This window comes from Streptomyces sp. NPDC055506 (genome assembly GCF_053643595.1).
The window spans coordinates 1-55685 of sequence record NZ_JBSHKH010000048.1 but is presented as its reverse complement, the minus strand read 5'-3'; the positions used below and the strand labels follow the sequence as shown (position 1 = coordinate 55685).

Genomic DNA, 55685 nt, shown 5'->3' with positions numbered 1-55685 from the left:
CAGGACTCGGCGTCCGCCCGGATCGCCCCGCCGCTGTGGCGGGGGCTTGTCGTCAGTCAGGGATCTTGACTGATGGTTGTCATGAAATCCCAACGGAACCGGGGATTTGTGTTGTTACTCACCACTCACCCGTTCGGGTGGACACGTCTGTGTTCGAGGCGGTGTCCACCACCCCGCGCACCGCCGGACCAGCGATGGAATGTCCCATTCCGCCCCTCCGCCCCTCGCCGCGCGCAAGCGTGACGGTCCAAAAATTGGTCTCCCGTCTACTCCGAACAGCGGTACGTCGTTTGGCCCGTTTCGACTCAGGTCCGGACGCCACGTCGACGGAACGGGCGTCCGGGCCGACGGATCGGCCGGATCAGCGTCAACCGACGGACTCCGGGGGCAGGGTGACGCGGGCGGTGCGGCGCTCGCCGTCCAGTACCCGCAGTGCCCGGGCCAGTGTGTCGGCGTGCAGTTCCGTCTCGCCCCGCTGGTGCATCAGGGCCAGTGCGTCACGCAGCGCGGTCGCCTTGCCGACCAGGGCCTGGGCGGCGCGCAGTCCGCGGTAGGTGTCGCCGTGCAGCGCCGGATTGATCCGGCCGAGCAGGTCCACGACCTCGAGGTAACGGTCGATCAGCTCCGCCTCCGCCCGGGTCAGGGCGGGCAGTGGAGGGAGTTCGGGCGGCAGCACCGGCGGCTCACCTTCCGGTCGGCGCGGCCATGGTGGCCTTGCGGTTGGGGATGATCCGGTCCACCAGGCCGTAATCCACCGCCTCCTGGGCCGTGAGGACCTTGTCCCGCTCGATGTCCTCGCTCACCTGCTCGCGGGTGCGGCCGGAGTGCCGCGCGAGCATCTCCTCCATACGGGTCCGGATCCGCATCAGCTCGTCGGCCTGGATCGCCAGATCGCTGGCCTGCCCCTGGACGGGCTCGGGCAGGGCGGGCTGATGGATCACCAGACGCGCGTCCGGCAGCATGGACCGCTTGCCCGGCGTGCCCGCCGCCAGCAGCACGGTGGCGGCCGCCCCGGCCTGGCCCAGGCAGACCGTCTCCACGTCACACGTGACGTAGCACATCGTGTCGTAGAGGGCCGACATCGCGTGGAACGCGCCGCCGGGGGAGTTTATGTAGAGCTGGATGTCGCGGTCCGGGGCCTGGTGCTCGAGGTACATGAACTGGGCCATCACGTCGTTCGCCGAGATCTCGTCCACCGGCGCCCCGAGGAAGACGATCCGCTCCTCCAGCAGCTTCGAGTACGGGTCCATGGTCCGCTGCCCGGAACTCGTGCGTTCGGTGAACTCGGGCAGCACGTGACGGGCGGACGGTCGGGTCATGGGGAACCCCTCCTCGCGGGCAGAGCCGTCTCCGGCGACAGCTTCCTCTGTAAAAAATGTACAGGACGTACGTCACGTTATGATGGGCGCATGGCCTACGAGATTCCGGTGACGCAAGCCAGGGCTGAGCTCGCCGACCTGATCAACCGCGTGGTGTACGCCGGCGAGCGCGTCGTCGTCACCCGGCACGGCAAGCCCCTCGTCGCCCTCGTCTCAGCCGATGACCTGCGGCGACTCGAAGAGGCCCAGGAGCTCGCGGAGCCCGCCGAGGAGCAGGTGATCAGCGCCGTCTCCACGGTCCGCGAGGTCGCGTCCGCTCCTCGCGAACACCGGCGGTTCGGAATCGCGGCGGAGCACCGGGGGGCCAACCCGGCGTAGCTTTCCTGGCGCGTCGCGCAGGCCTGAAGGATCACAGCACGGTTAACGTGCCCGAAACCCGGTCCAACTAGCCTGCCGCCACGCCACCAGGGCTTTTCCCCGGGGCTGCGGCAGCCGGGCCCCGCACGGTCCGGAGCGAGGACTGTGAGGTGGGACGTGCAACTGACCCCGCACGAGCAAGAGAGACTGCTGATCCACGTCGCGGCCGACGTGGCCGAGAAGCGCAGGGCCCGCGGGCTGAGGCTGAACCACCCCGAGGCGGTCGCGCTCATCACCTCGCACATCCTCGAAGGCGCCCGCGACGGCCGTACCGTCGCCGAGCTGATGTCCTCCGGACGCAAGCTGCTCACCCGGGACGACGTCATGGACGGTATCCCGGAGATGATCCACGACGTTCAGGTCGAGGCCACCTTCCCGGACGGCACCAAGCTCGTCACCGTCCACGACCCGATCGTCTGACGGGGAGCCGCCGTGATTCCCGGAGAGATCCTCTTCGCCGAGGACCCGATTGCGTACAACGAGGGCCGCGAGGTCACCCGCCTCACCGTCCTCAACGCCGCCGACCGGCCCGTCCAGGTCGGCTCCCACTACCACTTCGCCGAGGCCAACCCCGGCCTGGAGTTCGACCGCGCCGCGGCCCGCGGGAAGCGGCTGAACGTCGCCGCCGGCACGGCCGTGCGCTTCGAACCCGGGATCCCCGTCGACGTCGAACTCGTTCCGCTCACCGGCGCCCGTGTCGTGCCCGGTCTGCGCGGTGAGACCGGAGGTGCCCTCGATGCCTGAGATCTCGCGTGCCGCGTACGCCGACCTGTTCGGCCCGACGACCGGCGACCGGATCCGGCTCGCCGACACCGATCTGCTGGTGGAGATCGAGGAGGACCGCTCGGGCGGCCCCGGACGCGCCGGTGACGAGGCCGTGTTCGGTGGCGGCAAGGTCATCCGCGAGTCCATGGGCCAGGCCCGTGCCACGCGGGCGGAGGGCACCCCGGACACCGTGATCACCGGCGCGGTGATCATCGACCACTGGGGGATCGTCAAGGCCGACGTCGGCATCCGCGACGGGCGGATCACCGGGATCGGCAAGGCCGGCAACCCCGACACCATGGACGGTGTCCACCCGGACCTGGTCATCGGACCGGAGACCGAGATCATCGCCGGCAACGGGCGGATCCTCACGGCCGGCGCGATCGACGCGCACGTCCACTTCATCTGCCCGCAGATCGCCGACGAGGCGCTCTCCTCGGGCATCACGACCCTCGTCGGGGGCGGTACGGGCCCGGCCGAGGGCTCCAAGGCCACCACCGTGACCCCCGGCCCCTGGCATCTCGCCCGGATGCTGGAGGCGATGGAGGCCTATCCGCTCAACATCGGCCTGCTCGGCAAGGGCAACACCGTCTCGCACGAGGCGATGCTGTCGCAGATCCGCGGCGGCGCGCTCGGCCTGAAGCTGCACGAGGACTGGGGCTCGACCCCGGCCGTCATCGACGCCTCGCTGACCGTCGCCGAGCGGACCGGCATCCAGGTCGCCATCCACACCGACACGCTCAACGAGGCCGGTTTCGTCGGCGACACCCTCGCCGCGATCGCCGGGCGGGGCATCCACGCGTACCACACCGAGGGCGCGGGCGGCGGGCACGCGCCGGACATCATGACCGTCGTCTCCGAGTCGTACGTGCTGCCGAGCTCCACCAATCCGACCCGGCCGTTCACCGTCAACACCGCCGAGGAACACCTCGACATGCTGATGGTCTGCCACCACCTCAACCCGGCGGTGCCGGAGGACCTGGCCTTCGCCGAGTCCCGGATCCGGCCGTCCACGATCGGGGCGGAGGACGTACTGCACGATCTGGGCGCGATCTCGATCATCTCCTCCGACGCCCAGGCCATGGGGCGCGTCGGCGAGGTCGTCATGCGGACCTGGCAGACCGCGCACGTGATGAAGCGGCGGCGGGGTGCCCTGCCCGGGGACGGACGAGCCGACAACCGCCGGGTCCGTCGCTATGTCGCCAAATACACGATCAACCCCGCGCTCGCCCAGGGCCTGGCCCGGGAGATCGGTTCGGTCGAGAGCGGCAAGCTGGCCGACCTGGTGCTGTGGGAGCCGGCGTTCTTCGGCGTCAAGCCGCAGCTCGTCATCAAGGGCGGGCAGATCGCCTACGCGCAGATGGGCGACGCGAACGCCTCGATCCCCACGCCCCAGCCGGTCCTGCCGCGCCCGATGTACGGGGCGATCGGCCGGGCGCCGGCCGCCAACTCCCTGAACTTCGTGGCCCCCTTGGCCGTCGAGGACGGGCTGCCGGACCGGCTGGAGCTCGGCAAGCGGTTCGTATCGATCGAGTCGACGCGCGGGGTCACCAAGGCCGACATGCGGGAGAACGACGCGCGCCCGGACGTGCGGGTCGACCCCGACAGCTTCGCGGTGCACATCGACGGGGAACTGGTCGAGGCGGCGCCCGCCGCCGAACTGCCCATGGCCCAGCGCTACTTCCTGTTCTGAGGACGCCCTGATGTCACGAGCAGCGCTTCTCGTCCTGGCCGACGGCCGCTTCCCCGCCGGTGGCCACGCACACTCCGGCGGGGCCGAGGCCGCGGTCAAGGCCGGGCGGATCAAGGGGGCGGCGAGCCTCGCGCACTTCTGCCGGGGCCGCCTGCACACGGCCGGATCGGTGGCCGCGGCGCTCTCCGCCGCCGCGGCGCTCGGGATCGACCCCGTGGCGCTGGACCGTGCCGCGGACGCCCGTACGCCGTCCCCCGCGCTGCGGCTCGCCGCGCGCAAGCTGGGGCGCCAGCTGATGCGAGCCGCCCGATCGACCTGGCCGTCCACCGAACTGGACGCGCTGGCACGGGAGTTCCCCAAGGGTGCCCATCAGCCGGTGGTGCTCGGACTGACGGCACGGGCGGCCGGACTGGGGCCCGTCGACGCGGCGTACTGCGCGGCGTACGAGAGCGTGAGCGGCCCGGCCACGGCGACGGTGCGGCTGCTCAGCCTGGACCCCTTCGACGCGACGGGGGTGCTGGCCCGGCTGGCGCCGGAGCTGGACCGGGTCGTGGACCGGGCGGTGGAGGCGGCGCGGAGAGTCGTCGACGAGGGAGTCGACGCGTTGCCGGCGGGCTCGGCACCCCTGCTGGAGATCGGAGCGGAGGTGCACGCGGGCTGGCCGGTACGCCTGTTCGCCTCGTAGCCGTCTGCCGACAACGCCGAGCGGGAACACCCCCCTTTTTTTAGGGGCGGGGGGAACTGCGCGACCAGCCCCCACTCACCCGCACCCCGACACCAGCGCCCGCCACCCAGAACCCAGTCGACCGCCGACCCGGGCCCGCCCCACCAGGAGCCGCACATGCACCTCGACCACCCCGACCCCCACGCCCCCACAGCCGTAAGCGCCGACGCCCACCGTCCCGACGGCACCCGCAGAGCGCTCCGCATCGGCCTCGGCGGCCCCGTCGGGTCCGGCAAGACCGCCACCGTCGCCGCGCTCTGCCGGGCGTTGCGGGACGAACTGTCCCTCGCGGTCGTCACCAACGACATCTACACCCGGGAGGACGCCGAGTTCCTGCTCCGGGAGGCCGTGCTGCCGCCCGAGCGGATCACCGCCGTGGAGACGGGCGCCTGCCCGCACACCGCGATCCGGGACGACATCTCCGCCAACCTGGAAGCGGTGGAGGACCTGGAGGACGCCGTCGGGCCCCTCGACCTGGTCCTCGTGGAGTCCGGCGGGGACAACCTCACCGCGACCTTCTCCAGGGGGCTCGTCGACGCGCAGATCTTCGTGATCGACGTGGCCGGGGGCGATGACATCCCGCGCAAGGGCGGGCCGGGCGTGACCACCGCCGACCTGCTCGTGGTCAACAAGACCGACCTCGCACCGTACGTCGGCTCGGACCTCGCGCGCATGGCGGCGGACGCCAAGGCGCAGCGGGCCGAACTGCCGGTCGTCTTCCAGTCGTTGCGGAGGGAGGCCGGGGTGACGGACGTCGCCGCGTGGGTCCGGGCTCAGCTCGCCGCGTGGACGGTGTGAGCGTGCACGGTACCGGGGTGCGGTCCGTGGCGCGGATCGTCGCCCGGGACGACGGCCGGGACGGGACCTCCCTGCCCGTGCTGGAGAGCGACGGACCCCTGGCGCTGCGGCGGACCAGGGCCGGTGGCCCCGAGGCGCGGGTCATGCTCGTCGGGGCGATGAGCGGGCCGCTGGGCGGCGACCACTTCACCGTGGAGGCTCGGGCGGAGGAGGGGGCCCGGCTGTCGGTCGGGTCGGCCGCAGCCACCATCGCGCTGCCGGGGCAGACCAAGAGCGAGGCACGCTACGACGTACGGCTCGATGTCGCCGACGGTGCCGAACTGCACTGGCTTCCGGAGCAGTTGATCTCCGCCCAGGGCAGCGACCTCTACGTCACGACCCGTGTCGAACTCGCCGCCACGGCCCGGCTCGTGCTGCGCGAGGAGCAGGTGCTCGGGCGCGTCGGTGAGGAACCCGGACGGCTGACGAGCCGTCTGACGGTGCGGATCGCCGAGCGGGCCGTGCTCGACCAGGAGCTGGCCTGCGGCCCCGGCGCGCCGGGCGGCTGGGACGGGCCCGCCGTGCTCGCGGGTCACCGGGCGGTCGGGCAACTGGTCGTCGTACGAACCGAGTTCGCCGCAGAGCCGGTGACGGCGCGGGCGCTGGGGGAGGGGGCCTCGGTCGTGCCGCTCGCCGGACCGGCGGCGCTGGTGACCGCCGTGGCGCCGGACGCGCTGAGACTGCGGCGGCTGCTCGACGAGGCGCTGAAGTCCCTCGCGTAGACGCTCGCTTGGGCGTCCGTAGAACAGACTTCCTTCTCCGTTTATCGGATTGGCAAAGAAGCGCGACGGACCCTGTTCTCAGCAACCTCACAGCCGCGAGGATCCCCGTACTGATCGCAACGATGTACGGGGAGGTCCCCCTTGAGGGGTACGAGACCGAAGAGGCGGGTGACGGCGCTCGGTTCGGCCGGAGCACTCGTCACGGCCACGCTGATAGCCGGCGCCGTCGCGGCGCCCTCGGCGAACGCGAGCGCGGGCGCGGGCACCCGCCACGGCCAGGACCGCGAGGCGCGCGGCGCCGCGGTCGCCGCCGCCCGGGCCGCGAAGGCCGGTATCGACTGGCAGGACTGCCCCGCCGACTGGAACCTGGCCAAGCCGATCCAGTGCGGGTACGTCACCGTGCCGCTCGACTACGCCAAGCCGCACGGCAAGCAGATCAAGCTCGCCGTCGACCGCATCGGCAACACGGGCACGAAGGCCGAGCGGCAGGGCGCGCTCCTCTACAACCCCGGCGGCCCCGGCGGCTCCGGACTGCGCTTCCCCGCCCGGGTCACCAGCAAGAACCCGGTGTGGGCCAACGCCGCCAAGGCCTACGACTTCGTGGGCTTCGACCCGCGGGGCGTCGGCAAGTCGACGCCCATCTCCTGCGTGGACCCGCAGGAGTTCGTCAAGGCACCCAAGATGGACCCGGTGCCCGACTCCGAGGCCGACAAGCTCGCCCAGCGCAAGCTGGCCCGCGAGTACGCCGAGGGCTGCCAGGACCGCAGCGGCGCGATGCTGCCGCACATGACCACGCCGAACACCGCGCGCGACCTCGACGTCATCCGCGCCGCCCTCGGCGAGAAGAAGCTCAACTTCCTGGGCGTCTCCTACGGCACCTACCTCGGCGCCGTCTACGGCACCCTCTTCCCGGGCCATGTGCGCCGCATGGTCGTCGACAGCGTCGTCAACCCGTCCCGGGACAAGATCTGGTACCAGGCCAACCTGGACCAGGACGTCGCCTTCGAGGGCCGCTGGAAGGACTGGCAGGACTGGGTCGCCAAGAACGACGCGACCTATCATCTCGGCACCACCCGCGCCGCCGTCCAGGAGAAGTGGCTCGAGCTGCGCGCCACGGCGAAGAAGAACCCCCTCGGCGGGGTTGTCGGCCCGGCAGAGCTGATCTCCTTCTTCCAGAGCGCCCCCTACTACGACTCCTCGTGGGCCCCGGTCGCCTCCGTCTTCAGCAAGTACGTCGCCGGAGACACCCAGGCGCTGATCGATGCCGCCGCCCCCGACCTGTCCGACACCGCGGGCAACGCCTCCGCCGAGAACGGCAACGCCGTCTACACGGCCGTGGAGTGCGCCGACGCCAAGTGGCCCACCAGCTGGCGCACCTGGGACCGGGACAACACCCGGCTGCACAAGGACCACCCGTTCATGACCTGGGCCAATGCCTGGATGAACCTGCCGTGCGCCACCTGGCCGGCCAAGCAGCGGACGCCGCTGGACGTCAAGAGCGGCAAGGGCCTGCCCGGCGTGCTCATCGTCCAGTCGGAGCGCGACGCGGCCACGCCGTACGAGGGCGCCGTCGAACTGCACAAGCGGTTCAAGGGCTCCCGCCTGATCACCGAGAAGGGCGCCGGTTCGCACGGCGTCGCCGGGCTCGTCAACCCGTGCGTCAACGAGCGGGTGGACACCTACCTGCTCACCGGGAAGCTGGACCGCGCCGACGTGACGTGCGCCCCGCACGCCACACCGAAGCCGTAGTCACGGCCGGGGGGCGGTCGTCCGGCCGCCCCCCTCAGCCGTCCCGTTCCGCCAGCCAGGCGTCCTCCGCCGCGTAGTCGAAGAGGTCGCCGTACGCCTGGACCATCTTCGGGTACGCCTCCCGCCAGTCCCGCGCGGCGAGTTGTTCCTCGATCCAGGCGACCGTCTCCGGCAGGGTGTCCGCGTACCGCGCCACCGGCCGGTAGCCCAGCTCGCGTTCCGCCGCCGACATGTCGCACACCACGGGCATCGGCACCGACCAGGGCGTGTCGCCCACACCGGGCGCGGGCGGGGGACCGTCCACGAGCACGTCCTCGGTCTTCACACCCATCACCGCGTCGATCTCCGCCGCGATCCGGGCCACCGTCGGCGCGTCCGGGTCCACGGCGTTCAGGACGCGGGCGCCCGGCCGGGCGGCGGCCAGCCGGATCAGCTCGGCGATCGTGCGGGCGCTCGCCGGATGGAACCGGCTCTCGCCGCCGTAGGCGAGCACGCGCCGCCGCCTGCCGTCGAGGTTGCGCTTCACCAGGTACAGCTCGCGCGGGGTCCGGCAGTACGCCCCGTGGATGGCGCCCGCGCGCAGCAGCGTGGTCGGCAACCGGTCGCCCGCCGCGAGGAGTTCGCGCTCCAGCGCCGCCTTCCGGGTGCTGTACGAGGCGTCGCCCGGTGGCACCGTGCGCTGATCCTCCGTCAGCGGCACCGGATACTCGGGAAAGCCCCCGGGCTCGCTCTGTGTGTCGAAGCCGCGGCCCCGGTCGTCCTCGTACACCGACACGCTGGAGATCACCACCGCCGAGCCGACCCGCCCGGCCAGCCCCGTCAACTGCCGTGCGTGCCCGGCGTCGAACGCCACCATGTCCACCAGGACGTCGCAGCCGTCACCGACCGCCGCGGACAGCGCCGCGTCGTCCTCCCGGTCGGCCCGCACGGCCTGTACGCCGTCCGGCCACCCGGGGTGCCGGCCGCCGCTCCGCGAGACGGCCGTCACCTCCCAACCGTCCCGGGCCAGCGCCTCCACGGCCACCCGTCCGATCTGTCCCGTCGCTCCGATCACCACAGCACGTGTCATGCCACGACCGTACGGCGGCCGGAGGCCGGGCCAGCTGCGGTTCTGCCGACAGCAGAGGCCTCAACTGAGCGGCATGCGCGGCAACTTCCGCTTCTTCGCGGCGGCCGCCTCCTCGGCCTTCACGACGGCCGCGTACTGGTCGACGTACTCCTGCCCGGACAGGGAGAGGATCGCGTACATGAGCTCGTCGGTGACGGCGCGCAGGATGGCCTTCTCGTTCTCCATGCCGGCGTAGCGGGAGAAATCGAGGGGCTCGCCGAAGCGGATCGCGACGGGGTGGATGTTGGGGATGACCTTGCCGGGCGGCTGGGCCTCGAAGGTGCCGATCATCGCGCAGGGGATGATCGGGACGCCTGCCTTGAGGGCCATCACGGCGACCCCGACCTTGCCCTTGTAGAGCCGGCCGTCGTGCGAGCGCGTGCCCTCGGGGTAGATGCCGAGCAACTCGCCCTTGCTCAGCACGCCGAGGCCCTCGCGGATCGCGGCCTGGCCGGCGTCCTTGCCCGAGCGGTCGACCGGGATCTGCCCCGCGCTGCGGAAGAAGAAGGCCGTCAGCCGGCCCTTGAGGCCCGGGCCCGTGAAGTACTCGGCCTTCGCGAGGAAGGTGATGCGCCGCTTGAGGATCGCGGGCATCAGGAAGTGGTCCGAGAACGACAGGTGATTGCCGGCGACGATGGCGGCGCCCTCCGACGGCACGTGCTCCAGACCCTCTATTCGAGGGCGGAAGACCAGTCGCAGCAGCGGGCCCAGCAGTACGTATTTCAGCAGGTAGTAGAACAAAGCGGGCGCTCCTCGACTCTGGCGGTGAACTCAACCGCCGCGTTCCAGCAGGTCAACCGGCGTGTCGTGGGGTGCCAGTGTAGGTGCAGGCGCAGTCACCGGGCACCTTGTGCGGCGGGACCTCGTCGATCCTTCACCTATTGACTGACGGTCAGTCAGTCGGGTGGCGGTGTCCGGTGGTGCTCATGCGGCTGGGGAGGGCCGCGGGACCAGCGTGCTGGTCCGTTCGGGTGATCGGCAAGTCGATCGTGTGGCATGGCCGGGATGTGAAGGGTGCCTGGCCAACCGGTGGTTCTTGCGGCCCCGGCGAGTAGTCTGCGGAGCATGCGGATCTCTGTTTCCTCGGACATGGACGAGCCCGTCGCCCGCGCCCTCGTGGCCGCGCTGGAGGGCCGGGGGCACGAGGTGCGGCCGCACGGTGCCCTGCGCTCCGGGAGCGACCCGCAGTGGGCGGTGTGCTCGGAGGCCGCGGCCCGCGAGGTCGCCGACGGGACGGCCGACCAGGCCGTGGTGTGCTGCTGGACCGGCACGGGCGCCTCGATCGCCGCGAACAAGGTGCCGGGCGTACGCGCCGCCCTGTGCACGGACGCCTACACCGCCGACGGGGCGCGCCGCTGGAACGACGCCAACGTCCTCGCGCTCAGCCTGCGGCTGACCTCCGAGCCGCTGCTCACGGAGATCCTCGACGCGTGGTTCGCGGGCGAGCCCAGCGGCGACACCGAGGACCGGCAGAACGTGGACCGCGTCAGGCTGCTCGACCACGGCCGGAACCGGCTGTAGGCCATACCCGGTCACAGCCGCACGATGACCAGCGCGGTGTCGTCGGTGGCGCCGCCGGGCGGCAGCAGTTCCAGCAGGACGGTGTCGGCGAGGGTCTCGGGGTCCTGGTCCCGGTTCCGGGCCAGCGCGTCGGCGAGGCGGCCCAGACCGGTGTCGATGTCCTCGCCGCGCCGTTCGATCAGCCCGTCGGTGTAGAGCACGAGGGTCGCGCCCGGCGTGTACGTGGTGTCCGCCTGGGGTCTCGGGATCGGGTCGGGGCGGGCGTCGAGCGGGGTGTCCGTGGCCCCGTCGAGCAGCTCCGCACGGCCGTCGGCGTGGACCAGTACGGGCGGGAGATGGCCGGCACTGCTGTAGGTGATGGTGTGCCGGTCGAAGTCGATGAATGTCGTCACCGCGGTTGCCGACTCGGCGCCGCCGACCACGTGCGCGTAGCGCCCCAGCACGTCCAGCGCCTGGGCCGGGCCCCCGGCGACCCGGGAGGCCGCGCTGAGCGCGCTGCGCAACTGGCCCATGACGCCGGCGGCCTCCAGTCCGTGCCCGACCACGTCGCCCACGGACACCCCGACCCGGTGGCCGCCGACCAGGTCGACCAGGTCGTACCAGTCCCCGCAGACGTTGAGCGCGCCCACGGCGGGCCGGTAGCGGACGGCGGCCCGGTGGTGGTGTCCGACCTGGCGGCGGTCGGGCAGCATCGCCTCCTGCAGGGCCAGGGCCACCTCCCGCTCCCGGGAGTGCGCCTGGCGCAGCCGGTCGTTGAGCTCCTGGAGCTCACGGGCGCGGGTGTACAGCTCGGCCTCCAGCGCCCGGGACCGGCTCCCGCTCGGGCGGCCGTGGGCGCGGATCAGCTCGGTGACCTCCTCGACCCGCAGGACCAGCAGCACCACTTTGCCGTCCGGCCCGGTCAGCGGCGCGTTGACCAGGCTCCAGTAGCGCTCCTCCCAGTGGCCCGGGCGGTCCGGGGGCTCGACGTCGTAGCGCTGGAGCGCCATGGTGTCCCGTTCGCCGGTGGCCAGGACCCGGTACAGCGAGGCCTTCAGGTTCGCCATGCCGGAGGCGTGCGGGTCGTTCGGGTTGTCCGGGAAGAGGTTGTCGAGGTCGCCGCCGACGACCTGCTCGCGCGTGCGCCCGACCACCCGAAGGAACTCCTCGTTGACGTCCGCGTAGACCAGGTCGGGCGTGAGCAGGGCCACCACACCCGGGAAGGCCTGGAACACGGCCTCGTAATCGATTGCCGTATCCGTCATCGCTGCCGCCTCACCACTGCCGGTATCAGACCAGTTTCCCACGGTATGCGGCAATCGGTCCGGGTCTCACTCCGTGAGGTCCGCCAGCGACTGCTCCGCCCAGATGATCTTCCCGTCGGGGACGAACCGGGTGCCCCACCGCTGGGTCAGCTGGGAGACCAGCAGCAGTCCGCGCCCGCCCTCGTCCGTCGTACGGGGATGGCGCAGATGGGGCGCTGTGGCACCGCCGTCGAAGACCTCGCAGACGAGGGCGCGCTCCCGGATCAGCCGGAGCCGGATGGAGCCGGTGGCATACCGGATGGCATTGGTGACCAGCTCGCTCACCACCAGCTCCGTGGTGAAGACCAGCTCGTCCAGGCCCCAGTGCGCCAGCTGCCGGGTGGCCGTGCGGCGGGCATCGGCGACGACGGCCGGATCGGAGGGCAGGTCCCAGGCCGCGACCTGCTCGGTGCCGAGCCGTTTCGTCCGGGCCATCAGCAGGGCCACGTCGTCGTACGGACGCGCCGGGACCAGGGCGTCGACCACGGTCAGGCAGTGCGACTCGAGCGGGCCCGCCTGTTCCAGCGCCCTGCGCAGCCGCTCCCGGCCGGCGTCGACGGCCCAGGCGGTCTCGCCCCGGGCCAGCAGCCCGTCGGTGTGCAGGGCGAGCGTGCTGCCCTCCGTGAGGGACAGCTCGACCGCCTCGAAGGGCGGGCCGCCCACGCCGAGCGGCGGCCCCTGCGGCAGATCGACGAAGGTGACCGAGCGGTCGGGCGCGACCACGGCCGGCGCCGGGTGGCCCGCGGCCGCCATCGTGCAGCCGCCGTCGACCGGGTCGTAGACCACATACAGACACCCCGAGCCCACGGACGAGCGCACGCCGTCGGCGCCCGCCGCGCCCGGCTCGACGTCCTGCTCCCGCGCCGACCGCGCCACCAGGTCGTCGAGGTGCGCCAGCACCTCCTCGGGCGGCAGATCCAGAGCGGCCAGAGTCCGTACGGCGGTCCGCAGCTGCCCCATGGCCGCGGCGGCGTCGATACCGTGCCCGGGCACCTCACCCACGACGAGCGCGACGCGGCCGCCGGACAGCGGGATGAGGTCGTACCAGTCGCCGCCCAGGCCGGTCAGCTCGTCGGCCGGCCGGTAGCACGCGGCAACCTCGACGGCGTCCTGCTCCGGAAGCCGGTGGGGGAGCAGACTGCGCTGCAGCACGAGGGCGGCGTCACGCTCGCGGGTGTAGCGCCGGGCGTTGTCCAGGCAGACGGCCGCGCGGGCGACGAGGTCCTCGGCCAGATGCAGATCCTCCTCGTCGAAGGGCTCCCGGCGGTGGCGCCGGAAGAAGGTGGTGACGCCCAGGGTGGTGCCCCGCGACCGGATCGGCACGGTCATCACGCTGTACAGGTCCAGCTCCAGGAAGGTGACGGTCCGGCGGCCCTCCGGGAGATCCGTGGCCCACTCCCGGGTCACCGGATCGAGCCGATCCGCGCGCCACGAGCGTCCCGTGGTCAGGCAGCGGACCGGGGGCGACCCGGCCAGGTAGGTCGCGACGTCGCCGACCTCCAGGGCGCCCTGCGGGAGGTCGTCCTGCGCGGACCGCTGGCCGGCGCGGCGCAGTGCCACCGGCTCCGTGTCCGTGAGCGGGCCGGGAGCCAGCTCCGCGCCCCGCAGTGCCGTCTCCAGCAGATCCACGGTGACGAAGTCGGCCACTCCCGGCACGGCCACGTCGGCCAGCTCCTGCGCGGTGCGCATGAGGTCCAGGCTGCGGCCGATGGTCTCGCCGGCCCGGTCCAGGAGCGCCAGCCGCTGCCGCGCGCGGTGCCGCTCGGTCATGTCGACGACCGTGTAGTACACGCCCAGCGGGTGGCCCCGGTCGTCCTCGAGCCGGGTGAACGACAGCATGTGCGCCGTCTCGCGCAGCGGCGCCGACCGCACCTGGCCCACGTGCTCGTACCCGACGACCGACTCGCCGGTCTCCAGGACGTGCCGCATCTGCGCCTCGACCGCCTGGGCGTCCATGCCCGGCTGGACGTCAGCGAAGCGCAGCCCGAGCCGCCGGGACGCCGGTCCGCCGCCGAACTGCTCCAGGGCGGTGTTGGACCACACGAACCGCAGATCGGTGTCGACGATGGCGATGCCCACGGGAGCGTCGGACACCATCCGTTCCAGCACCGTGCGGCTCATGTCCCAGCCGGGGGCCTGGCCCAGCTCCGACAGGAGCACCAGCCACCGCGAGCCGGTGTGCGTCTCCTCGGTCGAGGTGATCCGGGCCATGACCCGCACCGGCTGCCCGTTCTTGCGGCGGGCCGTCAGCAGCCCCGCCCAGCCGCCGTCCCTGCGGCAGCGCTCGACCAGGTCCGGCACGCGCTCGGCGTCCTCGGCGGCCAGCAGGTCGGACAGCTTCCTGCCGACCGCCTCGGCAGCCGGGTACGCCAGCAGCCGCCGGGCGTCATCGGTCCAGCCCGTCACCACGCCCTGCGGATCGAGCAGCAGGGGCACGGCGTCGGCCACGTCGAACCGCCGCCGGGCAACGCCGTACTCCTCGTGTGCGCCCACCGGCCGACCTCTCTGTCGCTGAGAGTGGTCTACCACCTCTTGCCCCCATCTTCACCCTTCCCGCGTACGGGGGCGGCTTGGGCGGGTCCGGTCGGGGCGGCTGCGGCGCTGCCTTACCCCAGCACCCTCGCCAGCGCCGCGAGTGCTCCCGTGAGCTCCTCGCCCGTGATCGTGAGCGGCGGTGCGAGGCGGATCGTGGAGCCGTGGGTGTCCTTGACCAGGACTCCCTCCCGCATGAGGCGTTCGCTGACCTCGCGGCCGGTGCCGAGGGCCGGGTCGATGTCGACGCCCGCCCACAGACCGCGCGAGCGGAACCCGACGACGCCCTTGCCGACCAGTTCGGTCAGGCCGTCCCGCAGGGTCACGCCCAGCTCCGCCGCGCGGCGCTGGAACTCACCCGTCTCCAGCAGTTCGACCACCGCCGTGCCGACCGCCGCCGCCAGCGGGTTGCCGCCGAAGGTCGAGCCGTGCTCGCCCGGCCGCAGCACCCCGAGGACCTCACGGCGCGCCACCACCGCCGACACCGGCACGATGCCGCCGCCCAGCGCCTTCCCCAGCAGCACCACGTCCGGCACGACCGACTCGTGCTCCACCGCCAGCGTGCCGCCGGTACGGCCGAGCCCGGACTGGATCTCGTCGGCGATGAACAGGCACCCCTGTCGCCGCGTCAGCTCGCGCACGCCGGCCAGGTAGCCGTCGTCGGGGATGACCACCCCCGCCTCGCCCTGGATCGGCTCGATCAGCACCGCCGCCGTCGTCTCGTCGACCGCCGCCTCCAGCGCGGCCAGGTCGTTGTACGGCACGACCCGGAAGCCCGGCGTGAACGGGCCGAAGCCCTGCCGCGCCGTCTCGTCCGTGGAGAAGCTGACGATGGTCGTCGTACGGCCGTGGAAGTTGTCCGCGGCGACCACGATCGTCGCCCGGCCGTCCGGCACGCCCTTGACGTCGTAGGCCCACTTGCGGGCCACCTTCACCGCGCTCTCCACCGCCTCCGCGCCGGTGTTCATGGGCAGCACCATGTCCAGGCCCGTCAACGCGGCCAGCCGCTCGGCGAACTCGGCGAGCCGGTCGTTGTGGAAGGCGCGCGAGGTGAGGGTCAGCCGGTCGAGCTGGCGATGGGCCGCCTCGATCAGCGCCGGATGCCGGTGGCCGAAGTTGAGCGCCGAGTAGCCGGCCAGCAGGTCGAGGTAGCGCCGCCCCTCCACGTCCTCCACCCAGGTGCCCTCGGCGCGGGAGACGACTACGGGCAGCGGATGGTAGTTGTGGGCGAGGACCGGCTCCTCCGCGCGGATGAGCTCCTGCGAGCCACGGGTGCGGACAGGTGCGGTCATGAGCGGATCTCCCGGATCTCCTGGGTGCAGCACTTGATGCCGCCACCGGCCTTGTGGAACTCGGACAGGTCGACGGGGACGGGGACGTAGCCACGGTCGGCCAGCTGCCCGGCCAGGGCCGTCGCCCCCGGTGAGATGAACACGTGGCGCCCGTCGGAGACGGAGTTGAGCCCGAACGCCATCGCGTCCTCGTGGGTGGCGAGTACCGCGTCCGGATACAGCCGGGCGAGCAGTTCCCGGCTGCCGGGCGAGAACGCCTCGGGGTAGTAAGCGACATTCTCCTCGTCGAGGACGAACAACGCCGTGTCCAGGTGGTAGAAGTACGGATTCACCAGCGTCAGGCTGATCACCGGCACCCCGAAGAACTCCTGTACCTCGAGATGGGCCTCACGGGTGGTGCGGAACCCGGTTCCGGCCAGGACCCAGCGGCCGGCCGGTACCAGGTCGCCCTCGCCCTCGCACACGGACTCGGGGTGGTAGACCTCGTAGCCCTGCGCCTTGAACCAGGCCTCGTACGGCACGGACTCCGGGCGGCGCTCCAGCGCCTTGAAGAGGGAGCCGAACACCCGGCCCTCGACCACTACGGCCGAGTTCGCCGCGAAGACCATGTCGGGCAGGCCGGGGACCGGCTGCACCGTGTCCACGGTGTGGCCGTGGGCGCGGTAGGCGTCGACCAGCGCCTGCCATTGGTCCAGGGCGCGCAGGACGTCGACGGGTTCGTCGGGATGCATCCAGGGGTTGATCGCGTACTGCACGGCGAAGTGTCTGGGTTCGCAGACCAGGTAGCGCCGCCGGCGCGGCACACGGGAGTCGGGCACAGAGGGGTACCTCCGCTTCCTAACGGTGTGTGACTGAGGGTTGACACCAAGGTAGGAACTGACGGAGGCGGTCCACAAGCAACATCAGTTGCGTCTTCACGCAGGAACGCTGCGTCTTGAGACCGGTCGGCGCACGCCTGATGCGCGGTCTCCGGCGCTATTCCGGCGCGGGATGGCTGGCCCCCGCCTCCGGACTCTCCGGGAGCAGATGCGACAGCACCATCACGCTGATCGTCTTCCGGATGAACGGCTCCTGGCGGATCCGCTCCAGCACCTCCTCGAAGTGCTCCACGTCCCGCGCCCGCACATGCAGCAGCGCGTCCGCGCCGCCGGTCACGGTCATCGCCGCGGTGATCTCCGGGTAGTCGCGCACGACCTCCGCGAGCCGCCGCGGCGGGGCCGCGCCCTCGCAGTACACCTCGACGTAGGCCTCCGTGCGCCAGCCCAGCGCCGACGGCTTCACCGTGGCCGTGAAACCGGTGATCACACCCGTTTCGCGCAGCCGGTCGACCCGCCGCTTGACCGCCGTGGCCGACAGCCCGATCGCCGTGCCGATCTCGGCGAAGGACGTCCTGGCGTTCGCCATCAACGCGGTGATGATCTTCCGGTCGAGTTCGTCGAACGGCGTGGACCTGCTGTTCATGCGGGCACTGTATCCAGCGGGAACGCCCACCCCCGGCACATGTACCAGACGTACGGATCGCCCCTACACTCCGGGTTCATGCTGCGCGCCCTGGCTGTCGACGACGAACGCCCCTCGCTGGAGGAACTGCTCTACCTGCTGCAGGCGGACCCCCGCGTCGGCAGCGCGGAGGGCGCCGGCGACGCGACCGAGGCGCTGCGCCGCATCAACCGCGCCCTGGAGTCCGGCCCCGGCGGCCCCGAGGCGATAGACGTCGTCTTCCTCGACATCCAGATGCCCGGCCTCGACGGCCTCGACCTGGCCCGGCTGCTCACCGGGTTCGCCCGGCCCCCGCTCGTCGTGTTCGTCACCGCCCACGAGGACTTCGCCGTCCAGGCCTTCGACCTCAAGGCCGTCGACTACGTCCTCAAGCCCGTCCGCAAGGAACGCCTCGCCGAGGCCGTCCGGCGCGCCGCCGAGCTGCGCGGCGCCGCCCCGCACATACCCGTGCACGAACCCGACCCCGACCACCTGCCCGTCGAGCTCGGCGGCGTGACCCGTTTCGTCGCCGTGGACGACATCACCCATGTCGAGGCCCAGGGCGACTACGCCCGGCTGCACACCGGCAAGGGCAGCCATCTGGTCCGCATCCCGCTGTCCACCCTGGAGGAGCGCTGGCGCTCCCGGGGCTTCGTCCGCATCCACCGCCGCCACCTCGTCGCCCTGCGCCACATCGGCGAACTCCGCCTGGACGCGGGCACCGTCAGCGTCCTCGTAGGCTCCGAGGAGCTCCAGGTCAGCCGGCGCCACACCCGCGAACTGCGCGACCTGCTCATGAGGAGGCCGTGACAGTGCCCCAGGACCACACCGAACGCCGCGTCGTCGTTACCGCCCCGCCCCGCCGCACAGGCCGGGCCTCCGGCTACTACCGCCCGCGCACCGAGATCGACGAACAGACCACCCTCGGCCACACCTACGTCCGCTCCCTGATGCGCACCCAGCTGCGCGCCGCCCTCACCGTGTTCGCCATCCTCGGGCTGCTCGTCGGCCCGCTGCCGCTGCTGTTCGCCGCGACACCCGGCACCGGCCGCCTCGAATGGGCCGTCCTCGGCTTCGGCCTCTACGCCCCGCTCGTCCTGCTCGCCCGCTGGTACGTCCGCCGCGCCGAGCGCAACGAACGCGACTTCGTACGCCTCGTCGAAGACCGCTGAAGCCGCACTCATGAACTCCAGCTACGCCATACCCGCCGTCGCCCTGGTCGTCGTCGCGACGGTCCTGGTCGGCGCCTTCGGCCTGCGCATCTCCCGCACCACCTCCGACTTCTACGTCGCCTCCCGCACCGTCGGCCCCCGCCTCAACGCGACCGCCATCAGCGGCGAGTACCTCTCCGCCGCCTCCTTCCTCGGCATAGCGGGACTCGTCCTGGTCCAGGGCCCCGAGATGCTCTGGTACCCGGTCGGCTACACCGCCGGCTATCTGGTCCTGCTGCTCTTCGTCGCCGCCCCGCTGCGCCGCTCCGGCGCCTATACCCTCCCCGACTTCGCCGAGGCCCGCCTCGCCTCCCAGGCGGTACGGCGGCTGGCCGGTGCCTTCGTCGTCGGCGTCGGCTGGCTCTATCTGCTGCCCCAGCTCCAGGGCGCCGGACTGACCCTGACCGTGCTGACCGGGGCGCCCGACTGGCTCGGCGGAGTGATCGTCGCCGTCGTCGTGACCGCCACCGTCGCGGCCGGCGGCATGCGCAGCATCACCTTCGTGCAGGCCTTCCAGTACTGGCTGAAGCTCACGGCTCTGCTCGTCCCCGCTCTCTTCCTGGTCCTCGCCTGGCAGAACGACGGAGCCCCGCGCCACGCCTTCGACGAACCGGCCACCTTCCGCGAGCAGCGCGTGGTCCGCGTGGACGACAGCATCGCCCTCACGCTCGACCGGCCGCTGGCCGTCACGGTGACCGGCACCGTGGACGGCCGGGCGCACACCGGCACCCGCCTCGAAATCCCCGCCGGTACCCACCACATCGAACACGGCACCCGGCTCACCTTCGCCGCGGGGACGACCGTCCCCGCGGCCGAGCGCAGCGGCGGCGGCGACCTGTCGCCCTCCCAGGACGAGGGCCGCGAGGAACGCCCGCTGTACGCCACGTACGGGCTGATCCTCGCCACGTTCCTCGGCACCATGGGCCTGCCGCACGTCGTGGTCCGCTTCTACACCAGCCCGCACGGCGTCGCCGCCCGCCGCACCACCGTCGTGGTCCTCGGCCTGATCGGCGCCTTCTACCTCCTGCCCCCCGTCTACGGAGCACTCGGCCGGCTCTACGCCCCCGAACTCACCCTCACCGGAGACCCGGACGCCGCCGTCCTGCTGCTGCCCGACCGCATGATCGGGGGAGTGGGCGGCGACCTGCTGGGCGCGCTGGTGGCGGGCGGTGCCTTCGCCGCCTTCCTGTCCACGGCCTCGGGGCTGACCATGGCGGTCGCGGGGGTCCTCACCCAGGACGTCCTGCCGTCCCGGGGCGTACGGCACTTCCGGCTCGGCACGGTCCTCGCCATGGCCGTGCCCCTCGCGGCGAGCGTCCTCGTCGGCGGGCTCCCGGTCGCCGACGCCGTCGGGCTCGCCTTCGCGGTGTCCGCCTCCTCGTTCTGCCCGCTGCTCGTCCTCGGCATCTGGTGGCGGCGGCTGACCCCGCCGGGCGCCGCCGCCGGGATGCTGGTCGGCGGCGGCTCCGCCCTGCTCGCCGTCGCCGCGACCATGGCGGGCTACCCGGGCCGGGGCGCGCTGCACGCCCTGCTCGCCTGGCCCGCCCTGTGGTCGGTACCGCTGAGCTTCCTCACCATGATCCTGGTCTCCCTGGCCACCCCCGGCCGGGTGCCCCCGGGCACGGCGGCCGTCCTGGCACGCTTCCACCTGCCCGAGGAACTGCGCACGGAGGTGAAGACGCCATGAGCGGATTCCTGGCCGGGCTGTGCGTCGCCGTGCTCCCGGTGCTGGCCGCCGGGGTGTGGCTGGGCCGTCGCACCGCACGGGGGGCCAAGAGCCTCGGCGGCCTCGGCACCCCCGTCGAGCACGCCACCTTCGAGACCCTGCACACCGCCTCCCTCGCCGCACCCCCGCTGCGGGCCGGACTGACCGAGGAGACCGCCCGCAAGTCCGCCCGCAAACTGCGCTCCCTGCTCGGCACGGACGCCCTCTGCCTCACGGACCGCGAGCAGGTCCTGGTCTGGGACGGCGACGGCGCCCACCACCGCGACCAGATCATGGAACGCCTCGGGGGTGCCCTGGACACCGGCCGGGGCGAGGCCTTCCGGCTCACCTGCGACATCCTCGACTGCTCGGTGCGCTGGGCGGTCGTCGCCCCGTTCACCGTCGACGACCGGGTGCACGGCGCCCTCGTCGCCTGCGCGCCCCGTGAGTCGGCGGTCCTGGTCCGGGCGGCCGGCGAGGTGGCCCGCTGGGTGTCCGTCCAGCTGGAGCTGGCCGACCTGGACCAGTCCCGCACCCGTCTCATCGAGGCCGAGATCAAGGCGCTGCGGGCCCAGATCTCCCCGCACTTCATCTTCAACTCGCTCGCGGTGATCGCCTCGTTCGTCCGCACCGACCCCGAGCGCGCCCGCGAACTGCTCCTGGAATTCGCCGACTTCACCCGCTACTCGTTCCGCAGGCACGGCGACTTCACCGCCCTCGCCGACGAACTCCACGCCATCGACCACTATCTGGCGCTCGTACGGGCACGCTTCGGCGACCGCCTCTCCGTCACCCTCCAGATCGCCCCGGAGGTGCTGCCCGTCGCCCTGCCCTTCCTCTGCCTCCAGCCGCTCGTGGAGAACGCCGTGAAGCACGGCCTGGAGGGCAAAGCTGACAAATGCCGCATCCAGATCACCGCCCAGGACGCGGGCGCCGAGGCGCTCGTCGTCATCGAGGACGACGGCGCCGGCATGGACCCCGACCTGCTGCGCCGCATCCTCGCCCGCGAGGTCAGCCCCTCGGGCGGCATAGGGCTCTCCAACGTCGACGACCGGCTCCGCCAGGTCTACGGCGACGACTACGGACTCGTGATCGAGACCGCTCCGGGCGCGGGCATGAAGATCACCGTCCGGATCCCGAAGTACCAGCCGGGCGTGCACTCGGGAGGCCGGCTGACCCGGGAGTGAGCCGTCAGGTGCTGCGAGCGGTCACCACCAGCCCGAGGGTGATCAGTCCCAGGACGACCCAGCCGAACCACAGCCAGCCGTTGCTTCCGAGCGCCACCGTGTAGGCCGTCACCATGACGAGGCCACCGAGTGTGAGCACTCCCATGGTCTTGGTCGAGTTTGAACCGTTCGTGGAACCGGGCATCGCAACACCCTCCTCGTGGTCCGATGCCTCCATGGTGCCTGGCGGATGCCCGGCGCGCACGGTCCTTGCGAGAGCCGGCTTCAGCGCCCCTGCGCGTTCAACGAGGCCAGATAGGCGTTGTACGCCTCCAGCTCCTTGTCCCCGTCGCGGTCTGCGGCCCGGTCCTTGCGCCGGGCCTGGCGCTGGTCGGAGGCGTACCACTGGAACAGCAGGGCGATCAGCACCAGCACGGACGGGATCTCGCTGAACGCCCAGGCGATGCCGCCCGCGGCGTTCTGGTCGGAGAGCGCCTCGATGCCGAGCGAGGCCGGCGGGTTCTTGAATGTCCCGACCATCGGCTCGGACGCCATCATCAGCGCGATACCGAAGAACGCGTGGAACGGCATGCCCGCGAACAGCTCCAGCATCCGCATCAGGTAGCCGGGGCGGTGCGGCCCCGGGTCCACGCCCATGATCGGCCAGAAGAAGACCAGACCGACGGCGAAGAAGTGCACCATCATCCCGATGTGCCCAGGCTTGGAGCCCATCAGGGTGTCGAAGAGCGGCGTGAAGTACAGCCCGTACAGGCTCGCGATGAACAGCGGGATCGTGAACGCCGGGTGCGTGATGATCCGCATGTACCGGCTGTGCAGGAACATCAGCAGCAGCTCGCGGGGGCCCTTGCGCCCGCGGCCCGCCGTCGGCAGTGCGCGCAGGGCCAGTGTGATCGGGGCGCCGAGCAGGACGAGGATCGGCGACACCATGCTGATCACCATGTGCTGCACCATGTGCACGCTGAACATGACCATGCCGTAGTCGTTCAGCCGGGTGCACATCATGAGAGCGATGGTCAGCACACCGATGACGAAGGCGACCGTCCGCCCCACGGGCCACTTGTCCCCGCGCCGCACCAGCCGCACGACACCCCAGCCGTACAGCCCCAGACCGACCAGGCAGGCGACGAGAAAGAACGGGTCGGCCGACCACTCCAGCCCTCGCCCCAGCGTGAACGGCGGCAGATCCATGGTCATGCCGTGCCCGCTGTGATCCATTCCGCCGGCTCCTGTTTCGTGGGGGTGTGCAGCAATCTGTCCGCCCACAAGAGTAGAACCGCCCCCGGTCGCGGCTACGACCGGGGGCGGAGCTCAGCCTCAGAGAACAGTCTCCGCCTCGGCATACCGCTCATCCGGCACGGTCTTCAGCGTCTTCACGGCCTCGGCCAGCGACACCATCACTATGTCGGTGCCCCGCAGCGCGGTCATCTGCCCGAACTCCCCGCGATGCACGGCCTCCACCGCATGCCACCCGAACCGCGTGGCCAGCACCCGGTCGTAGGCGGTAGGCGTACCACCCCGCTGGACATGCCCGAGAATGACGGGCCGGGCTTCCTTCCCCAGCCGCCCCTCCAGCTCCACGGACAGCTGCCGCGCGATCCCGGCGAACCGCTCGTGCCCGTAGATGTCCTTGCCGCCCTCGTCGAACTCCATGGTCCCGGCCCGGGGCTTCGCCCCCTCCGCCGCCACCACGATCGCGAAGCGCTTGCCGGCCTCGAACCGCTCGCCGACCCGCCGGGTCAGTTCCTCTATGTCGAAGGGACGTTCCGGGACGACGATGGCGTGCGCGCCGGCCGCCATGCCGGAGTGCAGCGCGATCCACCCGGTGTGCCGCCCCATGACCTCGACCACCAGAACCCGCTGGTGGGACTCCGCGGTGGTCTTCAGCCGGTCCAGGGCCTCGGTCGCCACCCCGACGGCCGTGTCGAAGCCGAAGGTGACGTCCGTGACCGCGATGTCGTTGTCGATGGTCTTCGGCACACCGACGACGGGCAGGCCGCTGTCGGACATCAGCCGGGCGGCCTTGAGGGTGCCCTCACCGCCGATGGGGATGATCGCGTCGAGGCCGAGTTCCTCGACATGGCCCTTGGCCCGCTCCACACCGTCCCGCAGATGGGAGGGCTGGACCCGGGAGGACCCGAGAATCGTGCCGCCGCGGGCGAGGATGCCACCCACCGCGTCGAGGTCGAGCTTGAGGTAGTCGCACTCCAGGAGGCCCTTCCAGCCGTCCCGGAAGCCGATGACCTCGTCGCCGTGGTCCACGACGGCGCGGTGTACGACGGACCGGATCACGGCGTTCAGGCCGGGGCAGTCGCCGCCGGACGTGAGGACACCAATACGCATAGCCCGAAATACCTTCTCAACGTGGGCCGGGGACCGGACCACGTTGTCCGGCTCGAATTCCCGCCACCCTAGCGTCAGGAAGGGGCGGGACCGAACCGCGCGTCCGCCTGCTGGACTACCCCGCTCACCTGTGCGGATGTGCCGTCAGACGGGCTGTTGACCAGCAGGTTGACGCGTACCTCGGGCAGGCTGCGACGCAGTGCCTACGCAGGCTGCTGAGCAGCCGCGATGCGCTCGTCGCGCAGTGCCTCGTACCAGCGGTCGTCGGTCGGCGGCAGCGCGTTGACGTCGAGCGCCAGCTTCAGCAGCAGATCCGCGATCAGCGGGTTGCGCGCGAGCACGGGGCCGTGCATGTACGTGCCGAAGACGGTGTCGTTGTACGCGCCCTCCGTGCCGTCGCCCGTGCCGTTGCCGTTGCCGAAGCGCACCTGGGCGAGCGGGCGGGCGGTGGGGCCCAGGTGGGTCACGCCCTGGTGGTTCTCGAAGCCGGTCAGCGGTGGCAGGCCGAGGCGCGGGTCGATGTCGCCGAGCACGTCACCGACGCACCGCTCGCCCTCGCCGCGCACCGACACCACGTCCAGCAGCCCGAGGCCGGGCTCGCGCTGGCCCAGGTCGTTGATGAACTCGTGGCCGAGGATCTGGTAGCCGGCGCAAACGGAGAACACGATGGCGCCGTTCTCCACGGCCCGCTGCAGACCGCCGTCCCGGCGCAGCCGCTCGGCCGCGAGCCGCTGCGGACGGTCCTCGCCGCCGCCGATCAGGTAGATGTCGCCGGAGGTCGGGATCGGCTGGTCGCTGCGCACGTCCAGCCGGGCCACGTCCAGGCCGCGCTGCTGGGCCCGGCGCTGCACGACGAGCACGTTGCCCTGGTCGCCGTAGGTGCTGAGCAGGTCGGGATAGATCCAGACGACCCGCAGTTGGTTGTCGCTCACAAAAGTCCCCTGACGTCTCGTGCTCAGTTGCCGACGCGGCGGCGCAGGTCCTGGAACGCCGTGTAGTTGGCGATGACCTCGATCCGGCCCGGCGGGCACGCCGCCACGGCCTGGTCGAGGTTCTCGTAGACCTGGAAGTGCTGGTCCGCGACCTCCAGCCGCACCGCGAGGTCCAGCCGCCGGTCGCCCACGACGCAGATCGGGTGACCGGTCAGGCGCGTGTAGTCGACGTCCCACAGCCAGGAGGTGTCGGTGCCGTCGGCGCCGCGCGCGTTCACGGAGAGGATCACCGGGGTCGGCGGCGGGTCGATCAGCGAGAAGGTCTCCAGCCAGCCGGCCGGGTTCTTCGCGAGCAGCAGCCGGAGGTCACGGCCCTGGAACTGGACGATGTCGTACCGCCCGGCCACCGCCTGCACCTGGTACATGCGCTCCAGCGCGACCTGCGGCGGCACCCCGAACACGGCGGCGACGGCGGCCGAGGAGGCGGCGTTGGCCTTGTTGGCGCGGCCGGGCAGCTGGAGGTGGATCGGCCAGGCCGAGCCGTGCGGGTCGAGCACGTGGTCGCCGGACAGCGCCCAGCTCGGCGTCGGACGGCGGAAGCCGCACTCACCGCAGAACCAGTCGTCGCCCGGGCGCTGCATCACGCCACCGCACGACGGGCAGGACCAGGCGTCGTCCTTCCACATCTGCCCGGCGGCGACCCAGATCACATTGGGGGAGGAGGACGCCGCCCACACCACCAGCGGGTCGTCGCAGTTGGCCACGACCACGGCCTTGGAACCCGCGAGTCCCTCCCGCCAGTTCTCGGCGAGCATCCGGGTCTCGGCGGCACGGTCGAGCTGGTCGCGGGAGAGGTTCAGCAGCGCGATGCACTTCGGTGCGGTGTCCCGGGCGACTCCGGCCAGGTACTTCTCGTCGACCTCGATCACGCCGTACCGCGCCTCCGAGCTGCCCGCGAGCGCCGAGGTGATGCCGGCCGGCATGTTGGCGCCGAGGGCGTTGGAGACGACCGGCCCGGCCGCCCGCAGGGCCTCGGCGATGAGCCGGGTGGTGGTGGTCTTGCCGTTCGTCGCCGAGACCAGGATCACGTCCAGGTTCTGCGCGAGCCGGGCGAGGAGGTCGGGGTCGAGCTTGAGCGCCACCCGGCCGCCGATCACCGAACCGCTGCCGCGCCCTGCGGCGCGGGATGCCGCTGCGACCGCCTTGCCCGCGGTCACGGCCAGCTTGGCCCGCGGCGAGAGCGGGTCCGAGTTGCCTGCCATCAGTTCTCGATCCTCCTTGCGTACGCGCCGCGCCTTGAAGCCTGACGGCCACGTGGTGTGGACCTCAGCCTATCGAGATCCATTAGCACTCCCGAACCGCGGCACTGTGGCGAACTCGTGTGGGAGGCGCGGACCGACAAGGACCTTACTCTTGCCGCCATGCGACTCAGCCCCATCCCCGGCGCCCACGGCCGCGTGAGACCCCTCACGCTGCACGGCGACCCGCTCTTGCACACGCCCTGCGCGGAGGTCACCGACTTCGGCCCCGAACTGGCCCGGCTCGTCGAGGATTTGTTCGCGACCATGTACGCCGCCCAGGGCGTCGGCCTGGCCGCCAACCAGGTCGGCGAGTCGCTGCGGGTCTTCGTCTACGACTGCCCGGACGACGAGGACGTCCGCCACCTGGGCCATGTGGTCAATCCGCGCCTGGTCGAGTCGGACGGAGTGGTGATCCGCGGCCCGGAGGGCTGTCTGTCCCTGCCGGGCCTGGAAGCGGGCACGGAACGTTACGACCACGCGGTGGTCGAGGGCTTCACGGTGACCGGAGACCCGGTCACCGTCCACGGCACGGGCTTCTTCGCCCGCTGCCTGCAACACGAGTGCGACCACGTGGAGGGCCGCATCTACGCGGACCATCTCAAGGGCTGGCGCCACCGCAAACTGATGCGCCAGGTGGCCCGGGCTTCATGGCGCCGAGCTGAGTAGGTTTTTAGGGGCGCGGGGCTGTGTCGATATGCGGCTCCGCCGCGTGGGCGCGAACAACCCCCACCGGCCCCCAGCCGAGACACGACGGTCAGAACCCCGGACCGCCGACCTTGTCCCCCGCAGCCGCAAGCCGCCCCCACAACAGATCAGCCAGACTCCGCACCAACTCCGCACGAGAACAGGGCCGTTCCCCCAGCCACCAATCCCCGGCGGCGTGCATCATGCCGACAATCCCATGCCCCCACACCCGCGCCAGCTGCTGCCCACCCGGCCCGAGATCCAGCCGGTCCTCGATGACCTGCGCGAGTTCCTCACCCATCCGCCGCAACAACGGCGCACTGTGCTTGCCGACATCGAACCCCTGATCACCCGGCTGGCTCCCCTCCGCCGGATGCATCAGAAACCGGTACACCTGAGGCCGCAGCTCGATCGCGGCGAGGTACGTGTCCAGCGTCGCCTCGACCCGCTCCCGCCGGTCCGCCGGCGCGTCGAGCGCCGCCCGCAGTGAGTCCAGCAACGCGTCCGTGTGCCGCTTGGCAAGGGCCGCGTAAAGTCCGCCCTTGTCGCCGAAGTGCCGATACAGAATCGGCTTGGTGATGCCCGCCTCCGCGGCGATCGCGTTCATCGAGGCCTGCGGGCCGTCGCGCAGCACCACCCGGTCGGCGGCCTCCAGCAGCTCGCGCCGCCGGCGGTCGGCGGACCGTTGCTGATCGGTCCGCTGCGTGGTGTCCATGTGCTCTCCCCACCCGTGCTGATTCGATGACGCCAGCGCAAACTAACACCCAAGCATGCACCGCACATCGAACGGGTGCCGACCGGTCGGTAGGAGTTGACTTCGACTACCCACCGGTAACAGGATGGTGTTACCGCAAGTAACATGCACGTGTGCCGCCGCTGGAGGGGACGACATGGCCGAGTTCACCATGGAGCTCAACGACGAACAGAAGGAGGTCCGGGACTGGCTGCACGGTTTCGCCGCCGATGTGATCCGCCCCGCGGCCGCCGAATGGGACGAGCGTGAGGAGACTCCCTGGCCGGTCATCCAGGAGGCCGCCAAGGTCGGCATCTACTCCCTGGACTTCTACGCCCAGCAGTACTTCGACCCCACCGGCCTCGGCATACCGATGGCGATGGAGGAGCTCTTCTGGGGCGACGCGGGCATCGCCCTGTCCATCGTCGGCACCGGCCTCGCCGCCGTCGGCGTCCTCGCCAACGGCACCGAGGAGCAGATCGGCACCTGGATCCCCCAGATGTACGGCGACGTCAACGATGTCAAGGTCGCCGCCTTCTGCTCCTCCGAGCCCGACGCCGGCTCCGACGTGGCCTCCATGCGGACGCGGGCCGTGTACGACGAGGCCAAGGACGAGTGGGTGCTCAACGGCACCAAGACCTGGGCGACCAACGGCGGCATCGCCAACGTCCATGTCGTGGTCGCGGTGGTCGACCCGGAGCTCGGCTCCAAGGGGCACGCGTCCTTCATCGTCCCGGCGGGCACACCGGGTCTGGCCCAGGGGCAGAAGTTCAAGAAGCACGGCATCCGCGCCTCGCACACCGCCGAGGTCGTCCTCGACAACGTGCGCGTTCCAGGCTCCTGCCTGCTCGGCGGCAAGGAGAAGCTGGACGAGCGGCTGGCCCGGGCCAGGGAGAAGGCCAAGCAGGGCGGAGAGCGTGTGAAGAACGCGGCGATGGCCACGTTCGAGGCTTCGCGACCGGCCGTCGGCGCCATGGCGGTCGGTACCGCCCGGGCCGCGTACGAGGTCGCCCTCGACTACGCGAAGACCCGTGAGCAGTTCGGCCGCCCGATCATCGACAACCAGGGCGTCGCCTTCCAGCTCGCCGACATGCGCACCTCCATCGACGCCGCCCGGCTCCTCGTCTGGCGTGCCTCCTGGATGGCGGTCAACGGCAAGCCGTTCACCGCCGCCGAGGGCTCGATGTCCAAGCTGTTCGCGAGCGAGACGGCCAAGAAGGTCACCGGCCAGGCGATCCAGATCCTGGGCGGCAACGGCTACACCAGGGAGTACCCGGTGGAGCGGATGCACCGCGATGCCGCGATCTACACGATCTTCGAGGGCACGAGCGAGATCCAGCGACTGGTCATCGCCCGCACCCTGGCCGGCACGCCCATCCGCTAACGATGCCTGAGCGGCGTCAGCTGTTCGATGTCGTACCGCGCCCGCAGCTCCGCGATCGCCGCGTGGTCCGGCGGGCCCCCGCTGCCCAGGATCTCCAGCAGTTCCTCGAAGTACCGCTCGTGATCCGGCGGCGGGCTCGCCTGGAAGAACATCTTCGCGGGTTCGCCCGTCGGGTTGGCGAACGCGTGCGGGCACCCCGGGGGTACGACGATCACCGTTCCCGGCGTCGCGCGCACCACCCGGTTGCCCGAAGTGGACTCCCACTTCTGCCAGTTGTCGGGGGTGCGGACACGCGGCTCGAAGGCGAGGACGTCCAGCTCGCCTTCGAGCACGTAGAACAACTCCTCGCTGCGGGTGTGCACATGGGCGCCGACGTCGAAGCCCGGCGGCACGACCACCTCGAAGGTGGAGGCCATGCGCGAGTGCGAGCCGGTCACCTTGAAGGTGACGTGCTGGGCGGGCGCCTGTACCACCCGGCCGTGGCCGGGTGGTACGAGCAGCCCTTCCGTCGACGTCATCGCCCGCTCACCACGTCACGGGCAGGGCCTCGGGCCCGCGGATCAGCGCGCCCTTCCTGAAGGGCACCTCTTCGGCGGGTACGGCGAGCCGCAGACCCGGAACGCCGTCGAGGAGCGCGTCGACCAGGAGCTCCGACTCCAGCCGGGCCAGCATGCCGCCCGGGCAGTAGTGGGGGCCGAAGCCGAAGGACACATGGGGGTTGGGGCTGCGCAGGAAGTCGATCGTCTCCGGGTCCGGGAAGACGTCGGGGTCGCGGTTCGCTGCCAGGTACGACACGTAGATCGCGTCGCCCGCCCGGATCGTCACGCCCTTGATCTCCACGTCCTCCAGGGCGATCCGCGACAGGCCGACCGCGTTGCGGTGGGGGATCCAGCGCAGCAGTTCGTCGATGGCCTGGGGGCGGATCTCCGGCTCGGCGCGCAGCCGGTCGGCCAGGTCGGGCCGGGTCAGCAGGACGTAGAACATCTGGCCGCTGTTGTTGGTGACCGCCTCGCCGCCGATCTGGAGGAGCACCGCGAGTCCCACCCCTTCCTCCAGGGTGATCTCGCCGCGGCCCAGGGCTGCGCCGAGCAGGGACGCGACGTCCTCGCCCTTGCTGCCCTCGCGTACGCCGATCAGATCGGCGAAGTAGGAGCTCATCTCCTGCTTGGCCTTCTCGCTGACCTCGGCGCCGTGCGAGGAGGACAGGATCAGCTGGGTCCAGGAGTGCATGTCCTGCCGGTCGGCGGCCGGGACGCCCATCAGCTCGCAGATCACCGCGATGGGGAACGGGCTGAGCACGGCCGCCGTGAGGTCGGCGGGCGGGCCGTCCTGGAGCATCTCGTCGACCAGTTCCGCCAGCATGCGGCGGGACCGCTCGCGCACCCGCTCCACCCCGCGCGCCGTGAACGCGGCGGCGACGCTGCGGCGCAGCCGGGTGTGGTCCGGCGGGTCCAGGAAGCCGACCGCGCCACGGGCCGGGATGAAGTGCGGTGCGAGCCGGGTGACCTGCCGGTCCATGACGGCCTCACGGCTGAAGCGCGGGTCGTTGGTCACCATCCGGGTGTCGTCGTAGCGGGTGACCAGCCAGGCCCAGCCGTCGCCGTTGGGCAGCTTGATGCGGGTGACCGGGCCCTCGTCCATCAGCTTGCGCAGGACCGGGTCGAAGTCCGTGCCGGACAGATCGAGCGCGGGCCAGTCGCGGACCGGGGGCAGCGTTTCGGTGATCGTCTCTTCGCTCATCTCACATCGTCTCGTCCGCGCGGTGCCAGCGGCCCACGGCCATCTCGGCGGTGATGCCGGGTCCGAACCCGGCGAGCAGCCCGCGTGCCCGGTGCTGGGCGCCGCCCTCCTCGAACAGCCGGCGCAGCGCGTCGAGGACGACACCGCTGGCGATGTTTCCGTACTCGGTGAGCGTGGCCCGGCTGAAGCGGAAGGCGTGCGGGTCGACCTTCAGGAAGGTGCTGAGGTCGTCGAGTATTCGGGGACCGCCCGCGTGGACTATGTAGAAGTCCAGGTCGGAGGCGTCCCAGCCATGGTCTCCCGCCAGTTCCTTCAGTGCCGGGGCGAGCGGCTCCATGGTGGCCGGTACCCGCTTGTCGAGCAGGAAGTGGAAGCCGGTGGCCCGCACGTCGTACATGATCCACTCTTCGGTCTTCGGGATCAGGTACGAGCCGTTGCGCTCCAGGCTGATGCCCTCGCCGCCCTGGCCGCGGACCACGGCGGCGGCGATACCGTCACCGAACAGGCCGTTGGACAGCAGCGAACCGACACCGATGTCGGTGGGCTGGTAGCACAGCGAGCAGAACTCGCAGGCCACGATCAGCGCGTTGGCCTCGGGGTAGGCCGTGCAGAAGTCGTGCGCCCGGTTGATCGCCGCGCCGCCGGCCGCGCAGCCCAGCTGGGCTATGGGCAGTTGCCGGGTGGTCGGGTCGAAGCCCATCTCGTTGATCAGCCAGGCGGTGAGCGAGGGCATCATGAAGCCCGTGCACGACACGTAGATGATCATGTCCACGTCGGTGGTGAGCAGCTCGGCGTGGTCGAGTGCCTCCTGGATGACGGCGGGCACCCGCGCTTTCGCCTCGGCTTCGTAGAGCTTGTTGCGGTCCTCGAACCCGGGGTGTTTCAGGGTCTCCTCGATGGGCTGGACGATGTGCCGCGTGCGTACGCCGGTGTTCTCGATCAGCCGGAGGGCCAGCGGCAGTTGGGGGTGATCGGCGTGGCGCTCACGCGCCAGCTCAAGCGTCTCCTCCATCGTGATCACGTGCTCTGGAACGGACACCGAGGGTCTGCACAAAGTCGCCATGAACCGTGCCTGCTTTCGCCTCCCGGAAGGCCCTTCGCCTCCCGGTCAGAAGGTGGTTCACCTCAGAGGGTGGTCCATCCACGATCACCCGGTGGGACGCCGAGTTCGCGTCGGACTGCTCCATTTCGGGGACCCCGTGCCAGGCTCGGGGAAGACCTGTCCCGAGACACCCACCGACGGAGGACGCGATGACGCGCACGGCCCGGGACCTGCTGCGGACGACCACCACCCGACTCGCCCCGGACCCGCGGTCCAACCCGTTGGTCCCCCGGATCGCCGATGGCACGGCCCCGCGCACCGCCCTCGCCGCCCTCGCCCTGGAACAGTCCTGGGTGATCCCCGCGGACCGCCGCGCGTTCCTCCATCTGGCCGAACGTTCCCTCGTCACCGCCCCCGAGGCCGCGGCCTTCTTCCGGAGCCTCGCGGAGGGCGAGGCACTTGCGGAGGAACTGCTGCCCTCGCTCGCGCAGGCGTGCGGCGTGGACGACGCGACGGCGGCGTCGTACGAACCGCTGGCCGGCTGCCAGGCCTACCCCGCGTACGTCGCCTGGCTGTCCCTGAACGGCTCACCGGCGGATGCCGTCCTGGCCCTGACGGCCAACTTCTCGGCGTGGGGCGGCTATTGCGCGACGATCTCCAAGGCCCTGCGGGCCCACTACGCCTTCACGGAAGAGGCCTGCGCCTTCTTCGACTTCTTCGCGGAGCCGTCACCCGAGCTGGACGAGAGGGCGGTGGCGGCGGTACAGACGGGCCTGGACACCGGCAGCCTCGACGAGCTCCGAGCCCACCAGTACGGCCGCCTGCTTCAGAAATACGAGGCGATGTTCTGGAACGCGTTGAGTGTGATCCCCTAGGGGCGCGGGGAACTGCGCGATCAACCCCCACACACCCGCAGCCGCCGGCTCAGGTCGCACCCCCACTGCTGTGCGCGATACAAGCCACATCAATCCGATCGGCCAGCTTCGCAAGCTCGATCGTCAACGCCGCGACCGTATCCTCGTCCAGCCCCGACTCCCCGCCCTCCACCAGCCGCACCCACCGACCTCCCAACGTCCGCAACAGCTTGCTGACATCCGCCGCAGCCACCTGCAAGGTCCCGTGGTCGTCGACGATCAACGGCAGAGTCACTTCGCGGTTCACAGACGGGATCGTAGCCCCGCAAGACTCACGCACCGTGCCAAACGGTCGTGATGTTGCAGAACTCCCGGATTCCGTGCCCGGACAGCTCACGGCCGTACCCGGACCGCTTCACCCCGCCGAACGGGAACCCCGGATGGGAGGCCGTCATCCCGTTGAAGAAGACACCGCCCGCCTCCAGATCCCGTACGAACCGGTCCACCTCGGCTTCGTCCCGCGTCCACACGTTCGAACTCAGCCCGAAGGGCGAGTCGTTCGCGATCAGAACGGCCTCGTCGAGGTCGGCCGCCCGGTACAGCGTGGCGACCGGACCGAACGCCTCCTCCCGGTGGATGCGCATCTCACGGGTGATCCCGGCGAGGATCGTCGGCGTGTAGTACCAGCCGGGCCCCTCAGGCCGTTCGCCACCGCACAGCACCTCCGCGCCGCCGCGCACCGCGTCGTCGACCAGTTCCTCCACATCGCGCAGTCCCTGCTCGCTGGAGAGCGGGCCGACGTCGGTGTCCTCGGCCGTGGGGTCGCCGACGTTCAGCGCCCTCATGCCCTCGGCGAAACGTTCGGCGAAGGCGTCGTAGACATCCGTGTGCACGATGAACCGCTTCGCGGCGATGCAGGACTGCCCGGTGTTCTGCACCCGCGCGGTCACCGCGACCTTCGCCGCCCGGTCGATGTCCGCGGAGGGCATGACGACGAACGGGTCGCTGCCGCCCAGCTCCAGCACGGTCTTCTTGATCATCTCGCCGGCGGTGGAGGCGACCGCGCGGCCCGCCGGCTCGCTGCCGGTGAGGGTGGCCGCCTTGACCCGCTCGTCGCGCAGGATCTCGTCGACCGCGCCGGAGCCGATCAGCAGGGTCTGGAAACAGCCCTCGGTGAAGCCCGCCCGGTGGAACAGGTCCTCCAGGTAGAGGGCGGTCTGCGGGACGTTCGAGGCGTGCTTGAGCAGGCCCACGTTCCCCGCCATCAGCGCGGGCGCCGCGAAGCGGATCACCTGCCACAGCGGGAAGTTCCACGGCATCACCGCCAGCACCGGACCCAGCGGCCGGTAGCGCACGCGTACGCGTGAGGCGCCCGAGTCCTTCACATCGGCGCCGGCGGGTTCCTCGTCGGCGAGCAGTTCCTCGGCGTGCTCGGCGTACCAGCGCATCGCCTTGGCGCACTTCGCGGCCTCCGCCCGGGCCTGCTGGATCGGCTTGCCCATCTCGGTGGTCATCACGCGGGCGATGTCCTGCTGGTCCTCTTCGAGGAGGTCGGCGGCCCTGTTCAGCAGCCGGGCGCGCTCGTCGAACGTCGACGTCCGATACGTGCGGAACGTGGCCTCGGCGAGCTGGAGCCGGCGCTCGATCTCCTCCTCGCCCATGGCCTCGTACGTCTTGAGCGTCTCGCCGTTCGCCGGGTTCACCGTTGCGATGGGCATGGCTGACCTCCCTCGGTGCGGGCTGTGTCTCGACCTTCCCGCGCGACGGAGGGGACCGCAACGCGGGAGCGTCTGCTCAGGCCGAGTGCTCCGCCAGGCGGTCGAGAAACGCCGCCTGCGCCTTGACGATCACCTCGCGGGCCCGGTCGAGGGCGAACCACGCCACCCGGTCCAGCTCGGGGAACTCCTGGAGCCGTCCCGACTTCGGCGGCCACTCCATCCGGAACGTGCCGGGCGTGATCGTCGCCGGGTCGAGGTCCGCCTCGACCGCCCAGGCTGTGACGATCTTGCCGCCCGTCTGCCGGACCTCGCCCAGGTCGATGGCCTCGCCGTCGGGCGGGGGCAGCCCCAGTTCCTCCTCGAACTCGCGGCGGGCGGCCGCCCAGGCGGACTCGTCGGGCTCGTACTCGCCCTTGGGAACGGTCCACGCTCCGGCGTCGCGCCGGGCGAAGAACGGGCCGCCCATATGGCCGAGCAGCACCTCCGGCCCGTCGTCGGTGTGGTGGAAGAGCAGCAGGCCCGCACTGCGCTTCACGGGCGCACCTCCGGATGCGCGGCCAGCAGCGTCTCCACGGTGTCGGCGTCCTCCGGGCGCTTGTCCTCCCGGTAGCGGATCACACGGGCGAAGCGGAGGGTGACGCCGGCCGGGTAGCGGGTGGAGCGTTGCAGGCCGTCGTAGGCGATCTCGACGACGAGTTCCGGGCGTACGGTCACGACGTAGCCGTCGTCGTCGACGGCGAGCTGCCGGAGCCGTTCGGTCTGCCAGGCCAGCAGCGCGTCGGTCATGCCCTTGAAGGTCTTGCCGAGCATGGCGAGGCCGCCGTCGGCGGTGCGGGCGCCGAGGTGGAGGTTGGAGAGCTTGCCGGTGCGGCGGCCGTGGCCCCACTCGGCGGCCAGCACCACCAGGTCGAGCGTGTGGACGGGCTTGACCTTCAGCCAGGACGCGCCGCGCCGGCCCGCGCTGTAGGAGGCGTCGAGCGCCTTGACGACGACGCCCTCATGGCCGCGCTTCAGGGTCTCGGCGAGGAACTCCTCGGCCGTGCCCACGTCGTCCGGGCCGGACATCGTCGTGCGCCGCACCCGCATCGGCTCGGGGACCAGCCTGGCCAGCTCAGCGTGCCGCTCGGCGAACGGCAGGTCGAGCAGGTCGCGGCCGTCGACGGACAGTGCGTCGAAGAAGACGGGGGAGACGGGGAGGGCGCGGGCCGCCGTCGCCACGTCCGTGCGGGAACCGACCCGACCGGCGGTCTCCTGGAACGATCGGGGGCGCCCGCCCTCGTCGAAGGAGATCACCTCCCCGTCCAGGATGAACCGCTCGCCCCGCAACTCCAGTGCGGCGGCCGTCACTTCGGGCAGCCGGTCGGTGATGTCGTCGAGGGTGCGGGTGTAGAGCCGTACCGCGCCGCCGTCCCGGTGCACCTGGACGCGGATGCCGTCCAGCTTCTCCTCGACCGCGCAGGCACCGAGCTTGTCCACCGCCTCGGCGACCGAGGAGGCGCTGTGCGCCAGCATCGGCCAGACCGGGCGGCCGACCGTGAGGCGGAAGCGGTCCAGGGCGGCGGGACCGTCCGCGAGCAGGGCCTCGGCCACCGCCTGGAGGGAGCCCGCCAGCATCACCGCCCGCCGTACGTCCGCCGGGGGCGCCCCGGTCGCCTGGGCCAGACCCTCGACCGCGACGGCGTCCAGCGCGCCCTGCCGTACCTCGCCGGTGAGCAGCCCGAGCAGGAACCGCTGCTCGTCCTCGGTGGCCGCGCCCATCAACTCTCCGACGAGACGGGCCCGTTCCGCCTGGGAGCCGGGGCCGGCGACCTTGCTCAGCTCCGCGAGCCGGGCGTCCACCTCCCGCACGGTCAGGCCTGGCTCGGCGGCCGGGGTGACGGGGCGGCTCAGCACCTTCCAGCCGACGCCGATCCGGCCCTGCGGCAGCCGTCCCGCGAGGTAGGGGATGACGATCGGCACGTCGTCCGCCTCCGCGTCCCGGAACAGCTCCGCGAGCAGAGCCGTCTTCCGGGACCGCGCCGAGGTGGCGGCGACCTCCTGGGACACTCGGGCCAGCCGGTGCAGCAGCATGCAGCCATGGTGCACCGGAGGCGGCCCCTCTACACCCGGGCGGCCGCGTCCAGATCCGTCATCAGCAGATCCCCGACGATCGCGGACGCCGCCCGGTAGCCGCCGCTCGCCGCGTGCACGACCTGCTCGCCGAAGCCGATCGCGTTGCCGGCGGCCCACACTCCGGGCACGGTCGTCAGGCCCGTCGGGTCGATCACGGGGTACGCGCCGAAGGGCGTCTCGTGCAGCTCTGCGCCGAGCTGTTCCAGCAGGCCGGTCTGCGGGACGGCGTGCGGGGCGACGAACAGCACGGAGCGGGCGAGCGTCGTGCCGTCGGCGAGCCGGACGCCGGTGAGCCGGTCGTCCTCGACCAGCAGCTCCGTGACCTCGCCGGGCACCACGTCGACCCCGGCCGCGGCGAGCCGGCGCAGATCCTCGTCGGACAGCTCCTCCTCGGCGACCGTGTGGAGGAAGAACCGCACGTCCTTCGACCACTGGGACACCATCAGCGCCTGGTGCACGCTCTTCGGGGACGTACCGAGCACGCCGAACGGCTGGTCGCGCACCTCCCAGCCGTGGCAGAACGGGCAGTGCAGCACGTCCCGGCCGAACCGCCCGGCCAGCCCGGGGACCGCGGGCAGCTCGTCCTTCAGCCCGGTCGCGACGACCAGCCGCCGGGCGCGCACGGTCCGCCCGCCGGCCAGCACCACGGCGAAGTCCTCACCCCGCTCGGCGGCGCCGTCCCCGCCCGGCTCCACCCGCACCACCCGGTCGCGCACGAGCTCCACGCCGTAGCGCGCGATCTCCTCCCGGCCGACGGCGAGGAACTCGGCGGGCGGCATGCCGTCCCGGGTCAGGAAGCCCTGCATGTGCGCGGCGGGCGCGTTGCGCGGCTCGCCCGCGTCGATGACCAGCGTGTGCTGCCGGGCCCTGCCCAGCACCAGCGCCGCCGACAGACCCGCGGCACCGCCACCGACGACCACGACTGCGTACTTCTCGGTCATGTGACCACCTCCGGCACCGAGCGTCGCCCCGGCGTTACGGGATTGACAAACATGTTTGCCGAATCTGCAATACGACCATGACTACGGACGAGGTACTCGCCGGCGTGGGCCCCCGGCTGCGGCAGATGCGCAAGGAGCGGGAGGTGACCCTGGCGGCGCTCTCCGAGACCACCGGCATCTCCGTCAGCACCCTGTCGCGCCTGGAGTCCGGACTGCGTAAGCCCAGTCTGGAACTGCTGCTGCCGATCGCGCGCGCCCACCAGGTGGCCCTGGACGAGCTGGTCGGTGCCCCGCCGACGGGCGATCCGCGCGTGCGGTCCAAGCCGATCACGATGGGCGGCCGCACCCTCTGGCCGCTCACCCGTCAGCCGGGCGGCCTCCAGGCCTACAAGGTGCTGGAGCCCCGGCGGAACGAGGAACCGGAGCCGCGCACCCACGAGGGCTACGAGTGGCTGTACGTGCTGTCCGGGAAGCTGCGCCTCGTGCTGGGTGAGCACGACGTGGTGCTCACGGCGGGGGAGGCGGCCGAGTTCGACACACGGGTGCCGCACTGGTTCGGGTCGGCGGGGGAGGGGCCCGCGGAGTTCCTCAGTCTGTTCGGTCCGCAGGGGGAACGGATGCACGTCAGGGCGCGGCCCAGGAAGTCGTGACCCACATGACTGTTCCCTGATCGGCAAGCGACCGCTTAGTATGCGAACCGACCCCGGTCAGACGAAGCAGTCCCGTGGAGGCACCGCATGCAGGCATGGCAAGTTCACGAGAACGGCGAGCCGAGCGAGGTGTTGCGCCTGGCGGACGTGGCGACGCCGGTGCCCGGCGACGGCCAGGTCCTGCTGAAGGTGCGCGCCGCGAACATCAACTTCCCCGACGCCCTGCTGTGCCGGGGCCAGTACCAGGTCAGGCCGCCGCTGCCGTTCACCCCGGGCGTGGAGATCTGCGGTGAGACCGAGGACGGCCGCCGGGTGATCGCCAACCCGGCGCTGCCCCACGGCGGCTTCGCCGAGTACGCCGTCGCCGATGCCGCCGCCCTGCTGCCCGCGCCGGACGCCCTGGACGACGCCGAGGCCGCGGCCCTGCACATCGGCTACCAGACCGGCTGGTTCGGACTGCACCGCCGGGCCGGTCTGGAGGCCGGCGAGACCCTGCTCGTCCACGCTGCCGCAGGAGGGGTCGGCAGCGCGGCCGTGCAGCTCGGGAAGGCCGCCGGCGCCACCGTCATCGGTGTCGTCGGCGGCCCCGGGAAAGCGGCCGTCGCCCGAGAGCTGGGCTGCGACGTCGTGATCGACCGGCGCGCCGAGGACGTCGTCGCCGCCGTCAAGGAGGCCACCGGCGGCCGGGGCGCCGACGTGGTCTACGACCCGGTCGGCGGCGAGGCCTACGCCCAGTCCGCCAAGGTCGTCGCCTTCGAGGGGCGCATCATCGTCGTCGGCTTCGCCGGCGGCACCATCCCCAGCCCGGCCCTGAACCACGCCCTGGTGAAGAACTACTCGATCATGGGCCTGCACTGGGGCCTCTACAACACCAAGAACCCGAAGCTGGTCCAGCACTGCCACGAGCAGCTCACCGAGCTGGCCGCCCGGGGCGCGATCAAGCCGCTGGTGAGCGAGCGCGTCCCGCTCCCGGGAGCGGCCGCCGCCGTGCAGAAGGTCGCGGACGGCCTGACCACCGGACGGGTCGCCGTCGTCATGGAGGAGGCAGCAGCATGACCAGCGCGGAGCAGCGCAGTGTGACCAGCGCCGACGAACTGCGCTCTCGTACTCGGGAGTTGCTGGCCGCGCACCCGCCGGCCTCGACCGACCGCCTGGACTTCCTCCGGGCCCGCTTCGACGCCGGCCTTGCATGGGTGCACTACCCGGAGGGCCTCGGCGGAGTCGGCGCGCCCCGCTCCCTCCAGGCCGTCGTGGACGCCGAGCTGGAGGCCGCCGGGGCGCCCGACAACGACCCGCGGCGGATCGGCATCGGCCTCGGGATGGCCGCGCCGACGATCCTCAAGTACGGCACCGAGGAGCAGAGGCAGCGGTTCCTCAGGCCCCTGTGGGTGGGCGAGGAGGTCTGGTGCCAGCTGTTCAGCGAGCCGGGCGCCGGGTCCGACCTCGCCGCGCTGCGCACACGGGCTGTGCGTGAAGGCGACAGCTGGGTGATCAACGGGCAGAAGGTCTGGACGTCCAGCGCCCATGTGGCCCGCTGGGCGATCCTCATCGCCCGCACCGACCCGGACGTGCCCAAGCACCGGGGTATCACGTACTTCGTCTGCGACATGACCGACCCGGGCGTCGAGGTGCGGCCGCTGCGGCAGGTCACCGGCGAGGCCGAGTTCAACGAGGTGTTCCTCACCGACGTCCGGATCCCGGACGCGCGCCGCCTCGGCGAGGTCGGCGACGGCTGGCGGGTCGCGCAGACCACGCTGAACAACGAACGCGTCGCCATCGGCGGCATGCGGCTGCCCCGTGAGGGCGGCATGATCGGACCGGTCTCCAAGACCTGGCGCGAGCGGCCCGAGCTGCGCACCCACGACCTGCATCAGCGTCTGCTGAAGCTCTGGGTCGAGGCCGAGGTCGCACGGCTCACCAGCGAACGGCTGCGCCAGCAGCTCGTCGTGGGCCAGCCCGGCCCCGAAGGCGCCGGCATGAAGCTCGCCTTCGCCCGCCTCAACCAGGAGATCAGCGGCCTGGACGTGGAACTCCTCGGCGAGGAGGGCCTGTTGTACGACGACTGGACCATGCGCCGCCCGGAACTGGTCGACTTCACCGGCCGCGAGGCCGGCTACCGCTATCTGCGCTCCAAGGGCAACAGCATCGAGGGCGGGACCACCGAGGTCCTGCTGAACATCGTCGCCGAGCGCGTCCTCGGCCTGCCCGCCGAACCGCGCACCGACAAGGACGTCGCCTGGAAGGACCTGGCCCGATGACGGATCTTCTCTACTCCGAGGAGGAAGAGGCGCTGCGGGCCGCCGTACGGGACCTGCTCGCCGACCACTGCGACGCGCCCGGTGTGATCGCCCGCACCGAGTCGGACACCCCGCACGACCGTGAGGCGTGGAAGGCGCTCGCCGATGGCATGGGCCTCGCGGGGCTCCTGGTGCCCGAGGCGAAGGGCGGCCAGGGCGCCACGCACCGCGAAGCCGCCGTCGTCCTGGAGGAGCTGGGCCGTGCGGTCGCTCCGGTGCCCTACCTGACCAGCGCCGTCGTCGCCACCGAGGCCCTGCTCGCCTGCGACGCCGACGACCTGCTCGCCGACCTGGCGTCCGGGCGGCGGATCGGCGCCCTCGCGGTCTCCCTCAGCGTCGCGCCGGGCACCGCCTACAAGGTGGTCCGGCACGAGGACGGCCGGCTGAGCGGTGAGCTGACCGGCATCGCGGACGCGGTCGTCGCCGATGTCCTGCTGGTGCCCGCCGACGACGGCGGCCTGTACGAGGTCGACGCCACGGCGGCGACGGTCACGCCCCAGGTGTCCCTGGACCTGACCCGGCCGCTGGCGACCGTCACGCTCGACGGGGTGCCGGGCCGTCTGCTGGGCGACGCCGAACCCGCCGTACGGCGGGCCCTGACCGCCGGAGCCGGACTGCTCGCCTCCGAACAGTTCGGGCTCGCCGACTGGGCGCTGACGGAGACCGTCCGCTACCTGAAGGAACGCAAGCAGTTCAACCGGCCCGTCGGCGGCTTCCAGGCACTCAAGCACCGGCTGGCCCAGCTGTGGCTGGAGGTCGTCAACCTCCGCGCGGCCGCCCGCAACGCCGCCGACGCGCTGGCCACGGGCGAGGACGTCGAGGTGGCCGTCACCGTCGCCCAGGCCTTCGCGGCACCCGTGGCCGTGCACGCCGCCGAGGAGGCACTGCAACTGCACGGCGGCATCGGCATGACATGGGAGCACCCGGCGCACCTGTACCTGAAGCGCGCGAAGGCGGACTCGATCGCCTACGGCACGGCGGGCGCCCATCGGGAGACGCTGGCGGGGCTGGTCGACCTCCAGGCTCCCTGACGTACACCTGGACGTACTTGTTCGACGCGAAGCTAAAGCCCGGGAAGCCCCGGGGAAAGCCCGTCCCACCCGGGGCGGGCTTTTTCGTGTGCCCCGCTCCGGTGAAGTGAACGGGGAGCGGCAGTCCGGCCAACTCCGTTCGCGGGCCTGCCTCTTGGATCGGCCGGGACCCATACTCACAGGGTTCCCGTACGGCACTTCCAGGGAGGCAGAGCATGGCCCTCACCACCCGTCGCAGAGCCCTCACCACCCTCGGCGCCGCCCTCGCGGGCTCGGTCGCCCTCCCCGCCGCCTCCGCGGCGGCCGGCGGGCGAGGGCACGGGCGCCGCCCGTTGTGGCGCGCCCACGCCCACAACGACTACGAGCACCCACGCCCCCTCTTCGACGCCCTCGACCACCGGTTCGGCAGCGTCGAGGCCGACATCTACCTCGTGGGCGACCAGTTGCTCGTCGCCCACGACCCGGAGGACCTCGACCCGTCCCGCACCCTCGAGTCCCTCTATCTCGACCCGCTCGCCGCCCGCGTCCGGGCCAACAAGGGCCGCGTGTACCGGGGGTACCGGGGCTCCCTGCAACTCCTCGTCGACATCAAGACCGAGGGCTCGTCGACGTATCTCGAGCTCGACCGCCATCTGCGGCGTTACCGCCACCTGTTCACGACCTACGCCCACGGCCGTGTCCTCCCCGGCCCGGTCACCGCCGTGATCTCCGGCGACCGCGCGGCGCGCGTCCCCATGGAGGCCCAGCGCGTCCGGCGCGCCTTCTACGACGGCCGCCTCGCCGACCTCGGCAGCCAGGCTCCGGCCTCCTTCGTCCCGCTGATCAGCGACAACTGGACGCTCAACTTCACCTGGCAGGGCGTGGGAGCGTTCCCGGATGCCGAGCGGGAGAAGCTGCGTGGCATCGTCCGGGCCGCGCACACGCGGGGGCAGAAGGTGCGGTTCTGGGCGACCCCGGATCTGGCCGGACCCGCCCGGGACGCGGTGTGGGCCGAACTGCTCGCCGCGGACGTCGACCACCTCAACACCGACGACCTCGCCGGACTGGAGGCGTTCCTGGACGCGCGCCGGGCGGCGTAGGACTTCACACGTTCGGCGGACAGGTCAGCCACCCGGACGAACCCTCCGCTACGCCACACTTACGGCCGAACGCCGTGAAACGGATAGGGCGGCGTGGCGGAGGAGTTGACGATGGCCATTTCCATCTCTGTGGTGCTGCTGCTCGTGATCCTTGCGGTGATCTTCCTGCGCAACGGCGGGCTGAAGGTCTCCCACGCGCTGGTCTGTCTGCTGCTCGGCTTCTATCTGGCCAGCACGAGCATCGCTCCCACCATCCACAGCGGCATCACGGCGACGGCGGAGATCGTCAGCAGCTTGAGGCCTTGAGGCCTTGAGGCCTTGAGGTCTGGAGGCCTTGAGGTCTGGAGGCCTTGAGGTCTGGAGGCTTTGAGGCCGTCAGCCTGAGAACACGCCAATGCCGTTCGGGACGGCGCGTTCGGCGCCGCCGCTGGGGTGGTTGCGTACGGACACCGTGCTCGCGCCCGGCTTCCGGGCGACCAGCGTCGACGACCCGCCGCCGTCCAGGCTCAAGGCGTCCCGTGAGCCCAGCCGCCGCATGGTGTCGGCCACTTCGGCGATCGTCAGGCCGCTGCGGTAGGCGGTGCCACCGTCCAGCGCGAGCAGCAGCATGCGCCGCCCGTCGTCGGCGAGCCCCACGGCCGTGCGGACGGCCGACGTCGTGTCGTCCAGACCCGGCAATGGCCGGCCGCCCGAGAGGACCGGGTAGCCGCCGAGGGCGAGACGGTACGGGACGCCGCTCGTGGCCGCGACGAGACGGTGCTCGATCTCGACCGCTTCGCCGGTGGAGAACTTCCGCAGCCGCTGGGCACCCGCCTCCCGTCCGACCAGCACGGTCGTCCCCACGGCGATGGGACCGCGGCCGGGCGTGTCGGCGGCCGATACGACCTTGCCGTCGCTGACCGTCACCTCGTAGGTGTCGGTGCTGCACGGGGCGGCTCGGTCCGTGTCCGTGCCGCAGGTGGCGCGCACCCGGGAGGCGCTGCCCCACTCGGAGGTGAACGCGCCGACGGAACCCACCGGCAGCGCGTACTGGTTGAGCCCGCCGAGCGGCAGCCGTGTCCCGGCGGTGCGGACCGATCCGTCGAGGGCCAGCCGGTCCAGCCGGGCCCGTCCGTCGGCGCCGACACCGAACACGTCCTCAGTGGTCGTGCCGGGCGGCAGCTCCGGGCCGAACCGCTGGCCGTTCGGCACGGCCGCCTTGAGCGTCCGCCCGGCCGTGATCGCCGGACCCACGCTCGCGCCGGTCGCCTCGACGCCCGGGTGCTGCGTCTCGGTGATGTTGAAGAAGTCGCCGTTGACACCGGCGACGGCCCCCTGGGCGTCGGCCATCCGCGAGACCTGCGCGCGCGAGGCCACCGCCCCGGGGTACAGCAGATCGACCTGCACGCGCGGGTTGCCGAGGTCGACCTTCAGCACATGTGCGTGCGCCACTCCCTTGGCCGCCTGGATGTCGAAGTGCTCGTAGGTGACGCCCGGCGCGACACGGACGCGCTTCTGGACGGCGTCGGCCTCGGCCGCCCCCGCCACACCCGCACCGGCCAGTGCGCCGAAGGCCGTGAGAAACGCCAGTACCGCTCTGCCTGCTCTGCCTGCTCCGCGTCGCTTGTGACGACCTGTCACCGTGCCCCCTGATGTCTCGTCAGATGTCCTGAGGGCAGTGGAGCAGACGTGGGGGCTCAGGAGTACGGCTTACCGCCGACTACGCGGAAACAGTCGGAAAAACACACCCCTCCGGGTGCTTCAGCCGCCGTCCGTCCCGGTGGTGTACGGCGTGTAGTGCGCGGGCGTGTGGTCGATCGGCAGGCCGGGCCGCCAAGCCGTGAGGGCCTGCGCGCTGCACACGAACAGCTGTTCAGGCAGCCGGTCCAGGCCGAACCAGCGCCAGCGGCCCACGCTCTCGTCCGGCTGGTCCGCCGGCTCGCCCCACCAGGCGGTGACCCGGGCGGCGACGGTCACCCGGACGACCCCGCCGGCATCGTCGAGGAGTGTCCCCAGCAGCCGGACGTCCTCCGGCCGCGCCGTGAGCCCGGTCTCCTCGCCCAGTTCGCGCACCACCGTGTCCCGCAAGGACTCCCCGGGCTCCACCGTCCCGCCGGGCAGCTCCCACGTCCCGCGCCGGTGCCGGCCCAGGAGCAGTCCGCGGGGCCCGTACAGGATGGCGCCGACCCCGAGCGCGGCATGGGCCGGCGGCGGCCGGTCGACGCGCGGCCGGGAGGAGACGCGGACGGGCCGGGTCACCTGGAAGAGCCGGTAGGACGCGTGGTTGCCGGCCTGCGGTGTGTCGAGGACGTCGACGTGCTCCACGCGCAGCCCGTACTCGGTCAGCAGCTCCGTCCAGAGCTCCGGTGTGAGGACCCACATGTGGACGGTGGTGTCACCGCCGCCGGCCATGCGCAGGATCTCGGGCCGGGCCGTGACCCGGTCCGAGGGGCCGTCACCGCGCGAGTTGGTGTGCAGCACGGTGAAGCAGAGCCTGCCGCCCGGTTTGAGCGCCGTGGCGAGGGCGGGCAGCAGCCGGTGCGGGTCGAGGAACGGGACGGCATGCAGGGAGTAGATGACGTCGTACGGCTCCGCCGTGCGCAGATGCTCCACCGCGTCGGCCAGGACAAGCCGCAGCCCGGGCAGCGAGCCGTACCGTGCGCTGGCCCGCTCGTACTGTCCGGCCGAAGCGTCGACCGCGTCCACCAGCGCGCCGTGGGCACGCACCAGATGGGCGGCGTGCCGGGCCGGACCGCATCCGAGGTCCAGCACCCGCCGGCCCGAGAGCTCCCCGAGGACCTCGCTCCCCGGGCCGGTGCCCTCGACACCCCAGTCGATCCGCGTCACCTCGGACAGTTCGGTGCCACGCCGCAGATGATGGGCTCCGTACGCGCGCCAGGCCTCGGCGTTGACCTCCTCCGATCGTGTCACCAAGGCTCAGCCGCCCGCGGCGGCGTCGCGCGGAAGCACCCTGACACGGTGAAAGTTGCATCCGGCGGGCCGCGGCTCGTCGGCGGCGGGCGGGGTCTGGTGGGCCTTGAGCGCGATGCTCACCAGGCTGAGCAGCAGGTCGACGTCCGCTTCGCAGTCGAGGTGGACCGTCACCCAGCACGAACCGGGAACCAGGTGGATCGCGCTCGAACCGGCGAGGTCGTAGTGGAACCGCTGGATGGCCCGGTGGGTGAGGTGGAGGTCCACGTCCCGTGCCGAGTGGAAGTGGACGATCTCGTCACGGACGGAACGGATCGCCCGTCCGGTACCGCAACTCGCCGGGCCCGGTATCAGGTCGGGCCAGGCCTGCAGGCGCTCCATGGCGCGCTGGGCCAGAGTCATGGCCCCATCGTTGCGCGCTTACCGTGCCGCAACCAGAGGTTGAGCGCTTTGTAACCGGGACGTGAGGTGGGGAGGAGGACGTGAGGTGGGCTGGGAGGGCTCGGGATGCTTTCTCTCAGTCGGAGTCTCTGACGAGTCTCATATAGCGCTTCCAGTCCCAGTGGCGGCCCGGGTCGGTGTGGTCGCTGCCCGGTACCTCGTGGTGGCCGATGATGTGGTCCCGGTTCCGGGGGATGCCGTGCCGGGCGCAGATCGCCGCGGTGAGCCGGGCCGATTCCTCGTACACGGCGTCGGTGAAGTAAGCGGGCTGGTCGACCCAGCCTTCGTGCTCGATGCCGATGCCGCGCTTGTTGTAGTCCCAGTTCCCCGCGTGCCACGCGATGTCGGCCTCGCGCACGCACTGCGCCACATGGCCGTCGGCCGAGCGGACCACATAGTGCGCGGACACCTGCTTCCTCGGGTTCCGGAAGATGGAGAGGGTCCCGGCGAAGGTCGTCTGCGCGACGTGGATGACCACGCGGTCGACGGGATGGCCGCGGGGGCGGTTCGACGCCGTGTAATTGGAGCCGGTCGCCGGGTGCCACTCGGCCCCGGGGTGGTCGGGGGCCTGGGGCCGGGCCGCGGCCCGTGTGCCGGGGAGCAGGACGTAGGGGACGGCGGTGAGGGCGGCGCCCACGAGGATGCCTCGCCTGCTGGGGAGCGGTGCTGCCTGGTCCATGACGGGATGCCTTTCGCTTCGACGGATCATCACGTTACGGCGCCTGCCGGTCCGTCAGAAGGGAGCGAGATGTTTCGGTGGACCGGCCGACGATTGTGGATAACTCGCCCACCTCTGCGGGTGATTCGCGCTGTCCGTGGGTTCAGGCCCGCTCGGCGACCGCCGCCGGATCGTCCAGCACCGCCCGCACGACCGAGTGCGCGGCCCCCAGCAGCGGCCCCTCGGGGCCCAGCCGTGACACGGACACGGGACAGGCCGGACCCGCCGTGCGCCGCGCCAGCTCCTCCCGCAACGAGGGCAGCAGCCAGGGCGCGAGACCGGACAGCTCCCCGCCCAGCACCACGCTCTGCGGGTCGAGCAGATTGACCGCCCCGGTCAGGGCGACACCGAGCGCGGTGCCCGCGTCGCGCAGGGCACGGCGTACGTCCTCGTCGCCCTGGGCGGCGCGCCCCGCGAGCAGCCCCACTCGGTCTTCGCCCGGCTCCAGGCCCGCCGCACGCAGCACCGCCTCCTCACCGGCGTACTGCTCCAGGCATCCGCGCCCGCCGCACGCGCACGCCGGCCCGTCCGGCCGGACCGGCACATGTCCCAACTCGCCCGCGAAACCGCGTGTTCCCCGCAGCAGTCCGCCGTCCACGACGACGGCCGCACCGATGCCGATCTCCGCCGACACATGCAGGAAGTCGCGCGGCGTGCCGTCCTCGAGCCAGAGTTCGGCGAGCGCGCCGAAGTTGGCCTCGTTGTCCACGGTCAGCGGCAGGCCCGCCGGCAGCAGGGCACCGAGGTCCGTGTCGCGCCAGTCGAGGTTCGGGGCGCGTACGACGGTCCGGGCGTCGCGCGCCACCAGACCCGGTACGGCCACGGCGAGCCCGGCGGGCCACAGGCCCTCGCCCTCCGCCTCGGCGACGACCCGGCCGATCAGTTCGGTGAGCTCCGCCGTCACGGGCCCGGGGGAGCGGCCGCGGTTCGCGCCCTGCCGTACCGCGCGCGCCCTGGTCGTGCCGCGCAGATCGACGGCACAGACCGCGAGATGGTCGACGCCGATCTCCGCGCCGATCCCGGCCGGGCCCCGTGCGCTGACGGCGAGCGCGGAGCCGGGTCGGCCCACCCGGCCGGGCCGCTCGGGCCCCAGCTCCTCGATCAGCCCCGAGCGGACGAGTTCGTCGACGAGCGTCGACACCGCCGCCCGGGTCAGTCCGATCCGCGATGCGACGGCGGCCCGGGACAGCGGCCCCTCGGCGCGGACGGCGTGCAGGACACGGGCGAGGTTGCGGCGGCGCATGCCCTGCTGGGTGTCGGGCAGCGCGCGTCCCGGCCCGGCAGGGTGAGCCTCGTGCGGCGGTGCGGTCATGCCTGACGCCAGTCCTCAGTGGGTGTCGGTGGGCCGCTCCAGCAGCGGGGCCGCGTCGGAGAGTACCCCGGCGATCCTGGCCAGCGTCTCCTCGTCCCGCTCGACGGCGTCGAGCACCGGCCCGGCCGCGGTGTCCCAGCGGCGGGCCACGGCCGCCGCGTCCTCCCCGGTCAGCAGCCCGGCCGCCTGCGCGGCGGCCCCGAGCGCCACCAGCTCCTTGGCCTCGGGCACCTGCACGGGACGCCCCGACAGCCTGCGTACGGTCTGCTGCCAGGCCGCGCCCCGGGCGCCGCCGCCGATCAGCAGCAGCGGCGCCGAGGAGTCCGCGTCCTGGTCCAGGACCAGGTCGAGCGCGCCGAGCAGGGAGTGCACGGCACCGTCGTAGGCGGCCTGGAGCAGCTGGCCGCCGGTCGTGTCGTGACGCAGGCCGTGCAGCAGGCCGGAGGCGTTCGGCAGGTTCGGGGTGCGCTCGCCGTCCAGGTAGGGCAGCAGGGTGACGGCCTTACCCGGTTCCACGGCGTCGCGGTCCAGGCCCAGCAGTGTCGCGACACGGTCGACCGCGAGTGTGCAGTTCAGGGTGCAGGCCAGCGGCAGCCAGTCGCCGCGGGCGTCGGCGAAGCCCGCCACCGTGCCGGTCGGATCGGCGGGCCGGTGCCGGGACACGGCGTACACAGTGCCCGAGGTGCCGAGGCTCATCACCGGCACACCCGGACGCAGCCCGAGGCCCAGCGCCGCCGCGGCGTTGTCGCCGGTCCCGGGCGCGACCAGAGTGCCCTTGGAGAACGGCAGATCGTGGCTGTGCACCGTGCCCGCCACCTCCCCGGGCCGGACCACACGGGGCAGCAGGGCCGGGTCGAGCCCCACGTGCGCCAGGACCTCCTCGTCGTACGACTCCGTCCCGGACGCCCACCAGCCCGTCCCGGAGGCATCGCCGCGGTCGGTCGTGCCCAGCCCCGTGAGCCGCCCGGTGAGGTAGTCGTGGGGGAGGCGCACGGCCCTCGTGGCCCGGACCGCCTCCGGCTCGTGCTCCGCCAGCCAGGCCCACTTGGTGACCGTGAACGAGGCGGCGGGGACGCTTCCGGTGCGCTCGGCCCAGAACTTCGCGCCGCCCAGTTCCTCCGTCAGCCGGCGTGCCTGCGGCGCCGAGCGCACGTCGTTCCACAGCAGGGCCGGACGCACCGGCTCGCCCCGTTCGTCCAGGGTGACCAGTCCGTGCTGCTGCCCGCCGACCGACACCGCGGCGGCCTCGTGCGCCGCGTCACCGCACTGGCGCAGGGCCTCGCACAGCGCGTCCCACCACTGGCGCGGATCGCTCTCGCGGCCGGCCCCCGAGGAGACGGTGTGCGGGGCCTGGCCGCTCGCCACGACCCGGCCGGTGGCCGCGTCGACGACCAGCGCCTTGGTGGACTGGGTGGACGAGTCCACGCCGACGACGAGCGGACCCTCGGCTGCTGACATCGGGCTTCTCCCTCTGCTCTCGTCCTTCTCCGGTCCTGCTTCTCTCGTTCCGAGACACCTTGTCTCTTCCCAGAGAGGTGCTCGCATACTAATTTGTAAATCGCCATGACGAAATAGTCTCAGCGAGCGAGGAGCCGCGGCATGAGCTACCAGCCCACCCCCGAGGACAGGTTCACCTTCGGCCTGTGGACCGTCGGCTGGCAGGGACGGGACCCCTTCGGCGACGCCACGCGGCGTGCCCTCGACCCGGTCGAGTCGGTGCAGCGGCTGGCCGAGCTCGGCGCCCACGGCGTCACCTTCCACGACGACGACCTGATCCCGTTCGGCTCGAGCGACACCGAGCGCGAGGCCCACATCAAGCGCTTCCGGCAGGCCCTGGACGCCACGGGCATGAAGGTCCCGATGGCGACCACCAACCTCTTCACGCACCCGGTCTTCAAGGACGGCGCGTTCACCGCCAACGACCGCGACGTGCGCCGCTACGCGCTGCGCAAGACCATCCGCAACATCGACCTCGCCGCCGAGCTCGGCGCCCAGGTGTACGTGGCCTGGGGCGGCCGTGAGGGTGCCGAGTCCGGTGCCGCCAAGGACGTCCGCGCGGCCCTGGACCGGATGAAGGAGGCCTTCGACCTGCTCGGCGAGTACGTCACCTCCCAGGGTTACGACCTGCGCTTCGCCATCGAGCCCAAGCCGAACGAGCCGCGCGGCGACATCCTGCTGCCGACCGTCGGCCACGCGCTGGCGTTCATCGACCGCCTGGAGCGTCCTGAGCTGTACGGCGTCAACCCCGAGGTCGGGCACGAACAGATGGCCGGGCTGAACTTCCCGCACGGCATCGCGCAGGCCCTGTGGGCGGGCAAGCTGTTCCACATCGACCTCAACGGCCAGTCCGGCATCAAGTACGACCAGGACCTGCGCTTCGGCGCCGGCGATCTGCGTGCCGCGTTCTGGCTGGTCGACCTGCTGGAGTCGGCCGGCTACACCGGTCCGCGGCACTTCGACTTCAAGCCCCCGCGGACCGAGGACCTGGACGGGGTGTGGGCGTCGGCGGCCGGCTGCATGCGCAACTACCTCATCCTCAAGGACCGCGCCGCGGCCTTCCGTGCCGACCCGGAGGTCCAGGAGGCCCTGCGCGCGGCCCGCTTGGACGAGCTGGCTCAGCCCACCGCGGCTGACGGCCTCCAGGCCCTGCTCGCCGACCGGTCCGCCTTCGAGGCCTTCGACGTCGACGCGGCCGCCGCCCGCGGCATGGCCTTCGAGCACCTGGACCAGCTGGCGATGGACCATCTGCTGGGGGCGCGCGGCTGAGCCCACGCGCGCGTGCACGCGTGACCGTGTGCGCGTTCTCGCGCGTGCCCGCGCGTGCGTCGGCCGTACCGCCTGGAATGCCACGGAATCATGCGATCCACGCCATGGGTCCGTATCAACTCCCGTGCACCGCTCGCGCCTTGAGCGGTGCACGGTGACCCTGGTCGGTATGGCCCTGCCGCCCGTACCGCCACAGCGGCGGAATCCGCTGTTCATCCTGCTCACCGTGCTCGTGGCCGCCGCAGCCGTGTCCGCGGTGGTGCTGATGGCCAGAGGAGGCGACGGCTCGCCGGACCGGGAGCCGCCCGCCGGCAGCACGAGCCGCACCCCTGGTCCGTCCTACGGCATCCCCACGAAGCTGCCCACCGCGTTGCCCAGCGAGCTGCGGACCCGGCTGCCGTCGGGCTTTCCGAGCCGACTGCCGAGCGAGCTGCCCAGCGACCTCGAATCGCTCCTCCCGTCCCTGGACGCCGGCGAACTACTGCCGTAGGGGCGTTCCTTCCGGTGCGGCTCCGTCCCCCGTGGCCGGCTCCACCGATGTCAGGGCTGTCGCCGGATCCTGTGCGGCGACTCCCGCCGGCATCCAGCGGCCGCGTTCCTCGAGGTACGGCCACCACCGGCCGTCCCGGCCGAGGCGCAGCTGGACCGGTGCGCCGACGACCGTCCACCGATTGGCCCGCGCCCGCAGCTCCGGCCGCTCGTCCGCATCCCAGGCCGACCCCAGGGCGGCACGCGCGCGTGCGAGCGCTTCGCCCTCCACTCGCCACTCCTCGTCGAGCACGGCCAGCGCGGCCGTACCGCCGAGGTGCCAGGCGCGGACCGCCGCTTCGAGGCCCTCCCGGCCGCGTCCCGACCCGTCGGCGAGACGGTCCGCCACATCGCCTCCGGGATCGCCCGCGGCCAGCCGCACCGCGTCCTGCGTCACCGTCAGCTCCGCCTCGAAGGCCCCCCGGAGGGCCTCCGCGAGCAGGCGGTGGCCCTGTATGGCGGTCCGCGCGGCCAGGAACTCCAGCGCGGCCGGGTCGATGCCGGGAGCGGGCGGAGTCTCGCTGTCCAGGGACGGCGGTACCCCCGGCTCGTCGGGAAGTTCGGGCAGGGCCGGCAGCGGGGGCAGGATGTCACCGGCCGCGTACGCCTCGTCCGCGTCCACACCCTCCGGCCCGGAAGGCTCCGCGGCGGATCGGTCGCCGCGGGTCTGGAGATCGTCCAGCAGGGCAGTCTCGTCGCGGCCCCGCATCAGCATCAGGACGAACGGATCCTGGTCCAGCAGCCGCGCCACCTGGTAGCAGAGCGCCGCCGTGTGCCCGCAGTGGTCCCAGGCGCCGCAGTCGCACTCCGGCTCCAGATCGCCCAGGCCCGGCAGCAGTTCGACACCTGCGGCCGCCGCGTCCTCGACCAGGTGCGGCGGCATCTCCCGGTCCAGTAGCGCCGCCACATGCCCGGCCCGTTCCACCGTCATGTCCAGCAAGCGGTCCCACTGCTCGGGCGAGAGCTGCTCCAGCAGGACATCGGCCCGGTGCGCCGTGCGGTCGCGGTCCTGGACGACGGCCGTGAGCCGTCCCGGGCGCACCGACACCGCGCCGACCGCCCCCGCGCGGGCCAGCCGGCGGCCCGTCTTGAGCTGCGCCGAGTCCAGCGCCGTGTCCTCCAGCGCCTTCAGCCAGGCCTGGCCCCACCAGGTCTGTGCGAAGCCGCGCCCGTGCGCGGGCGGCAGTGCCGCGAACGTACGTTCCATGTCACCGTCGTGCCGGGTCATCGCGCCCCTCGCAGTTCGACCAGTTCCGCCAGTTCCGCGTCCGTCAGCTCCGTGAGCGCCGCCTCGCCGGAGCCCAGGACGGCGTCCGCCAGCTCCCGCTTGCGGACCAGCAGTTCGGCGATGCGGTCCTCGATGGTTCCCTCCGCGATGATCCGGTGCACCTGCACGGGCCGGGTCTGGCCGATGCGGTAGGCGCGGTCGGTGGCCTGCGCCTCGACGGCCGGGTTCCACCAGCGGTCGTAGTGCACGACGTGCTCGGCCCGGGTGAGGTTCAGACCGGTGCCCGCCGCCTTCAACGACAGCAGGAACACCGGCACTTCGCCGTCCTGGAAGCGCCGCACCATGGCCTCGCGCTCGGCGACGGGCGTCCCCCCGTGCAGGAACTGCGAGGGCGTGCCCCGGGCGGCCAGATGCCGTTCGAGCAGGCGGGCCATCTGGACGTACTGCGTGAAGACCAGCACGCCCGCCTCCTCGGCGAGAATCGTGTCGAGCAGTTCGTCCAGCAGGTCCAGCTTCCCGGAGCGTCCGGCGATCACCGGGCGCTCCTCCTTGAGGTACTGCGCCGGGTGGTTGCAGATCTGCTTGAGGCCGGTCAGCAGCTTCACGATCAGGCCGCGTCGCGCCATGCTGCCGGCGCCGGAGATCTCCGCCAGCGCCTCGCGCACCACCGCCTCGTACAGGCCCGTCTGCTCCTGGGTGAGCGACACCGCGTGATCGGTCTCGGTCTTCGGCGGCAGCTCGGGCGCGATCCCCGGGTCCGCCTTGCGGCGGCGGAGCAGGAACGGCCGTACGAGCCGGGCCAGGCGGTCCGCGGCGGCCGGGTCCTGACCGCCCTCGACGGCCTCCGCGTACCGCCTGCGGAAGGTGCCGAGCCGGCCCAGCAGCCCCGGAGTGGTCCAGTCGAGGATCGCCCACAGCTCCGACAAGTTGTTCTCCACCGGGGTGCCGGTGAGCGCCACGCGCGCGCGTGCGCCGATGGCACGCAGCTCCCGCGCGGTCGAGGAGTACGGGTTCTTCACGTGCTGGGCCTCGTCCGCCACGAGCATGCCCCACGGCACCCCGGCGAGCCGGGGTGCGTCCAGGCGCATCGTGCCGTACGTGGTGAGCACGAACTCCCCGTCGGCCAGGTCGTCGAGGCCGTGCCGCGCTCCGTGGAAGCGCCGCACGGGGGTGCCGGGCGCGAACCGCTCGATCTCCCGCTGCCAGTTGCCCATCAGGGACGTCGGGCAGACCACCAGGGTGGGTCCGGCGGACTCGGGGTCACTCTGCCGGTGGAGGTGCAGGGCGATCAGCGTGATCGTCTTGCCGAGCCCCATGTCGTCGGCGAGACAGCAGCCGAGGCCCAGGGACGTCATACCCGCGAGCCAGTTCAGGCCGCGCCGCTGGTAGTCCCGCAGGGTGGCGGCGAGGGCGGCGGGCTGCTCCACGAGCTGCTGCGCCTCGGGGTCCGCGAGCCGCTCCCGCAGGGCCGCCAGCCACCCGGTGGGCCGCACCTCGACCCGGCTGCCGTCCACTTCGGCCCAGCCCGTCAGGGCCACGCCCAGCGCGTCCACCGGTGTGACCTTGTGGTCCTGCCGGGAGCGGGCGAGCCGTACCTCCTGAGGGTCGATCAGGATCCACTGGTCACGCAGGCGCACCACGGGGCGCTTCGCCTCGGCGAGCCGGTCCAGCTCCTCGCGGCTCAGCCGCCGGTCGCCCAGCGCGAACGACCAGTTGAAGGCCAGCAGCGCGTCGGCGGACAGGAACGACGGCAGGGCCGCTACGGACCCGGACTCCTGCTCCTCCGCGTCGTCGCCGAAGGTCCCCACCGGCCCCACCTCCGCGCGCGTGGTCAGCTCGCGGGTCAGTCCCTTCGGCCAGTGCACGTCCACTCCGGCCGCCGCCAGCGCACGGGCGCCCGCGCCGAGCAGCTCGGTGACCTCCTCGTCGGCGAGTTCGACCGCGTCCGGCACGGTCGCCGACAGCAGCGGCGTGAGCGTGGCCCAGGCCCGGGCCGCGCGCCGCAGGGCGAGCAGCGCGTCCATCCGCGCGCGCGGGCCGAAGGCCTCGCCCCTGGCACCGGCCCAGACGTCAGCGGCGTCCGCGACCAGCGCGGGGTCGCTCACACTGTGCATCTGGAGCACGGCCCGGAACGTCACGTCCGTGTCGGCCACCGCGTCCGTCAGGCCGGGCGCCTCGATCCGCAGCGACAGCCGCACGCCCGCGTCGTGGCCCGCGGCGACGTCGGCGGCCCAGGCGCGCTGCTCGGGGAGGTGTACCGGCTCGGGCGCAGCGTAGGCGGGGCCGCCGGTCACCAGCGGCGCGGCGGGGGAGCGGGGCAGCGTGTCGGCGACGGCGTCGAGGAAGGCACGCAGGAGCCGCTCCGGGTCGGGCAGCCGCAGCGGCCCCGGGCCCGCGAGCGGCACGGCGTGCGCCTCGGGCGGCATCGCGGCGGCGAGCCGGCGCACGGCCTCGACGTCCTGGGCGCGCAGGGGACCCGTGCGCCAGGCGTCGTGGTCGCCCGGGGACAGCCCCGGCAACAGCAGCCCGCGCGCCACGAGGTGCAGGGCGTGCACGGCCGCGGCGCCCCAGAACACGGTGGACCGGTGCCCCTGCGCGCTCACCCGCGCGCGGGTGAGGACCGGCAGGGCCGCGTGCACCGGCACCAGGACGGCGGGCACGCTCTCCGCCCCGATTCCGTCGCCGCCGGGCACGACGACGGTCAGGTTCGCGGCGGACGCCGATGCCATGGCCGGCGGGACCTTGCCGTCGGGCCGCCAGAAGGCGATGCCGCCGGTGCGGGCCGGGTCGCCGGGCAGGAAGACGGTGCGGCAGCGGGCCAGTTCGGAACAGACGAAGGTCGGTGCGGAGGTGGTGGCGGGGAGAGTTGAGGAGGGTGAGGAGGAGAGTGCCGGGGGAGTCGGATGCTCGGCTATGGCTGATTCCTCAAACTTGACTAGTTGGTCGGAGTCGCCGAGGGTACAGCACGTCTGGCGCACACGGGTATGACTAGTGTGTGACCTGGGTCACTATGAGGAGGTCAGGGGTGTGTAGGGGTCGCACCTCAGGGATGTCTCAGGGGCGCGGTCAGGAACCGCCGCAAGCGCGGACCCGTTTTCGAGACAGAGAGCGGCAGTGGCCGCGAAGGAGGCGACAGACATGTCCAAGAACGCCAAGATCGCCGCGGGCGGTGTGGCGGCCGGGCTCATCCTGTTGATCTGGCTGCCCTGGTGGGCATCGCTCCTGATCATCCTGGGAGTCCCGGCCGCCGCGTATCTCACGCTGGACCCGTCGCAGCGGCGCAGGCTGCGCCGCGCCACCCGTAAGGAACTCGGTCGCTGAGGCGCTGATCCGAGCCCGGCGACAGCGGCGGCTCGCTCTTCTCGGGCGACAAGGCCGTCGGCCTCACCTCCGGCGGCAG

Annotated in this window: 55 protein-coding genes and 1 pseudogene; 25 read left to right on the top strand and 31 right to left on the bottom strand. The window is 72.0% G+C overall.

What is annotated here, in order from left to right:
* Window positions 1–367 precede the first annotated feature (367 nt).
* Window positions 368–676: a hypothetical protein gene (locus ACWIF2_RS19935; protein ID WP_189724404.1), complete on the bottom strand. Its 309-nt coding sequence runs from the start codon at window positions 674–676 to the stop codon at window positions 368–370.
* Between the two features lie 7 nt (window positions 677–683).
* On the bottom strand, window positions 684–1319 hold the full coding sequence (locus ACWIF2_RS19930; protein WP_454361850.1) for an ATP-dependent Clp protease proteolytic subunit: 636 nt from the start codon (window positions 1317–1319) through the stop codon (window positions 684–686).
* A 90-nt stretch (window positions 1320–1409) separates the two neighbouring features.
* Between ACWIF2_RS19930 and ACWIF2_RS19925 the strand changes: the two genes are divergently transcribed.
* From ACWIF2_RS19925 to ACWIF2_RS19890, 8 genes are all read left to right on the top strand, one after another.
* Window positions 1410–1697 carry a type II toxin-antitoxin system Phd/YefM family antitoxin gene (locus ACWIF2_RS19925; RefSeq protein WP_399016148.1) on the top strand — a complete coding sequence of 96 codons (288 nt, stop codon included), beginning with the start codon at window positions 1410–1412 and terminating at the stop codon, window positions 1695–1697.
* A gap of 156 nt (window positions 1698–1853) precedes the next feature.
* Window positions 1854–2156 (top strand): urease subunit gamma, encoded by a 303-nt coding sequence (locus ACWIF2_RS19920; protein ID WP_162468422.1) that lies wholly within the window; start codon window positions 1854–1856, stop codon window positions 2154–2156.
* A 12-nt stretch (window positions 2157–2168) separates the two neighbouring features.
* Window positions 2169–2480 carry an urease subunit beta gene (locus ACWIF2_RS19915; RefSeq protein WP_215122868.1) on the top strand — a complete coding sequence of 104 codons (312 nt, stop codon included), beginning with the start codon at window positions 2169–2171 and terminating at the stop codon, window positions 2478–2480.
* Complete coding sequence (locus ACWIF2_RS19910) at window positions 2473–4194, top strand: urease subunit alpha (RefSeq protein WP_454361849.1); 1722 nt, start codon at window positions 2473–2475, stop codon at window positions 4192–4194. Before ACWIF2_RS19915 ends, ACWIF2_RS19910 begins: the two co-directional genes overlap by 8 nt.
* 10 nt (window positions 4195–4204) lie before the next feature.
* Window positions 4205–4879 (top strand): urease accessory protein UreF, encoded by a 675-nt coding sequence (locus tag ACWIF2_RS19905; protein WP_454361848.1) that lies wholly within the window; start codon window positions 4205–4207, stop codon window positions 4877–4879.
* 156 nt (window positions 4880–5035) lie between these two features.
* Window positions 5036–5716 (top strand): urease accessory protein UreG, encoded by a 681-nt coding sequence (ureG, locus tag ACWIF2_RS19900; RefSeq protein WP_454361847.1) that lies wholly within the window; start codon window positions 5036–5038, stop codon window positions 5714–5716.
* Window positions 5717–5718: 2 nt separating this feature from the next.
* Window positions 5719–6477, top strand: a complete 759-nt coding sequence (locus tag ACWIF2_RS19895) for an urease accessory protein UreD (RefSeq protein WP_454361846.1) — start codon at window positions 5719–5721, stop codon at window positions 6475–6477.
* 141 nt (window positions 6478–6618) lie between these two features.
* Window positions 6619–8226 carry an alpha/beta hydrolase gene (locus ACWIF2_RS19890; protein WP_454361845.1) on the top strand — a complete coding sequence of 536 codons (1608 nt, stop codon included), beginning with the start codon at window positions 6619–6621 and terminating at the stop codon, window positions 8224–8226.
* Between the two features lie 34 nt (window positions 8227–8260).
* Here the strand turns inward: ACWIF2_RS19890 and ACWIF2_RS19885 are convergent, their stop codons facing one another.
* Both ACWIF2_RS19885 and ACWIF2_RS19880 read right to left on the bottom strand, forming a co-directional pair.
* Entirely contained in the window at window positions 8261–9295 is a 1035-nt protein-coding gene (locus ACWIF2_RS19885) for an NAD-dependent epimerase/dehydratase family protein (RefSeq protein ID WP_454361844.1), read from the bottom strand.
* 60 nt (window positions 9296–9355) lie between these two features.
* Window positions 9356–10075 (bottom strand): lysophospholipid acyltransferase family protein, encoded by a 720-nt coding sequence (locus ACWIF2_RS19880; RefSeq protein WP_454361843.1) that lies wholly within the window; start codon window positions 10073–10075, stop codon window positions 9356–9358.
* A gap of 324 nt (window positions 10076–10399) precedes the next feature.
* On the opposite strand from ACWIF2_RS19880, the gene ACWIF2_RS19875 reads away from it, so the two are divergent.
* On the top strand, window positions 10400–10855 hold the full coding sequence (locus ACWIF2_RS19875; protein WP_454361842.1) for an RpiB/LacA/LacB family sugar-phosphate isomerase: 456 nt from the start codon (window positions 10400–10402) through the stop codon (window positions 10853–10855).
* An 11-nt stretch (window positions 10856–10866) separates the two neighbouring features.
* On the opposite strand, the gene ACWIF2_RS19870 is transcribed toward ACWIF2_RS19875, so the two are convergent.
* The 5 genes from ACWIF2_RS19870 to ACWIF2_RS19850 all read right to left on the bottom strand — a co-directional run bounded on the left by ACWIF2_RS19870 (window position 10867) and on the right by ACWIF2_RS19850 (window position 17423).
* The gene (locus ACWIF2_RS19870) at window positions 10867–12099 is read right to left on the bottom strand and encodes a PP2C family protein-serine/threonine phosphatase (RefSeq protein WP_454361841.1); all 1233 of its coding nucleotides are present in this window, start codon (window positions 12097–12099) and stop codon (window positions 10867–10869) included.
* 66 nt (window positions 12100–12165) lie between these two features.
* Window positions 12166–14631 carry a SpoIIE family protein phosphatase gene (locus ACWIF2_RS19865; RefSeq protein WP_454361840.1) on the bottom strand — a complete coding sequence of 822 codons (2466 nt, stop codon included), beginning with the start codon at window positions 14629–14631 and terminating at the stop codon, window positions 12166–12168.
* A gap of 113 nt (window positions 14632–14744) precedes the next feature.
* Window positions 14745–15962: an ornithine--oxo-acid transaminase gene (gene rocD, locus ACWIF2_RS19860; protein WP_454361839.1), complete on the bottom strand. Its 1218-nt coding sequence runs from the start codon at window positions 15960–15962 to the stop codon at window positions 14745–14747.
* Entirely contained in the window at window positions 15959–16780 is an 822-nt protein-coding gene (gene ddaH / locus ACWIF2_RS19855; RefSeq protein ID WP_454361838.1) for a dimethylargininase, read from the bottom strand. The genes rocD and ddaH overlap by 4 nt, the downstream gene beginning before the upstream one ends.
* Before the next feature lie 157 nt (window positions 16781–16937).
* Window positions 16938–17423: an Lrp/AsnC family transcriptional regulator gene (locus ACWIF2_RS19850; RefSeq protein WP_184599229.1), complete on the bottom strand. Its 486-nt coding sequence runs from the start codon at window positions 17421–17423 to the stop codon at window positions 16938–16940.
* Window positions 17424–17501: 78 nt separating this feature from the next.
* Between ACWIF2_RS19850 and ACWIF2_RS19845 the strand changes: the two genes are divergently transcribed.
* Genes ACWIF2_RS19845 through ACWIF2_RS19830 form a run of 4 tightly spaced genes read left to right on the top strand, consistent with a single transcriptional unit; the run spans window position 17502 to window position 21544 of the window.
* A complete protein-coding gene (locus tag ACWIF2_RS19845) occupies window positions 17502–18251 on the top strand; it encodes a LytR/AlgR family response regulator transcription factor (protein ID WP_454361837.1) in 750 nt (249 codons plus the stop codon).
* A gap of 2 nt (window positions 18252–18253) precedes the next feature.
* On the top strand, window positions 18254–18613 hold the full coding sequence (locus ACWIF2_RS19840; protein WP_193482339.1) for a hypothetical protein: 360 nt from the start codon (window positions 18254–18256) through the stop codon (window positions 18611–18613).
* 10 nt (window positions 18614–18623) lie between these two features.
* Window positions 18624–20339, top strand: a complete 1716-nt coding sequence (locus ACWIF2_RS19835) for a sodium/solute symporter (protein ID WP_454361836.1) — start codon at window positions 18624–18626, stop codon at window positions 20337–20339.
* Window positions 20336–21544, top strand: coding sequence for a sensor histidine kinase (locus ACWIF2_RS19830; protein WP_454361835.1), 1209 nt, complete (start codon window positions 20336–20338; stop codon window positions 21542–21544). The genes ACWIF2_RS19835 and ACWIF2_RS19830 overlap by 4 nt, the downstream gene beginning before the upstream one ends.
* A 4-nt stretch (window positions 21545–21548) precedes the next feature.
* Here ACWIF2_RS19830 and ACWIF2_RS19825 read toward each other — a convergent pair whose 3' ends face one another.
* The 5 genes from ACWIF2_RS19825 to ACWIF2_RS19805 form a co-directional block, all read right to left on the bottom strand.
* Entirely contained in the window at window positions 21549–21728 is a 180-nt protein-coding gene (locus tag ACWIF2_RS19825) for a hypothetical protein (RefSeq protein WP_382487339.1), read from the bottom strand.
* 80 nt (window positions 21729–21808) lie between these two features.
* Window positions 21809–22759, bottom strand: a complete 951-nt coding sequence (locus tag ACWIF2_RS19820; protein ID WP_454361834.1) for a cytochrome c oxidase assembly protein — start codon at window positions 22757–22759, stop codon at window positions 21809–21811.
* A gap of 99 nt (window positions 22760–22858) precedes the next feature.
* On the bottom strand, window positions 22859–23884 hold the full coding sequence (locus ACWIF2_RS19815; protein ID WP_358562284.1) for a 6-phosphofructokinase: 1026 nt from the start codon (window positions 23882–23884) through the stop codon (window positions 22859–22861).
* A gap of 203 nt (window positions 23885–24087) precedes the next feature.
* Window positions 24088–24816: a type 1 glutamine amidotransferase gene (locus tag ACWIF2_RS19810; RefSeq protein WP_193482222.1), complete on the bottom strand. Its 729-nt coding sequence runs from the start codon at window positions 24814–24816 to the stop codon at window positions 24088–24090.
* Window positions 24817–24839: 23 nt separating this feature from the next.
* On the bottom strand, window positions 24840–26078 hold the full coding sequence (locus ACWIF2_RS19805; RefSeq protein ID WP_189724382.1) for a MurT ligase domain-containing protein: 1239 nt from the start codon (window positions 26076–26078) through the stop codon (window positions 24840–24842).
* Between the two features lie 159 nt (window positions 26079–26237).
* Between ACWIF2_RS19805 and def the strand changes: the two genes are divergently transcribed.
* The gene (def, locus tag ACWIF2_RS19800; RefSeq protein WP_454361833.1) at window positions 26238–26783 is read left to right on the top strand and encodes a peptide deformylase; all 546 of its coding nucleotides are present in this window, start codon (window positions 26238–26240) and stop codon (window positions 26781–26783) included.
* 88 nt (window positions 26784–26871) lie between these two features.
* On the opposite strand, the gene ACWIF2_RS19795 is transcribed toward def, so the two are convergent.
* On the bottom strand, window positions 26872–27516 hold the full coding sequence (locus ACWIF2_RS19795; RefSeq protein ID WP_382487345.1) for a TetR family transcriptional regulator: 645 nt from the start codon (window positions 27514–27516) through the stop codon (window positions 26872–26874).
* A 175-nt stretch (window positions 27517–27691) separates the two neighbouring features.
* Here ACWIF2_RS19795 and ACWIF2_RS19790 point away from each other — a divergent pair, with 175 nt between their 5' ends.
* Window positions 27692–28918: an acyl-CoA dehydrogenase family protein gene (locus tag ACWIF2_RS19790; RefSeq protein ID WP_454361832.1), complete on the top strand. Its 1227-nt coding sequence runs from the start codon at window positions 27692–27694 to the stop codon at window positions 28916–28918.
* On the opposite strand, the gene ACWIF2_RS19785 is transcribed toward ACWIF2_RS19790, so the two are convergent.
* The 3 genes and pseudogenes from ACWIF2_RS19785 to ACWIF2_RS19775 form a co-directional block, all read right to left on the bottom strand.
* Entirely contained in the window at window positions 28915–29436 is a 522-nt protein-coding gene (locus tag ACWIF2_RS19785; RefSeq protein ID WP_454361831.1) for a cupin domain-containing protein, read from the bottom strand. The two genes, ACWIF2_RS19790 and ACWIF2_RS19785, sit on opposite strands and share 4 nt — an antisense overlap.
* 7 nt (window positions 29437–29443) lie before the next feature.
* Window positions 29444–30658 (bottom strand): cytochrome P450, encoded by a 1215-nt coding sequence (locus tag ACWIF2_RS19780; RefSeq protein ID WP_454361830.1) that lies wholly within the window; start codon window positions 30656–30658, stop codon window positions 29444–29446.
* A gap of 1 nt (window position 30659) precedes the next feature.
* Window positions 30660–31730: pseudogene (locus tag ACWIF2_RS19775) on the bottom strand (type III polyketide synthase); the annotation flags it as partial.
* Between the two features lie 179 nt (window positions 31731–31909).
* Between ACWIF2_RS19775 and ACWIF2_RS19770 the strand changes: the two are divergent.
* A complete protein-coding gene (locus ACWIF2_RS19770) occupies window positions 31910–32575 on the top strand; it encodes a thiaminase II/PqqC family protein (RefSeq protein ID WP_454361829.1) in 666 nt (221 codons plus the stop codon).
* 49 nt (window positions 32576–32624) lie between these two features.
* Here ACWIF2_RS19770 and ACWIF2_RS19765 read toward each other — a convergent pair whose 3' ends face one another.
* The 5 genes from ACWIF2_RS19765 to ACWIF2_RS19745 form a co-directional block, all read right to left on the bottom strand.
* Window positions 32625–32861 carry a DUF6213 family protein gene (locus ACWIF2_RS19765; protein ID WP_454361828.1) on the bottom strand — a complete coding sequence of 79 codons (237 nt, stop codon included), beginning with the start codon at window positions 32859–32861 and terminating at the stop codon, window positions 32625–32627.
* A gap of 25 nt (window positions 32862–32886) precedes the next feature.
* Entirely contained in the window at window positions 32887–34272 is a 1386-nt protein-coding gene (locus ACWIF2_RS19760) for an NADP-dependent succinic semialdehyde dehydrogenase (protein ID WP_454361827.1), read from the bottom strand.
* 76 nt (window positions 34273–34348) lie between these two features.
* Complete coding sequence (locus ACWIF2_RS19755; RefSeq protein ID WP_454361826.1) at window positions 34349–34807, bottom strand: NUDIX domain-containing protein; 459 nt, start codon at window positions 34805–34807, stop codon at window positions 34349–34351.
* Window positions 34804–36342 carry an ATP-dependent DNA ligase gene (locus ACWIF2_RS19750; RefSeq protein WP_454361825.1) on the bottom strand — a complete coding sequence of 513 codons (1539 nt, stop codon included), beginning with the start codon at window positions 36340–36342 and terminating at the stop codon, window positions 34804–34806. Before ACWIF2_RS19750 ends, ACWIF2_RS19755 begins: the two co-directional genes overlap by 4 nt.
* 29 nt (window positions 36343–36371) lie before the next feature.
* Window positions 36372–37325, bottom strand: coding sequence for an NAD(P)/FAD-dependent oxidoreductase (locus ACWIF2_RS19745; RefSeq protein ID WP_454361824.1), 954 nt, complete (start codon window positions 37323–37325; stop codon window positions 36372–36374).
* A 77-nt stretch (window positions 37326–37402) separates the two neighbouring features.
* On the opposite strand from ACWIF2_RS19745, the gene ACWIF2_RS19740 reads away from it, so the two are divergent.
* From ACWIF2_RS19740 to ACWIF2_RS19715, 6 genes are all read left to right on the top strand, one after another.
* Window positions 37403–37975 (top strand): helix-turn-helix domain-containing protein, encoded by a 573-nt coding sequence (locus ACWIF2_RS19740; protein WP_454361823.1) that lies wholly within the window; start codon window positions 37403–37405, stop codon window positions 37973–37975.
* 87 nt (window positions 37976–38062) lie between these two features.
* On the top strand, window positions 38063–39031 hold the full coding sequence (locus ACWIF2_RS19735; RefSeq protein WP_454361822.1) for an NADPH:quinone oxidoreductase family protein: 969 nt from the start codon (window positions 38063–38065) through the stop codon (window positions 39029–39031).
* 20 nt (window positions 39032–39051) lie between these two features.
* Window positions 39052–40233 carry an acyl-CoA dehydrogenase family protein gene (locus ACWIF2_RS19730; protein WP_454361853.1) on the top strand — a complete coding sequence of 394 codons (1182 nt, stop codon included), beginning with the start codon at window positions 39052–39054 and terminating at the stop codon, window positions 40231–40233.
* Complete coding sequence (locus ACWIF2_RS19725; RefSeq protein WP_454361820.1) at window positions 40230–41303, top strand: acyl-CoA dehydrogenase family protein; 1074 nt, start codon at window positions 40230–40232, stop codon at window positions 41301–41303. Before ACWIF2_RS19730 ends, ACWIF2_RS19725 begins: the two co-directional genes overlap by 4 nt.
* Window positions 41304–41518: 215 nt before the next feature.
* Window positions 41519–42382 carry a phosphatidylinositol-specific phospholipase C/glycerophosphodiester phosphodiesterase family protein gene (locus tag ACWIF2_RS19720; protein ID WP_454361818.1) on the top strand — a complete coding sequence of 288 codons (864 nt, stop codon included), beginning with the start codon at window positions 41519–41521 and terminating at the stop codon, window positions 42380–42382.
* Window positions 42383–42493: 111 nt separating this feature from the next.
* Window positions 42494–42688 carry a hypothetical protein gene (locus ACWIF2_RS19715; RefSeq protein ID WP_189724366.1) on the top strand — a complete coding sequence of 65 codons (195 nt, stop codon included), beginning with the start codon at window positions 42494–42496 and terminating at the stop codon, window positions 42686–42688.
* A gap of 69 nt (window positions 42689–42757) precedes the next feature.
* On the opposite strand, the gene ACWIF2_RS19710 is transcribed toward ACWIF2_RS19715, so the two are convergent.
* The 6 genes from ACWIF2_RS19710 to xylB form a co-directional block, all read right to left on the bottom strand.
* A complete protein-coding gene (locus ACWIF2_RS19710; RefSeq protein ID WP_454361817.1) occupies window positions 42758–44002 on the bottom strand; it encodes a phosphodiester glycosidase family protein in 1245 nt (414 codons plus the stop codon).
* A gap of 120 nt (window positions 44003–44122) precedes the next feature.
* Entirely contained in the window at window positions 44123–45295 is a 1173-nt protein-coding gene (locus ACWIF2_RS19705; protein ID WP_454361815.1) for a bifunctional class I SAM-dependent methyltransferase/NUDIX hydrolase, read from the bottom strand.
* A 3-nt stretch (window positions 45296–45298) separates the two neighbouring features.
* On the bottom strand, window positions 45299–45694 hold the full coding sequence (locus ACWIF2_RS19700; RefSeq protein ID WP_454361813.1) for a luciferase domain-containing protein: 396 nt from the start codon (window positions 45692–45694) through the stop codon (window positions 45299–45301).
* Between the two features lie 115 nt (window positions 45695–45809).
* Window positions 45810–46412, bottom strand: coding sequence for an N-acetylmuramoyl-L-alanine amidase (locus ACWIF2_RS19695; RefSeq protein WP_454361811.1), 603 nt, complete (start codon window positions 46410–46412; stop codon window positions 45810–45812).
* Window positions 46413–46554: 142 nt separating this feature from the next.
* Window positions 46555–47763, bottom strand: coding sequence for an ROK family protein (locus ACWIF2_RS19690; RefSeq protein WP_454361809.1), 1209 nt, complete (start codon window positions 47761–47763; stop codon window positions 46555–46557).
* 15 nt (window positions 47764–47778) lie between these two features.
* Window positions 47779–49221, bottom strand: coding sequence for a xylulokinase (xylB, locus tag ACWIF2_RS19685; protein WP_454361807.1), 1443 nt, complete (start codon window positions 49219–49221; stop codon window positions 47779–47781).
* Between the two features lie 141 nt (window positions 49222–49362).
* Here xylB and xylA point away from each other — a divergent pair, with 141 nt between their 5' ends.
* Together xylA and ACWIF2_RS19675 are read left to right on the top strand one after the other, a co-directional pair.
* Window positions 49363–50529, top strand: coding sequence for a xylose isomerase (gene xylA / locus ACWIF2_RS19680; RefSeq protein WP_454361805.1), 1167 nt, complete (start codon window positions 49363–49365; stop codon window positions 50527–50529).
* 169 nt (window positions 50530–50698) lie between these two features.
* Window positions 50699–51019 (top strand): hypothetical protein, encoded by a 321-nt coding sequence (locus ACWIF2_RS19675; RefSeq protein WP_454361803.1) that lies wholly within the window; start codon window positions 50699–50701, stop codon window positions 51017–51019.
* On the opposite strand, the gene ACWIF2_RS19670 is transcribed toward ACWIF2_RS19675, so the two are convergent.
* Both ACWIF2_RS19670 and ACWIF2_RS19665 read right to left on the bottom strand, forming a co-directional pair.
* Window positions 51008–52285: an SWIM zinc finger family protein gene (locus ACWIF2_RS19670; protein WP_454361802.1), complete on the bottom strand. Its 1278-nt coding sequence runs from the start codon at window positions 52283–52285 to the stop codon at window positions 51008–51010. The two genes, ACWIF2_RS19675 and ACWIF2_RS19670, sit on opposite strands and share 12 nt — an antisense overlap.
* Window positions 52282–55107: a DEAD/DEAH box helicase gene (locus tag ACWIF2_RS19665; RefSeq protein ID WP_454361852.1), complete on the bottom strand. Its 2826-nt coding sequence runs from the start codon at window positions 55105–55107 to the stop codon at window positions 52282–52284. The genes ACWIF2_RS19670 and ACWIF2_RS19665 overlap by 4 nt, the downstream gene beginning before the upstream one ends.
* Before the next feature lie 316 nt (window positions 55108–55423).
* On the opposite strand from ACWIF2_RS19665, the gene ACWIF2_RS19660 reads away from it, so the two are divergent.
* Window positions 55424–55606: a hypothetical protein gene (locus ACWIF2_RS19660; RefSeq protein WP_382487386.1), complete on the top strand. Its 183-nt coding sequence runs from the start codon at window positions 55424–55426 to the stop codon at window positions 55604–55606.
* Window positions 55607–55685: the final 79 nt, after the last annotated feature.

Excerpts from the sequence above, each read along its gene's own strand:
- ACWIF2_RS19660 (WP_382487386.1), top strand. The coding sequence starts at position 55,424 with ATGTCCAAGAACGCCAAGATCGCCGCGGGCGGTGTGGCGGCCGGGCTC.
- ACWIF2_RS19835 (WP_454361836.1), top strand. The coding sequence starts at position 18,624 with ATGAACTCCAGCTACGCCATACCCGCCGTCGCCCTGGTCGTCGTCGCG.
- rocD (WP_454361839.1), bottom strand. The coding sequence starts at position 15,962 with ATGACCGCACCTGTCCGCACCCGTGGCTCGCAGGAGCTCATCCGCGCG.
- ACWIF2_RS19845 (WP_454361837.1), top strand. The coding sequence starts at position 17,502 with ATGCTGCGCGCCCTGGCTGTCGACGACGAACGCCCCTCGCTGGAGGAA.
- xylB (WP_454361807.1), bottom strand. The coding sequence starts at position 49,221 with ATGTCAGCAGCCGAGGGTCCGCTCGTCGTCGGCGTGGACTCGTCCACC.
- ACWIF2_RS19905 (WP_454361848.1), top strand. The coding sequence starts at position 4,205 with ATGTCACGAGCAGCGCTTCTCGTCCTGGCCGACGGCCGCTTCCCCGCC.
- ACWIF2_RS19700 (WP_454361813.1), bottom strand. The coding sequence starts at position 45,694 with ATGACTCTGGCCCAGCGCGCCATGGAGCGCCTGCAGGCCTGGCCCGAC.
- ACWIF2_RS19670 (WP_454361802.1), bottom strand. The coding sequence starts at position 52,285 with ATGACCCGGCACGACGGTGACATGGAACGTACGTTCGCGGCACTGCCG.
- ACWIF2_RS19815 (WP_358562284.1), bottom strand. The coding sequence starts at position 23,884 with ATGCGTATTGGTGTCCTCACGTCCGGCGGCGACTGCCCCGGCCTGAAC.
- ACWIF2_RS19870 (WP_454361841.1), bottom strand. The coding sequence starts at position 12,099 with ATGACGGATACGGCAATCGATTACGAGGCCGTGTTCCAGGCCTTCCCG.
- ureG (WP_454361847.1), top strand. The coding sequence starts at position 5,036 with ATGCACCTCGACCACCCCGACCCCCACGCCCCCACAGCCGTAAGCGCC.
- ACWIF2_RS19780 (WP_454361830.1), bottom strand. The coding sequence starts at position 30,658 with ATGAGCGAAGAGACGATCACCGAAACGCTGCCCCCGGTCCGCGACTGG.
- ACWIF2_RS19925 (WP_399016148.1), top strand. The coding sequence starts at position 1,410 with ATGGCCTACGAGATTCCGGTGACGCAAGCCAGGGCTGAGCTCGCCGAC.
- ACWIF2_RS19690 (WP_454361809.1), bottom strand. The coding sequence starts at position 47,763 with ATGACCGCACCGCCGCACGAGGCTCACCCTGCCGGGCCGGGACGCGCG.
- ACWIF2_RS19805 (WP_189724382.1), bottom strand. The coding sequence starts at position 26,078 with ATGGCAGGCAACTCGGACCCGCTCTCGCCGCGGGCCAAGCTGGCCGTG.
- ACWIF2_RS19795 (WP_382487345.1), bottom strand. The coding sequence starts at position 27,516 with ATGGACACCACGCAGCGGACCGATCAGCAACGGTCCGCCGACCGCCGG.
- ACWIF2_RS19885 (WP_454361844.1), bottom strand. The coding sequence starts at position 9,295 with ATGACACGTGCTGTGGTGATCGGAGCGACGGGACAGATCGGACGGGTG.
- ACWIF2_RS19820 (WP_454361834.1), bottom strand. The coding sequence starts at position 22,759 with ATGGATCACAGCGGGCACGGCATGACCATGGATCTGCCGCCGTTCACG.
- ACWIF2_RS19875 (WP_454361842.1), top strand. The coding sequence starts at position 10,400 with ATGCGGATCTCTGTTTCCTCGGACATGGACGAGCCCGTCGCCCGCGCC.
- ACWIF2_RS19740 (WP_454361823.1), top strand. The coding sequence starts at position 37,403 with ATGACTACGGACGAGGTACTCGCCGGCGTGGGCCCCCGGCTGCGGCAG.
- ACWIF2_RS19720 (WP_454361818.1), top strand. The coding sequence starts at position 41,519 with ATGGCCCTCACCACCCGTCGCAGAGCCCTCACCACCCTCGGCGCCGCC.
- ACWIF2_RS19910 (WP_454361849.1), top strand. The coding sequence starts at position 2,473 with ATGCCTGAGATCTCGCGTGCCGCGTACGCCGACCTGTTCGGCCCGACG.
- ACWIF2_RS19830 (WP_454361835.1), top strand. The coding sequence starts at position 20,336 with ATGAGCGGATTCCTGGCCGGGCTGTGCGTCGCCGTGCTCCCGGTGCTG.
- ACWIF2_RS19790 (WP_454361832.1), top strand. The coding sequence starts at position 27,692 with ATGGCCGAGTTCACCATGGAGCTCAACGACGAACAGAAGGAGGTCCGG.
- ACWIF2_RS19745 (WP_454361824.1), bottom strand. The coding sequence starts at position 37,325 with ATGACCGAGAAGTACGCAGTCGTGGTCGTCGGTGGCGGTGCCGCGGGT.
- ACWIF2_RS19675 (WP_454361803.1), top strand. The coding sequence starts at position 50,699 with ATGGCCCTGCCGCCCGTACCGCCACAGCGGCGGAATCCGCTGTTCATC.
- ACWIF2_RS19695 (WP_454361811.1), bottom strand. The coding sequence starts at position 46,412 with ATGGACCAGGCAGCACCGCTCCCCAGCAGGCGAGGCATCCTCGTGGGC.
- def (WP_454361833.1), top strand. The coding sequence starts at position 26,238 with ATGCGACTCAGCCCCATCCCCGGCGCCCACGGCCGCGTGAGACCCCTC.
- ACWIF2_RS19760 (WP_454361827.1), bottom strand. The coding sequence starts at position 34,272 with ATGCCCATCGCAACGGTGAACCCGGCGAACGGCGAGACGCTCAAGACG.
- ACWIF2_RS19715 (WP_189724366.1), top strand. The coding sequence starts at position 42,494 with ATGGCCATTTCCATCTCTGTGGTGCTGCTGCTCGTGATCCTTGCGGTG.
- ACWIF2_RS19725 (WP_454361820.1), top strand. The coding sequence starts at position 40,230 with ATGACGGATCTTCTCTACTCCGAGGAGGAAGAGGCGCTGCGGGCCGCC.
- ACWIF2_RS19750 (WP_454361825.1), bottom strand. The coding sequence starts at position 36,342 with ATGCTGCTGCACCGGCTGGCCCGAGTGTCCCAGGAGGTCGCCGCCACC.
- xylA (WP_454361805.1), top strand. The coding sequence starts at position 49,363 with ATGAGCTACCAGCCCACCCCCGAGGACAGGTTCACCTTCGGCCTGTGG.
- ACWIF2_RS19770 (WP_454361829.1), top strand. The coding sequence starts at position 31,910 with ATGACGCGCACGGCCCGGGACCTGCTGCGGACGACCACCACCCGACTC.
- ACWIF2_RS19825 (WP_382487339.1), bottom strand. The coding sequence starts at position 21,728 with ATGCCCGGTTCCACGAACGGTTCAAACTCGACCAAGACCATGGGAGTG.
- ACWIF2_RS19850 (WP_184599229.1), bottom strand. The coding sequence starts at position 17,423 with ATGAACAGCAGGTCCACGCCGTTCGACGAACTCGACCGGAAGATCATC.
- ACWIF2_RS19735 (WP_454361822.1), top strand. The coding sequence starts at position 38,063 with ATGCAGGCATGGCAAGTTCACGAGAACGGCGAGCCGAGCGAGGTGTTG.
- ACWIF2_RS19785 (WP_454361831.1), bottom strand. The coding sequence starts at position 29,436 with ATGACGTCGACGGAAGGGCTGCTCGTACCACCCGGCCACGGCCGGGTG.
- ACWIF2_RS19930 (WP_454361850.1), bottom strand. The coding sequence starts at position 1,319 with ATGACCCGACCGTCCGCCCGTCACGTGCTGCCCGAGTTCACCGAACGC.